We start from the raw sequence: 57671 nt of genomic DNA, 5'->3' as shown, positions 1-57671 counted from the left end.
CTCCTGATGGGCGTTGAAATCCTTGTGATTGATGAAGCTGATCGCATGTTGGATATGGGCTTTATTCCTGATATTGAACGCATCTGTAAGCTAACTCCTTTTACGCGTCAAACTTTGTTCTTTTCTGCAACAATGGCGCCAGAAATTACAAAACTAACGAAACAATTTTTACATTCTCCTGTATCTGTTGAAGTTACAAAAGCATCCTCAACTGCAACCACAATTACACAGCGGCTTGTCAAATCTGGAAATAAATCATGGGATAAAAGAGCGGTTTTACGAGAGCTTATCCAAAATGAAGGTGCAGAGCTTCAAAATGCAATCATTTTCTGTAATCGAAAGAGAGATATCTCTGAACTTTTTAGATCGCTCATCAAACATAACTTTAATGTAGGGGCACTTCATGGAGATATGGACCAATATTCGCGCATGAACACCCTAGCTGATTTTAAAAATAATAAACTTACACTTCTTGTTGCTTCTGATGTTGCTGCCCGTGGACTCGATATTCCAGCTGTAAGTCATGTATTTAACTATGATGTTCCTACACATGCTGAAGACTATATCCATCGAATTGGTCGTACAGGGCGTGCAAATCGCAGCGGAAAAGCTTTTACAATTGTCACAAAAGCTGATCAAAAATATATCAATGCCATCGAAGAAATGAGTAATGAAAAAATTGAATGGCTCAATGGAGATCTCTCAACTTTAATAGCTGATGATCAAACAGAAGATATTGTTGTAAAGAAAAAATCTTCAAAACCATCAAAGAAAACTGCTCCAAAAGAGCCTGTTGTTCACACTAAAAAATCTGTAGAAGAGAATAAAATAGAATATATCAAAAATGCAAATAATAAGGAGAAGCCATCTGAGCAACAACGCTCACGAAAAAATAAGAATTACACACCCATTGGATTTGGTGATGATATTCCTGCTTTCATGCTTATAAAAACGTGTAAATAAACCCGTTCTTTACTCTCTTTAAGAGTGAAATGAACGAAATACTTTAAAAAAATCCGCTCTTATTTCCTAGAGAGCCTTTCCGTTACCTTTTTACGCCCTAAAAGCTGCAAAATTTTTCCCATTTCAGGTCCATGATCCATGCCCGTAAGTGCCTGACGTAATGGCATAAATAAAGCTTTTCCTTTTCGACCTGTTTTTTCTTTTAATGCTGTTGTCCAAATTTTCCAACTTTCCTCATTCAAAGCACCTTCAGGTAAGAAATCGAGTGATTGGTGCACAAAAGCACGATCCTCTAGTGCTACTGTATCAAAATTCTGTTCATCATGAATGATTTTCCACCAAAAAACAGCATCATTGACTTTATTAATATTGCTTCTTATCGCGTTCCAGAAATATTCCGCCTTATCTCCCTCAATAGAAAGTTTTTTAAGGCGCATTTTTACTTCCTCATAGGTTAACTCATGGACAAGATGACTATTCAAAGCAAGAAGATCAGCAATATCAAATTTTGCAACGGATCTTGACGTATCTTGGAGATTAAAATGCTCTAAAAGCGCAGCTTGATTGGGATAGGGATGCACATTTTGCGATGTCCCAATCAAAACGGCAAGGCATTGAACAGCTATAGATTCAAATCCTTCTTCCCGTAGAGAACGAATAGAAAGATCATTATTACGTTTTGAAAATCCTTTTCCTAAAACTGTCGCCAATAAATTGGTATGAGCAAAAACCGGTAATTCTGCATTAAGAGCTTTAAAAAGAGCAATTTGAGCGCCTGTATTTGTAATATGATCATCCCCACGAATAATATGCGTAATAGCCATATCTACATCATCAACAATAGACGGCAATGTATAAAGATAGGTTCCATCTTCACGAATAAGAACAGGATCTGAAAGAGAAGCTAAATCAATCGTCTGCTTTCCCTTTATTGCATCATTCCAGCAAACTTCTGTTCGCTTTGTGTGTAAAGGATCACTTTCAAAATTAGGAAGAAGAAAACGCCAATGGGGTTTACGACCTTGTGATTCAAAGTTTTTTCTCTCTTCTGTTGTCAACTTCAATGCTGCACGGTCATAAACAGGAGGCAATTTGCGTGAAAGCTGGATTTTACGACGCCGCTCTAATTCCTCTGTTGTCTCATAACAAGGATAAAGAAGACCACGTTGTTTGAGAATTTCTGCCACTTCATCATATCGATTAAATTGCTTGGATTGGTAATAAATTGCATCTGGTTGAATACCAAGCCATTCAAGGTCAACAGCAATAGCATCGATATATTCTTGTTTAGAACGTTCAATATCTGTATCATCATAGCGTAAAATAAATTCTCCCTTATACGCTTGCGCATAAAGCCAGTTGAAAAGCGCAATACGGATATTGCCAATATGAATATAACCTGTTGGAGAGGGAGCAAAACGAACTTTAACCATAAAATAATACTCAATTTTTATCGCGAAAATGATTGACTATGGGATAGCGACGATCGCGTCCGAAATTTTTATAACTGATTTTTATACCAGGCGCAGATTGACGCCTTTTATATTCGGCACCATAAAGAAGCTGTTCAACTTTCGCAACAGTTTCTCGTGAATGTCCACGTTTAACAATATCACAAATACTCATGTCATTTTCTACAAGAGATTGTAATATATCATCTAAAATAGGATAAGGCGGAAGAGAATCTTCATCTTTTTGATTTTCTCGCAGCTCTGCAGAAGGCGCTTTTTCTATAATATTGGATGGAATGACAATCCCTTCTGGTCCTCTTAAATTGTGCAAGTGATTTTTATTGCGCCACTCAGCTAATGCATAAACCTGCATTTTATAAATATCTTTTATAGGATTAAACCCGCCATTCATATCACCATACAGTGTTGCATATCCCACAGCCATTTCTGACTTATTGCCTGTCGTTACCACCATTGAACCGAATTTATTTGAAAGAGCCATTAAAACTGTACCACGTATACGACTTTGAAGATTTTCTTCTGTTATATCAGGGGGTACCCCTAAAAAAAGAGGTGCCATTGTTTCAAGAAAAGCTTCAACAGCTTGCTCAATCGGTATGATTTCATAAAGACACCTTAAAAGTTGTGCACATTCTTTAGCATCTTTTAATGATTCTTGCGAAGTATAATGATAGGACATCATAATGGTGCGAACCCTCTCAGCACCAAGAGCATCCACCGCCATTGCCGTACACAGGGCAGAATCAATTCCTCCTGAAAGACCAAGAATAACATCCTTAAAGCCGTTTTTATTAACGTAATCTTTCAACCCCAAAACACAAGCTTGATAATCAGCCGCTAATCCATTGAGAAGACTTTCATTAGGACCTGAAATACAGTGCCATCCCGTCGTTGTTTTTTGCCAATGGCTTAAAGCAATATGGCTATCAAAGTGTTTCATTTGAAATATCTTTTTGCCTTGTCCATTCAAGGCAAAAGACCCACCATCAAAAACGAGCTCATCTTGACCACCTACTTGATTAGCGTAGATAATTGGCACTCCAGATTGTAGAGCTTGCGTATGAATAACATCTATACGTTTTAAAGTTTTATTACGATAGTAGGGAGATCCGTTAAGGACAAGAATAATTTCCGCTCCTTTATCTTTAAGCTCTGTACTCAGAGAGGAATCATTCCAAAGATCCTCACAAATGACTATTCCTAATTTGATTCCATGATAGACAATAGGCTGAGGACGTGGACCTGAAGAAAATAAACGCTTTTCATCAAATTCAGCATAATTAGGTAAATCAAACTTCAAACTTTCGGCAATGACTCTCCCTTCATCAAGAACCATGACAGCGTTGTAAATATTACCATTGCGCCTTAATGGAAGACCAATGACAATTCCTGGTCCGCCTACGGTTATCTTTGCTAATTTCTCAACAGTCTCTTCACATGTTTTTGTAAAAGCAGGTTTTAGAACAAGATCTTCCGGCGGATAAGCGCTTATAAAAAGTTCCGTGAATAAAACAAGATCAGCCCCCTCTTCTTTGGCCTTTTGATGCGCCATGACAGCTAAAGAAAAATTCCCCTCAATATCACCGACAATAGGATTCAATTGGGCAATTGATACCCGAAAATCATTTTTCATAAGCCTTTGTATCATTTCATCAGTTTAGCAACCACAACTTTATTCTTCATCATCGGAAATATCACTTTTTTAAAAATTCTCTTCTGCCATAATGACCTAAAAAAATATTAAGTAAATTTTTGCCTACCCCTCAGCAGCAATTGCTAACGAGTCAGTCGCACGATTTTTTTTAAGGAGTTCAGCAACAAGAAAAGCCAATTCTAACGCTTGATCTGCATTTAGCCGAGGATCACATTGCGTATGATAACGATCAGATAGATCGTCCACAGAAATGGCATGCGCCCCTCCTGTACATTCAGTAACATCACGACCTGTCATCTCAATATGAATGCCCCCTGGATAAGTTCCTTCTCCACGATGCACTGCAAAAAAATTCTCTACTTCTTTTAAAACATAATCAAAGGGACGCGTCTTATAACCATTGGCAGTAATTGTATTGCCATGCATTGGATCACATGACCATATAACCGCACGCTTCTCGCGTTCAACGGCACGGATGAGTTTAGGCAGATAACGTTCAACTTTATCATAACCAAAGCGCGTAATGAGAGTAAGCCGCCCCAACTCGTTTTCAGGATTTAAAATATCAATTAATTTTAAAAGCTCATCAGACTCAATGGAAGGACCACATTTTAATCCTATAGGATTTTTAATGCCGCGACAATATTCAACGTGAGCATGGTCAATCTGACGCGTACGGTCACCAATCCATAACATATGACCAGATGTTGCATACCAATTTCCTGAAGTTGAATCAATCCGAGTCAAAGCCTCTTCATAACCAAGCAACAGTGCTTCATGACTGGTATAAAAAGATGTTTCACGCAATGAAGAATGTGTTTTGGATGTAATCCCTATAGAACGCATAAAATCAATTGCTTCAGAAATACGCTCTGCCAATAATTCATAACGTTCCCCCTGCGGACTGTTAGAAACAAAACTCAACATCCATGTGTGAACATTTTCTAAATTAGCATAGCCACCTTGTGAAAAAGCACGCAATAGATTAAGTGTTGCCGCAGATTGGCGATAAGCCATAGACATCCGTTGCGGATCTGGAATACGAGAACCGGCTTCAAATTCAATGCCATTAATAATATCCCCACGATAAGCAGGAAATTCAACCCCCTCTTTTCTTTCTATATCAAAAGAGCGAGGCTTTGCAAATTGACCAGCAATACGACCAATTTTAACAACCGGTTTAGAACTACCAAAGGTTAAAACAATCGCCATTTGCAAAAATACGCGAAAAAAATCACGGATATTATCAGCTTCATGTTCTGCAAAGCTTTCGGCACAATCACCACCTTGTAATAAAAAAGCTTGGCCTTTCGCAACGGCTGCTAATTCATTTTTTAAATCACGTGCTTCACCTGCAAAAACTAAAGGAGGATAGCTTCTCAGTTTTCGCTCAACATCTTCTAACATAGACTTATCCGGATAAGTCGGAACTTGTTTAATTGGCCTTGTTCTCCAAGTGTCAGGCGCCCATTCTTTTATCATTACACTCTCTCTAAAGATTAAGCTTAAAGATTAGCATATCAAAAACTTTTTACCATAATATATGCTGTTTAACTTTCTATTTTCTTCCCATTTTCATATATATAACTTGGTTTATACATTGTTACCAATTCTTCTGCCATCGTTGGATGCACTGCCATCGTCTCGTCAAAGATATCCTTCGTCAGCTTACCCTTGAGAGATATCCCTATAAGCTGTGCCATCTCACCAGCATTTTCCCCTAAAATATGAGCGCCCACAACAATACGGCTTTCACCATCAACAATGAGTTTCATAAGCATTTTCTCTGAACTACCAGAAAGAACATTACGCATAGGACGAAAAACTGTACGATAAATTTCAAGACGCTTATAACGCTTTACCGCCTCTTCTTCTGAAAGACCCACCGTTCCAATCTCTGGCTGTGAAAAAACTGCTGTTGTAATTAAATCATAATCAGGTGTTGTGGGAATATTCTCAAATGCTGTCTTAACAAAACACATTGCATCATGAATCGCAACAGGTGTTAATTGAATATGACCTGTTACATCACCAACAGCCCAAATATGGGGGATATTTGTTGTCATTTTCTCATCAACAACAACTGCACCAAATTCATCCACTTTAACACCTGCCCTATCAAGTCTTAAACCCGTTGTATTTGGTACACGCCCCGTAGCCAACATAATCTGATCGGCACTGATTATTTTCCCATTTGATAAAACAACTTCATAACAATTTTCTGCAGCCTGCACTTTAGAAATTGTTATTCCGTAGAGAATAGAAATCCCTTTTTCAATCATTGCATCGCTGAGCAATTGCCGCAAATCATGATCAAAATTACGAAGGATTAAATCACTCCGATGGAGGAGTGTTGTTTTTACACCTAATTCATGAAAAATATTAGCAAATTCAACACCAATATACCCTCCACCAACAATGACTATTGATTTTGGGAGTTGATCAAGGTCAAAAATCTCATTAGAAGTAAGGCAAAATTCACCACCTTCTATGGGAGTATTTTGTGCAAATTTTGCTCCCGTTGCAATCAAAATTTTTTCTGCACTTACCCGCTCACCCGTGGCAGAAAGCTCTAATGTGTGATCATCTATAAAAGTAGCACGACTTTCATAAATATGCACATTGTTATTTTCTAATCCCTTACGATACAGCCCTTCTAACCTTGATATTTCTTTATTTTTAGCTGCAACCAACTTTTCCCAGCTAAAAATTGGATCCGCATATTCCCACCCAAAACCAACACTTTTCTTAAATTCTTTTACATATTGTGATGCATAAACATAAAGTTTTTTGGGAACGCAACCACGAATAACACAAGTGCCCCCTATACGATATTCCTCTGCTATAGCGACCCGCTTGCCAAGACCTCCAGCAAGCCGTGCTGCACGCACTCCACCAGAACCACTTCCAATAACAAATAAATCAAAATCAAAAGAGCCCACGAATTATTCCTTCTTATATAGCTGCAAGAATAGGCTAAGGTCTTTTATTATCAAATGAAAGTCTTTTTTTCTTTTGAAGAAGCATTTTTTATAAAGCAGTATTCTAAAAAGACCTACTCTCATTAAAATATTAAAAACGGCGGGAAAACCGCCGCTATTAAAAAAATCAGAAATTGCCCATTGTTGTCATGATATCGATCAAGCTATTTTTTATTTTCTGAAGATTCTGATTTTATTGGCATATTTGTAGGCATAGTAGAATTATTCAAATTAAGTGTTTCAGACATCTCTTTTTTCACATTTTCTACAAGATCCCGCATAAGAGCAGTACGCCATATATCAAATGCTGAATAAGAATCACGTGCAATATTGGGGACTTCTGTCAAAAACTTTTTACCGGTATCAGAATTATAAAATGTTGTTATCGCATCAAGCTCTTTTTGAGTAAAATATTTTGCATATACATGAGCAATCTCTTTTTCTAGATCAGAGCGCCTTTTAATTAAAGCAAGCGCCTGCTTATCAACAATATCAGAAATAGCTGTTGCTAAATTCGGATCATCGCTGATCAGTTCATTTTTGAAATCATGGACCGCATTTGGTAAAAAACTATCAAATTGATCCGTTGCATGAATAGCTCTGATTGCCTTTCGCGCTGAATCCAAATGTTGATCACTCACACCTTGTGCATAAACCGTTCCAACATTTACAAAAAAAATAGCAATTACACTAAAATATACGACAAAACGCTGAAAAGAAAATATTATTTTCATTTAATGATTACCCCGATAGCTAATTATAATTTTAATTCGTTATTCTACCTAAAATCTTTAAGACCCTTTATTTACTGTGCTAACATATCATCATGTAAATGCCTTTTCTAAAAATCAAACGGTTCTAAAACTTTTATTTGACCATCAGCCATAGCGACAATTGCACGTGAAGCCAACCCCAAAAAAAGGCCATGCTCAACAACACCAGGAATAGCAAGAAGTGCATCCGATAATGGTTTTGGTTGCAAAATGCAGCCCCAAAATGCATCAAGAATAAAATGGCCACCATCTGTTTCAAAAGGATCTTTTCCATTCATTCGCAATGAAATTTTCCCAGAAAGCCCTAAATCATCAGCGACTTTTTCAATGGCTCTGCATGTTGTGTGGATACCAAATGGATTAACTTCAATTGGTAGTGCAAAAGCACCAAGTCTTTTTACCACCTTTGTTTCATCCGCAATGACAAGCATTGCACGAGATGCCGATGCTACAATTTTTTCATACAACAATGCTCCCCCTCCCCCTTTAATGAGCATCATCTCAGGACCAATTTCATCTGCTCCGTCAATATCAAGGTCCAGCTCAGGTATTTGTTCTAAAGTGCTAACAGGCACTCCAAACTTATGACAGAGTTGTTCAGAATATCTTGAAGTAGCAACACCAGTCACACGCAAACCATCCGCAACACGCTCACCTAGAAGACGAATAAATTCATTGACTGTCGAACCAGATCCGATACCAAGCCGCATACCATCTTCAACAAACTCAAGCGCTTTAATAGCTGCCATTTTTTTTAACTGCTGAACATTCATGAATGACTTTGCCTTCTATCCGTATAAGCAGCATTTATCACCCCTATTACCACCGATAATAATGATAATAAAAGATAACCTCTTGACGCAATCTATTTAAATTTACCATCATCTTTTGCTTGAAGAGATGTTACCCGTTATAGAAATATATGATAAGAATAAAATAGAATAATCAACAATTATCTTTTTTATTTCTTTGAGAAGATTTGTTAGCATTTTTTTCATTCAATAAGAATTTTTGATTTATCTTGTGCTATCAATAGGATGCACAAAGATGCACATATCAATTTTTTTGAAAAAATTAAAATGATCAGATATAAAAAATCATCTATTTCTAGAAAACTGTAGATTATTATCTCGTTTCAATGACGTTGATAAAATTACCAATCTAAATACCGTAAAATATTATGAGAAAAGTCTTCTGTTATTTTTTGTTTTGTCATTATCCAAATGTGAAGCAAAATATGACCGATTATATGTTTTTATGAATGCTGTCTGTGCATATTCCATGGTCTATGAAACCCTAGAGAAGACCAAATAATATCTCCACCTTTGGTCATCATAACGCTTCCTCGTGATAACAATTGTTGAGGCATAAATATTATTTTTGCCTTCTTGTAACAAGTTGGATTATGCATCACAAATGTCTGAATGAGAATATCTGCCTCTACACATTGATCTGTTTCTCTCTGTAAAACGATCACTTTTAATCCATTATCCAATAAAGATGTACATACATGATAATCACAAATAAATTGTCCGTGCAACGAAGGACCATATTTTGTTGGTTTAATCGTTTCATTCACACGAAATGACTTTTTCCATATGGATGTCGTGAACTTAGAAATATGGTAACGATCGATATATAATTTTTTATCATGGATAACGCCCACGAGACGCATATTATCTGCTATAATCAGTTGTACAGGTGAATGCATTACACAAATAGAAATACCTGTCAAAATAAACAAACTAAAAAAGAGTCGGATGGGTGTTTTGCAAAAAGTCAGTCCAACCAAGCCTATACTCAATAAAACTAACGCTGATAACGGCATAAAACCAGGATTCAAATCAGGAGAAATAGCCTTGATAGCATGTGCAATCTTTATTACAAGATCAACTCCAAAACCCATAATTTGAAGAGGAAGCCATTCGAATCCTCCTAACATTGCAAGAACTGCGATTAATCCAAAGGGAATGACAAAAATTGAGATGACAGGCAAAGCAAAAGCATTACTAATAATGCTCAAAGATGCCATATTAGAAAAATGATAAGCAGCATAAATTCCACTTGCACTCCCTGCAACAAAGGAAGAAGCACATGTTGAAAGCATCGATGAGAAAACAAAATTTATCACTCCTCCTCCAACATAAGAGGGAGTTGTTTTTCTTTTACGAAAAAATGATCTTCCACTCCACCAATCAAAAAAAGCGATCAAAGCAGCAGTCGCAGAAAAGGACATTTGAAAGCTAGGACCTAATATTTCATGGGGTGTCATCGCTAGAGTTATCAACCCTGCAATGGAAAAATTACGCATTGTTATAGCAGAGCGATTACACAATATAGCAACCAACATAACAGCAATCATCACAAAACTTCTTTGCGCTGATATTGCTAAGCCCGACAATAACAAATAAAAAGCTGTTATCATAAAAGCAACGATAGCAGCAAATTTTTTACTGGAATAATAGGAAGAAAAAACTGGAAAAAATGCTAAAAAACTACGGATACTCAAAAGAACTATGCCGCTTAACAACGCCATATGTAAACCTGATATTGATAAAATATGAGCTAATCCAGCTGTACGTAATGCTTCATTTGTCTCATTTGAAATACCAGCACGCTGCCCTGTTATGAGGGCAGCTGCAACACTCCCCTTTTCTCCTTCAAGGGCTATATGGATTCTTTGTGTCATCTTCGTGCGTAAATTTTCAATTTTCTGTAGAATGATAGCGAATATTCCATCAGGCTGCGAAACGAATATTTTTCTTGGTTTTTCTAAATAAACGCCTTGTGCTCCAATTCTTTTAAAATAATTATGAAAACTAAAATCGTAGCCTCCTGGACGCACAGGCCCAGAGAATGCACGAATCTTAACTTTTCCATGCAGTCCATCACCAATCGCTAAGCCAGATGGCAAATATCTTGCCGATAAACGAACACGATGAAGACTATGTCGTAATACAGGATTTTCTGTATTCAAAATCTCCAAAACTAAACGAAATCCTCCTTTGGCACCTGACTCAATAGAAACAATTCTTCCCGTCAATGTAGTGACAATGTCACTGCTTAGCATGGGTGTTGCAATACGCCACGTTTCTATTTTTGCCGCTAAAGCACCCAATATAATACAAAACAGAAACCCCACGGGAATCCATATTTTTCGATAAAAACGTGCAACATAGAATATTCCCAGAAAAATACTGACCAACGCCCCCAATTGTCCCCAACTTGGTTCCCACTCTAAATGAAAATAGAAAATGATTCCTAGGGCAAAAAAGACTAAAATCAGCGAAAAAAGGATACCAAAAGAAACTTCTTTATTGATACAATCTTCTAACCATTTGCGAAAAAAAATGATTACTTCTTTTAAGAGTGTCAATAAAAAAATTTTTTGTTGGTTATAGCTACCGTTCTTTGCATCATCATATCTAGAAAAAACACTCTGCCCTATCTGACATGGCTTTTTTCCTTCTGTAACAGATTTTTCGGATAAACCCTCTTTACTTTTATAAAACATCAGTCCCCCACTTTAACTCGCAATACGGCTATTGCACGCCCCATCACTTATGCTAACATGACTTTTCTATAAAATTCCATAAGTAATATCTTAGTTTAAAGGAAAATATTCGTGTCTGTTATTACTCGTTTTGCCCCTTCACCCACTGGCTTCCTTCATATTGGTGGTGCTCGTACTGCTCTTTTTAATTGGCTTTATGCAAAACATACCGGTGGAAAAATGCTTTTACGAATTGAAGATACAGACCGAGAGCGTTCAACAGAAGCAGCTGTAAAAGCCATTATAGATGGCTTGCACTGGATGGGTCTTAGTTACGATGGCGCCCCTATTTCGCAATTCGAACGTGCAGAACGTCACCGCCAAATCGCTGAACAGTTGGTCAAGAATGGTAAAGCATATTATTGTTATGCTTCACCTGAAGAGTTAGCTGAAATGCGTGAAAAAGCCCGTGCAGAAGGGCGCCCACCACGTTATGATGGACGTTGGCGCGACCGTGATAGTTCTGAAGCTCCTAAAGGTGTTAAGCCTGTTATTCGCATCAAAGCCCCTCAAGATGGAGAAACGATTGTACATGATCGTGTTCAAGGTGATGTCCGTTTTCCCAATAAAGATCTCGATGACTTCATTATTTTGCGTTCTGATGGTTCGCCTACCTATATGCATGCTGTTGTCGTTGATGATCATGATATGGGCATCACACATATTATACGTGGTGACGATCATCTTACCAACGCAGCCCGACAAACGATTATCTTTAAAGCAATGGGATGGGATATTCCTGTTATGGCCCATATTCCTCTTATCCATGGTGAAAACGGTGCAAAATTATCAAAGCGACATGGTGCGCTCGGTGTTGATGCCTACCGAACAATGGGATATCTTCCTGCTGCTTTGCGCAATTACCTTGTCCGTTTAGGTTGGAGTCATGGTGATGACGAACTGATGTCACTTAAAGATATGATTTCTTGGTTTGATATTGAGGATATTAACAAAGGTGCTGCTCGTTTTGATCTCAAAAAGCTCGATTCCATCAACGGACACTATATGCGTATGAGTAATGATCAAGAACTTTTTGATGCCGCTCTTAATATTCTACCAGAAACCGATAGGGGAGCACAAATTATTGAAAAACTTGATGAAAAACGCCGTGTTCAATTTTTAAAAGCAATCCCGCATTTGAAAGAACGTTCAAAAACACTGTGCGAACTGATTGACAATGCCTCCTTCATTTTTACGCAACGACCTTTACAACTTGATGAAAAAGCTCAAATGCTCTTAGATAAAAATGGACAAACCATTTTAAACGATCTTTATCTTGCTCTGAAAGCGTGCCCCTCTTGGGATACAAAAACTCTAGATGAAACACTTCGCTCTTGTGTCCAAACACAGAATCTCAAATTTGGATCTATCGCCCAACCACTTCGCGCAGCTCTTACAGGATGTGCAACATCACTAGGTGTTTTGGATATTCTTATTTTATTAGGACGCGATGAATCCCTTCATCGCATCAAGGACCAACTTATCACAACAATATGCCCATGATGTGCACTGAGTATATTTCCTCAAATAAGGATCTATACAGATATCTCAACGCGCCTTAAAAGAGTTTTTTATGTTATATCATTGAAATACATTTCTTATTGAGTAATAATGATCAATAAGGAAATATTTTTAGATTGCATGTACTCACTTTTAGAGGCAATCTACCCTTAATATAAGTAAGAAAAGCTTCAGTTATACATCCCCCACTCTGATGAAGCAGAGTCTTAATTTTTAGAAGTGAAGGATCTGAAAGGAATACCGAATGTCTGAGAATAACGCATATATTATTGTGAATGATAAAAAAGTAGAGCTTCCCTTGCGTAAAGGCACGAGTGGACCTGAAGTCATTGAAATTGCTTCTCTCTACAAAAAAACCGATATTTTTACTTATGATCCTGGTTTTACTTCAACAGCTTCTTGTGAATCAAAAATTACTTATATCGATGGTGATAAAGGTATATTGCTTTATCGTGGTTATCCTATTGATCAATTGGCTGAAAAAGGAGACTTTCTCGAAAGTTGTTATCTTTTACTTTATGGTGAACTCCCAACACAGCAAGAAAAAAATGAATTTGATCGATGTATTATGCAGCATACCATGGTACACGAACAGTTTGCACGCTTCTTCCATGGCTTCCGTCGTGATTCTCATCCTATGGCCGTCATGGTTGCCTGCCTTGGCGCTATGTCTGCGTTCTATCACGACTCTATTGATATTACAGATCCTCACCAGAGAATGATTGCTTCTGTTCGTCTTATCTCAAAAGTTCCAACGCTTGCTGCTATGGCCTATAAATACAGTATCGGACAAGCATTTGTTTATCCACGTAATGATCTTAATTATGCTGCAAATTTCCTCCATATGTGCTTTGCAGTTCCTTGTGAAGAATATAAAACAAACCCTGTGCTTGCTCGGGCGATGGATCAAATCTTTATCCTTCATGCAGATCATGAACAAAATGCTTCTACATCTACGGTACGTCTTGCTGGATCCTCGGGTGCTAATCCGTTTGCCTGTATTGCAGCAGGAGTTGCATGCCTTTGGGGACCAGCACATGGTGGTGCCAATGAAGCATGTCTAAAAATGCTACAAGAAATAGGTTCTATTAAAAGAATTCCTGAATTTATTGCACGTGCAAAAGATAAAAATGATCCTTTCCGCCTTATGGGCTTTGGGCACCGTGTCTATAAAAATTATGATCCACGTGCAAAAATCATGCAAAAAACCTGTCATAAAGTTTTAAAAGAACTCAACATTCAAGATGACCCTCTTCTTGATATTGCAATAGAGCTTGAAAAAATTGCCTTAAGTGATGAATATTTTATTGAGAAAAAGCTTTATCCCAATGTTGATTTCTATTCCGGCATTACATTAAAAGCTCTAGGTTTTCCAACTGAAATGTTTACTGTCCTTTTTGCATTGGCGCGCAGTGTCGGGTGGGTGGCACAATGGAAAGAAATGATTGAAGACCCTGCACAAAAAATTGGTCGTCCTCGACAACTCTACACAGGCTATGCTATGCGTGACTATGTTCCTATAGATGAACGTGCAAATTAAAAAAAGAGATCAATAAAGCTTCAATTTACTGAAGCTTTATTGAGAGTAATCAAAAAACATCCTTTAAGAATTTTTATAAAACGTGATTTTAAAACTCTTTCTACAGAGATAACATCATCATAAAAATTTACTAAAAAATTCTAAGTTTTAGCTCTGTAAAGAAATTGAGAATACTTTTCTGCGAATTAGCCAAACATTTAGCAAAAAGAAATTGAAAATTTTACCTTATAATCCTCATTATCTTTAATAGAAATGTATTCCCTATCATTCCCCCATGTTTAAAAGCCCTATTACATATTAAAATCTAGCAATGTCAGAATTTTTCTTTCTATCTTCTTCAGATAAAATTGCAAAAGGCTTACATTAAGTGCTTTTCTAAGATGCCAAAACTTCTTATCCCTCTTCAAATAGATTCGAATAAAAATACTTTACATTTTGTCCTGTTAAGAGCTGAAATTTTCTTTGTATTTAAGTTAATAGTTTTTCTTTTAAAGATAAATTATTGATTTTTTTAAGTAAAATCATTAAATCATATAATCAACAAGAGGTGTACTTCTTTCCTGTATTTTTTATTCCCATACTTGATAAGAATAAATCATTTTTTTGATAATGATATCCAGCATAATGGTAGCAAAATGAACAAAGATAAATTTTTTACATTGCTCCAAAAGAGCTTACAGATTATAAAAACTCATGATGGTTTCATATTTGCCAGCTTATCTAATAGGAGAACATAATGAAATTATTAGCAGGAGTTCTTATAATAAGCGCGACACTATTTACCCTATCGGCCAATTCTCAAACGCTGAAAATTGCAAGCGATGCTTCTTATCCGCCATTTAGTTATATTGACTCAAATAACGAACTTCAAGGGTTTGATATTGATATATCTTATGCTCTTTGCAAAAAAATGAATGTTGAATGTACTATTGTCACACAAGACTTCGAGGGGATGATTCCCGGTCTTCTTGCCAAAAAATACGATGCTATTGTTTCTTCCCTTTCTCCTACAAAAGAGCGCTTACAAAAAATTGATTTTACAGATCCTTACTACAATACAGCACTCGCTGTTATTGTTACCAAAAATTCGGAAATTAAAGAAATCTCAACACAAGCCTTTAGAGGTAAAAACCTTGGTGTACAATCAAATACAACACAAGCTGCATATGCGGAAGATCATTATGCCTCTGAAGGAGTTAATATCAAACTTTATCCTACAGCAGCAGAAGTTAATCGTGATCTTTTAAGCCATCGGCTTGATATCATCATCTTTGATAAATTAAAAGCATTAAATTGGCTTGAAAATGAAGGAAAAGACTGCTGTCTCCTATTGGGAACTCTAGAAAAAACAAATTTTCCTATTGCAATTGCACTCCGTCAAAATAATAATGATCTTAAAAACAGTTTTAATAAAGCAATAGAAGAAATCCGCGCCGATGGAACCTATGAGAAAATTATGAGAAAATATTTTACTTTCGATATCGATTAGATCTCACTATGAATTAAAATTCAATCTGTATATTTAAGGAGTATCTTTAACTCTTTATTGGACATGCAGGTATAATTGGAAATTCGGCATTTCTATAAGAAAATTTACATTTATCAAAATAATTTTTAATTGTTCCTCAATATTTAAACACTTTATAGAATCTAATGACAACGATAAAGTTGTATTTTTATCGTATCAAAATCTAATTTTTTGATAATAATGCCCAACATAATGATCTAAAATAAGCATCAATAAATTTTTGAATTGCTCCAAAAAAGCTTACAGATTATAAAAACATAATGATTTCATATTTGCCCGCTTATCCAATAGGAGAACATCATGAAATTATTAGCAGGAGCTCTTATAATAAGCGCCGTACTATTCACCCAATTGGCTGATGCGAAAACATTAAAAATTGCGAGTGAAGGCACCTACCCTCCCTTTAGCTATATTGACTCAAATAATAAATTGCAGGGACTTGATATTGATATATCTTATGCACTTTGTAAAAAAATGAATGTTGAGTGTACTATTGTTACACAAGACTTCGAGGGAATGATCCCTGGACTTATTGCAAAAAAATATGATGCTATCATTGCTTCCCTCTCTCTCACACAAGAGCGCTTACAAAAAATTGACTTCACAGATCCTTACTACGATACAGCACTGGCTGTTATCGTTACCAAAGCTTCGGGAATTAAAGAAATCTCGACACAAGACTTTAGAGGTAAAAATCTTGGTGTGCAATCAAATACAACACAAGCTTTCTATGCAGAAGATCATTATGCTTCTAAAGAGGTGAAAATCAAACTCTACCCTTCCACAATAGAAGTGAATCGTGACCTTTTAAATCATCGACTTGATGTGATTATTGTTGATAAATTACAAGCATTAAATTGGCTTAAAAATGAAGGAAAAGATTGCTGTCTCCTCTTGGGAACTCTAGAAGAAACAAGATTTCCTATTGCAATTGCAGTCCGTCAAAATAATAATGAACTTAAAAATAAGTTCAATAAGGCGCTAAAAGAAATCCGTTTGGATGGAACTTATGAAAAAATTATGAGAAAGTATTTTACAGGTGATGTTTATTAAATATCGATATGATATTTAAATGAAACCTACTGGTTATTGCTAAAAAATATTATCGAACTCTTTCATGAGGAACACAGGAATGATTGAAAATTTAGCATTGCTATCATTTAGCAATGGTGGATGGGGAGTGGTTATACTTTCCAGTGCAGGAATGACTTTGTCATTGGCATTATGTTGTGGCTTTCTAGGATTTCCTCTAGGACTTCTCAATGCAGTGATGATTCGATCCAATATTAAGATGGCCAAAGCTATGGCACGCCTCTTTTCAACAGTATTCCGTGGGCTACCAGAGCTTTTAACTTTGTTTTTAGTTTACTACGGATTACAAAGCCTTATTCAAAATTTATTTGACTATTTTAATTTTGAAATCATGTTCAGTATCAATGCATTTGTTGCTGGTGTTCTTGCCCTTAGTATGGTTCTTGCAGCTTTTTCTTGTGAAGTTTGGCTTGGAGCATTTAATATTTTTGATAAAGGTCAATATGAAGCGGCTAAAGCTTTAGGACTTTCACGGTCAACCACATTTTTTCGTATTGTCTTCCCTCAGCTCATCCGAAATGCCTTGCCAGGACTTTCTAATAATTGGCTTACTTTACTGAAAGATACATCCCTTGTTTCTACCATCGCGCTTGTTGACCTCATGCGACAAACGAATTTAGCTGTCGCTGCTACCAATAAACCCATGCTATTTTATTTTGTAGCATGCTTACTCTATTTGTTATTTTCAGCGGTTTTTACTGCAATCTTACGCCATTTGGAAACATACACTCAAATAGGCTATAAAAAGGTGCTAGGTCAATGATTCCTGAGTGGCTTTATTTCCTTTTTAATCCTGATCTTTTAAGCCATTATGGACCCAAATTTATTAATGGCTTTATTGTTACTGTTGAGCTTGTTTCTATCTCTTGTTCTCTAGGTCTTTTTCTTGGTATGCTTATCGCTTTTGCTCGTCTATCAAAGAATACATTTTTACAATATTTTGCAAATGCTTATGTCTATTTTTTCCGTGGCTCTCCTTTATTAGCTCAACTCTTTCTTTTTTATTATGGGCTTGGTTCAATGAATAGTTTTTGGCAACAGGTGGGACTATGGTGGTTTTTTCAAAACGCCTGGTATTGTTGTCTTTTTATTTTTACACTCAATTCTGCTGCCTATCAATCTGAGATCTTTAAAGGAAGTTTTTTATCCGTAACAACTGGACAGCGTGAAGCATCAAAAGCTTTAGGTTTAAGCAACTCTGTCACATTTTTTAGAGTTATTCTTCCACAAGCAATGATTGTAGCATTACGCCCCCTAGGAAATGAGTTGATTTTAATGATTAAATCCAGTGCTGTTGCCTCACTTATTACTGTTTATGATTTAATGGGAGTTGCTAAACTCACTTATTCACGGACTTTTGATTTTCAAGTTTACGTTTGGGCTGCTCTTATCTATCTCTTTATCGTTGAACTCATTCATCGTTTTATTGTTTTTATCGAACAGCGCCTCACTCGATATTTACGTTAAATAAAATGATCATAAAAAACTTTACCAAACCAAAATGTTGAATTAATCACGTTATTCATCAATGAAAGAATAAAATAAGATGAATTTGAAAAATAATAAATCGATCTCTCCCAATAAAAAACCAGTGATCTCTATTCAAAATCTAAATAAATGGTATGGAAACTTTCAGGTCCTACATGATATCAACTTTAATGTTCAAGCTGGTGAACATATCGTTATTTGTGGACCATCCGGATCAGGAAAATCAACGTTAATTCGTTGTATTAATCAATTAGAACAAGCACAAAAAGGTTCAATCTGTATCCATAACGTTGATATCCATACCGCTCCTATACAACAGCAAAAAAAAGTTCTTCGTAAGATAGGAATGGTCTTTCAGAATTTTAATTTATTTCCCCACATGAGCGTTATACAAAATTGTATTTTAGCACCTATGACCGTTCAAGGGCTTTCCAAACAACAAGCACAAGAACGGGCAATTCGTTACTTAACACATGTTGGTATTGAAAAACACTGTGAAAAATATCCTTTACAACTTTCTGGTGGGCAACAACAACGTGTTGCGATTGCCCGTGCACTTTGTATGGAACCTGAAGTCATGCTTTTTGATGAACCAACCTCTGCTCTTGATCCAGAAAGTGTGGGAGAAGTTTTGGAAGTGATGGCTCGATTGTCCGACACAGGGATCACAATGCTTTGTGTTACCCATGAAATGGGCTTCGCACGTAAAGTCTCAGAAAGAATACTCTTTCTAGAAAATGGAAAAATTGTTGAAGATACAGCCTCTGAAGAATTTTTTACCAATCCTAAAAGCCAACGTGCTTGTAATTTTCTTGCTAAAATTAAATATTAATCATTAAAATATTGCTTTATTTATACAATTTTATTCTTGTTTTTTAAAAGAGCGATAATTGTTTGTGCGCCAACAACCCCTGATGGTACTTCAGTTTTCATTTTCTGTTCTACCATCTCAAAGGCATCAAGTTGTGCCTGTCGCAATAAAGGATTAGCCAAAAGTTGTTCTACTTGTCTTGCTAACATACCAGGACGGATTAATTCATTCAAATATTCCGAAACAATAGGCTTATCAGCAATAATATTTGGAAGAGCAGCACTCCATAACATCATTTTAGGAAAAATAAATAATTTAGAAAAACGATCAAGTTTATAGCAAAGAACCATAGGAATTTTTGCTAAGGCTAATTCAAGTGAAACAGTTCCATGTGCCGCAAGAGCAACATCTGCTTGTGCAAAAGCACGCCATTTTTCATCTTCACCAACGACAATTTCTATCTTGCTTTTCCAGCCTTGCACAAAATCACGGATTCTATCTACCAAATGAGGTAAGGTTGGTAAAATAATACGTAAATGAGGAATACGTTGTACAAGAATCTCTACTGTTTCTCGAAAAATAGGCATTAAGGAACGAATTTCTAAATTGCGTGATCCTGGCAAAATAACTAATGTAGGCGATGATATTTGTGTATCGATCAAATTTCTTTGTTCTAATTGGCTTTTTTTTTCTGACTGAACTCTCAAAAGGGGAGGATATGTCAAAAGACGATGTCCAACATAGGTCGTGGCAGGACCTCCCAAATCTTGCATAATCTTTTCTTCAAAAGGAAAAACCGCTAAAACATGATCAACAAATCCACGCATAGCTTTTGCACGCTCTGGCCTCCATGCCCAAACGGTTGGTGCAATATATTTAATGATAGGAATAGAAGGCGCTAAAGCACGTACCTTTTTTGCAATACGATGTGTAAAATCAGGACTATCAATAATAATTAAACAATCAGGTTGTTCTTGTGCAATAAATTTGGATAAATTGCGAATATGTAGCAACAACAATGGTAGTTTTTTCAATACTTCCTTTAAACCTATTAAAGCAATATCATGGGAATCAAAAAAGCTTTTTAAACCTAATGCCTTTAAATGCCTCCCCCCAACACCAATCAAATGAATATTGCATCCTATCTGTTGTGATAAACAAGTAATTAAATCGGCCCCAAGTAAATCACCAGATTCCTCACCTGAAACCACAGCAATCTTTAAGAAACAATTATTCATGACCAAACCTTTCAAATGTCTCTATAAATAGAGAATATTTGTTGGCTTTTTCTATTGTTGTTTTCACCGATAATATTAGACTTCTATTTGCCTCCACCGCAACACCAGATAAACCACTCTTTGCAATATTTATTATTGTCGCTGGCCCAATTGATGGCAAATCAACGCGATTATCCTGTTGTGGTTTTGCACATTTTACAAGAATGCCACCTTTAAGGGGAATTTGCCCTCTTTCTCGCATTTCACAAACACGCCACAACATATTATCAGTTCCCTCAGCACCCTCCAGAGCAACCACCCTTCCTTGGACAACGACAACGGCTTGCCCGATATCTAATTGACCTAAAAGCTTTGCTGCTTCTACTGCTAAAAAAATATCTTTTTTCTCTTTTGGAGTAGCGCGCCGTACTGTTAAATTAAATTCTATGGGAGCTAAAAGATCTGGGACTATTTCGTGAGCACCGATAACACAAAAACCGTGTGCTTCAATAACCCGTATAAAAGCTTTTAATAACGCATCGTCTCCCCTCTTCAAAGCTCCGATTAACTTAGGAAGAGCTAAAAATGTTGTCCAGTCCAGTCGCAATTGTTTAAGAAGTGGACGCTTTTTCACACCACCTGCCAAAACAACATTATATACACCAGCCTCTTTTAAAATTTTAACGAGTCGCGCTAACTCTACAATTGATAGCTCGCAATGCTCATAGCGATAAAGAACAGAATCTGCCTCACCATGCAAAAGCACAAGAAAAGGATTTTCTCCATTCTTCTCAAGAGTCTGCGCAACAGTAATCGGTAGAACACCATTTCCTGCTATAATAGCAGTACGGCCGGAAAGAAAACTTCTGGCTCCCCAAATAGGCATTTTTAATCCTTATGTTCTTTTATTTTATCACCTTCAAATTTTGGTGTACAATAAAAACGCTTTCCTTCTTCTTTAATAAAATTAACAACTTCAGAAACAGACTGAGAAGAAGAATAAAAAGAAGCAACATCACTAACACGCTCTTTAAATGGTTTGCTATGATCAAAAAGCATGGCAACTGCATGACGGAGTGCATGAATATCTTGACGCTCAAGTCCTGCACGCTTCATGCCAATAATATTGAGGCCGGCAAGTTTTGCCTGCACACCAACAGCTGTTCCATAAGGTATCAGATCACCAACCAGTGCAGATACGCCGCCGATAAATGCATGATGTCCAACACGAACAAATTGATGAACAGCAGCACCACCACCAATAATCACATAATCACCAACAGTGACATGACCAGCAATCATTGCGTTATTGGCAAATGTTACATGATTGCCTACATAACAATCGTGAGCGATATGCGCATAACAAAAAAATTGGCAATTATCACCAACAACTGTCATTCCTACACTCGAATCGGAACCCCTATGCATTGTTACACCTTCACGAATCGTACAATTCTTACCAATAAAAAGAGTTGTAGCTCCTCCTTTATGTTTATTATTTTGCGGATCTGCCCCCAAAACAGCATGAGAAAATACTTTACTCTTGGCTCCTAATGTTGTCTTTCCCATTATTACAACATGACTTGTCAAACTACATTCATCACCAATAACAGCCTCTGAACTAATATGGCAAAATGGTCCAACGCGTACATTCTCACCAAGCTGCGCTCCCTTCTCCACAAGAGCAGTTGGATGGATTTTCGTACCGGACATTTTTAAATTCCCATCAAATATCGTTTATTCTTCTTCGACAATCATCGCAGCAATTTCTGCTTCAGCGACGCGGACATCTTCTACTTTTGCAACACATGAAAAACGTCTCATACCAGATCTTTTTTTCAAAAGCTGAACATGAATCTTGAGCTGATCACCAGGCATAACCGGCTTACGAAATTTCGCATTATCAACCGTCATAAGGTAAACTAAATTTGTTTGCTTATTGCCTAAATTTAAAAGTGCTATTGCTCCTGCCGTTTGTGCCATAGCTTCTAAAATCAAAACTCCAGGCATAACAGGCTTTGCGGGAAAATGTCCCGTAAAATGTGGCTCATTAATCGTTATATTTTTAATACCAATCGCTTCTTGTTCACCATCAATATCAACGATACGATCAATCAATAAAAATGGATAACGGTGCGGTAATATTGATAATAGTTTTTCAATATCGACAGCCTCTAAGTTTTTAGTTTTTTCACTGCTGATCATATCAGCGTTTCTCCTTTTTAACTTTTCCCATACTGCGCAACGCCGCTACTTCACGAAACCATTGTTTAAATGGTCGCGCTGGACTACCTCCCCATTTTTCGCCATCCGGAATGTCATTCATAACACCACTACGAGCAGCAATCTGAACAGATTTACCTATTATGATGTGATCAGCTACTCCCACACTTCCGCCAAGCTGAGACATATCCCCTATAGATGTACTTCCCGCAATGCCACATTGAGCGGCAATAAGACAATAGCGGCCAATTTTTACATTGTGGGCAATTTGTACAAGATTATCAATCTTGCTTCCTTCACCAATAACAGTATCTTGAAATGTCCCACGATCAATTGTCGTGTTCGCACCAACTTCTACACCATCCTCAATAATAACACGACCAAGCTGTGGAATTTTCTCGATTCCAACTCCACCTCCAACATAACCAAAACCATCTTGTCCAATGCAAACGCCAGGATAAAGCTGAACCTTATCACCTATTATAGAACACTGAACTGTTACCTTAGGAGCAATATAGCAGTCACATCCAATACGGCAATTTTCACCGATAACAGCTGTGGATGAAATAAGAGTTCCTGCACCAATCTCAACATTTTTACCAATAACAGCTCCAGCTTCAATACACACATCATGTGCCAACTTAGCCGTTGGATGAATATGCGCATGTAATGAAATCCCCTTCTGCCCCAACCAAGGCATTGGCTTGACAGAATCTGGAAACAAAATACGACCAATCTGAGCAAAGTCACGCTGTGGTGTGGATGTCACCAAAATTGCCATAGTTTCGGGAACTTTAAAAACAATCTCATTCGTACACAAAACAGCAACAGCAGAACTGTCCAGTAAAGCATCAGAAAACTTCCGATGCTCTACAAAAACAAGCGAACCTTCCACCGCACTCTCAAGTGAAGAAAGAGTATTGATAACTTTATGAGAAAACTCTGGATTAAGAAGCTTTGCACCCGTCAACTCAGCAGCATTTGCAACTGTCAATCGTCGGGACGGCGTAAAAAAAAATGTATCCGCCATCAAAACACTTTCTCTCCCAGCTTAAGCTATTCTCTTCAAATTTTTCCTTCTTAAAATCGCTCAAATCAGAACTTCGTAGAAATACCAAAGTTCAATTGTTGCAAACGATCACCTTCCTGCTTCGTTATTGGCCAAGCATAATCAAAACGCAAAGGACCAAACGGAGAATCCCACATCAAACTCACACCTGCAGATGAACGCCAAGCACTTTTGGTATTGGTAACAGACGGTTCACCCTGAAAAACGGCTTTATAATTATTGCCATAAAGCGTGGCAATATCCGCAAATAAAGCACCGCGCAACCCGAATCCTTCAGGCACAACAGGGATAGGAAACTGTACTTCAGCAGTCGCATTCATATATGTCGTTCCCCCCAAGAAATAAACCTCACCCTTACTGGAAACCTGGCGCGGACCTATTCCATTATATTTGAACCCTCGAATCATATCAGAATTTACTTTAAACATATCGAAAATACGAACACCTTCTTTGCCTACTTCATGGATATAACCACCCCCAAAGGAAAGCAAACCAACGATATCCTTCTGGTCAGAAAGAGTCTTGTACATCATCGCCTTACCCGTGGTCTTCAAGAACTTTGCACTCCCACCAAGCCCTGCATATTCCTGAAGCAGATGCACGTACCACCCATCATGGGGGGATCTCATATCATCAATCGTATTATAGGTGAAACCATAACTAATTGATGAACGTTTCCAAGGGCTGTGTTTTGCAGCTTGAACAATCGCACCAGAATATTTCCCATATAATTCTATTATGTCACCCTCTTTGTCAAAATCATACTCTCCGCCAAAATCATATTCTTCCTGCACATAAGAATAAGCTACATTAGCAGATAATTGATTATTAATAGGTAACGAAAACCGCAGCGATCCACCTGTCTGCCGTACATCATAGGCTTTATCAGCACGATAAGTACTACGAAAAACATCAACGCCAGCAGATAAACGATATCCTAAGAAATAAGGATCAACAAATGATAAATTATAATTACGAGATTTTTCTTGCCCCGCACCTAATCCTAAACGAACATATTGACCACGTCCCCCAAGATTACGTTCAGTAACAGAAACTTCAAGTGACATACCAGGACTTGTTCCCCCTGTTGTATACCCTCCAGAAAGAGAGAGATCTCCTGTTGAAGCTTCAACGACATCTATTACCAAAACAACTTGGTCAGATTGATCTGTGGGAACCATTGAAATATTAACGGCTTTGAAGAAACCTAAACTTTCTAGACGACGTTTCGCCCGCTGTAGTAAAGTTTGATTGTAAGCATCTCCTTCATTTAAATCAATCTCACGGCGAATGACGTAATCACGCGTTTTCTCATTGCCACGTATATCAATACGTTGAATATAAGCACGTGTACCCTGTTCAATATTATATAAAATTGAAATTGTATGATTTGCTAAATTACGATTTCCCCGCGGTTCAACTTTAGCAAAAGCATATCCCGAATCAGCAACTTTGTTATTAATAGTTGCAACAGACTGTTCAATATCTTCTGCACTATAAACATTACCTGGCTGGGTTTTAAGCACCCTTTTCACAGATTGAACGTCAATTCCATCAACATCACTTTCAACCTGAATATCGCTAATTTTATAGAGCGCACCCTCATCAAGAACGAAAGAAATTTTATACGTATTGCTTGCTGCATCAAAAGTTGCTTTAGAAGAGACTACACGAAAATCTGCATAACCACGGTTATAATAAAAGCGACGTAAAGCTTCTTCATCAACAGCGAGGCGCTCTTCACTGTAAACATCACCTCCCAACAACTTCGAAAAAATTCCTGAAGTTTTTGTTGAAATCACATCACGCAAACGGCGACTTCCAAAGACACTATTGCCCTTAAAAGTGATATCACCAATCTTTGTTTTTTTCCCTTCAACGACATTAAATACCACATTAACCCGCCCTTTTCCAAGGTTAATCGTTTGAACGTTAACAGTGATATTATTACGACCAAGAGTTTTATAAGCCTCACGAATTGTATTTATATCAGCAGAAAGCTTAGCAGAATTAAAAGGCTCATTCGGTTTTAAAGAAATAAACCGCTTAAGATCTGGGTCTTTAAAAGATTTATTTCCTTGAAACAATATTTGATTGACAACCTCATATTCTTTTACGAATACAACCAATTTATCACCCACCGGATTTATTTTAACATCATAAAATAAACCCAATTCGAAAAGGTTCTTCACAGCACTATCAACATCACCACTGGAAACACCTTGCCCAACCTTAATCCCCATATTGTCTCGAATCGCCTGAGAACTTACAAACTTATTCCCACGAACCTCAATAGAGCGGACTACAGACGCTTGTATTTCTCCGACCGCAGCAATTGACATAAAAACCGTTGCTGGGGCAATCATCCCCATCTTTAACACCAATACAGATGCTGCATTTAAAAACTTTGAATTCGTAGTCATTGGCTTTTTTACCTTACTCTCGTTCCTTGGACATGATGCCTTAAAAAGCTAACTGCCATAACAACCTTTTTACAGCTTTACAGCGAGACTTTTCATTCCTTAATTACTCATTATAACCTACAACGCCACAACATTTTGTAGACATGGTAAACAACCTTAAATTTGTTTTTGCTATTATTACTTAATTTATAAAGCGTTTTCCATAATTTAATTAGCTAAACCAACAAAAATAATCATTAAAAAAGACAAAGATCATAAAAAGGAGAAGAATGGAAAAACCTAAACGAAAAACAATTCCCTGAATTTTGGTAGATATTCTCCTCCCAGTAATGACCTCAATGACATGCAATAAAAGATGCCCACCGTCAAGCGGTAGAATCGGAAAAAGGTTAATAAGCCCAACACTTATTGAAAGAAAAGCTGCCAAATTCAACAAAGAGATAAAACCTGTCTCGCTCACTTTCCAAGCAATTTTAACGGTTTTAGAAGGTCCACTTAGCCGACAACGATCCTCTTTTCCTCCTATTAAACGACTCATAAAAAGAACAGTTTGAGTGGCGATAAACACAGTACGGTCTGACGCTTCTCTTACAGCTGTTACAAAACCATAGCGAATATGTTTTATATAAGTTGGATCTAAATGTGCTGGATTATTTAAATCAACAGGAACACCTACACCTATCATAGCACTTCGTGTTCGATTACCAAATCCATCATCTCGCTCAACGACTTTCGGGGTAATCATCGTTGTAAAGACTCGCCCCATGCGTTCTATTTTAAACTCTATGGGTTCTCTTCCATGAAAAGCTACATAATTCATCAAATCTTCAAAGCTTTCAACCCGTCGTCCATCCATTTCAACAAAACGATCACCTAATTCCAAACCGGATTGAAGAGCAGGGCTATCTTTTACCAAAGAACCAACAACGGGCTCAATGGCTACACGACCATAGATAAAGAAAAAAAATGTTAGAATAACAACAGTAAAAAGGGCATTGAAGAAAGGACCGGCAAAAACAGTTGCTGCTTTTTTCCAAGCATGCGCACTAGCAAATGAACCATCAACAATCAGAGATGATTGGAATGATTCCGTATCGATTTTTTCCTCATCCCCAACAAATTTTACATAACCTCCTAAGGGGATAAGTGCTAAACGCCACTTCGTGCCATGCTTATCTGTATAACTCGCTATTTCTGGTCCAAATCCAAGCGAAAAAATTAACGCCTTAATACCACACCACCGACCAATGAGATAATGCCCAAATTCGTGCACAAAAATGATAATCATAATGATGAAAAGAATACTCAAACTTCTTAAAAGAAAATCACCCATAGTGACGATATGATTTAAAAGTTCCAAACGATCTTCTCCCAATTAGATCATACTAAAAAGATTAAAAGGCGCATCCATATCAGACATAAATGAACCAATTAAATAAAGAAGAAAAGCTGCCCCTACCAATCCATCTATACGATCCATAAAACCACCATGTCCAGGCAATAAAGAACTAGAATCTTTAACAGAAAACCGTCTTTTGAGCCACGATTGCCCTAAATCACTCAATTGTGAAACAATTGATAAAACAAGTGTAAGGAGTGGCACAAAAAAACTAGCTAAATTTATATCAAAAAATCCAAAAGCAACCCATATACCACCGAAAACTCCGACAAATGTACCACCAAGTGCTCCTGACCATGTTTTATTAGGAGAAAATTGTGGTGCTAATTTAGGGCCCCCTAATGCACGTCCGATAAAATAACCACCAATATCTGTTCCCCACACTATCGTAAATAAGAAAATAACAACTTGGAACCCCAACATTTCATGATCCCGTAGAAAGCATAAAGCAACAACAGGAAAAGATGCATATAAAAAACCACAAAAAACCCAACCACTCTTTTTTATAGATATAATAGCCAACACCGCAGCCAAAACGATTAAAACACAAAAAATCAACGGAGCAGATACACTCAACACTAAAAAAAAGCCAAAGATCAAGTAAAAGATACTTGCTAATATTTTTTGTAAAACACACCACTTCTCTTTAGTAATACTCATCCACTCATAAAGAACAAAACCGCCAATACACCATACAAATAAAAAAAAGAAGTTTCCTCCCAACCATGTTAGATACAACGCAATAACGCCAAAAACAAAAGCTGTCAGAATACGATAAACCAAATTAGACAAAACAACATCCAAACAATAAAAATAGAAAATACAAGCCCTGAAATTAACGCAAGAAAAATTCCCCTACGCAGTGTTTTTATCTCATACCTGTATAATTTCTCTTATAATTTATCATAAATAATTCAGTCTACTAAGATAGCGCTTATGAGACTAATAATCAATGAAAACAGCTTCAAAAATCTCAGTCAAGATTAATCCTAAATATTTTTTTAATATTTTCTCAAATATAAAATGAAAAAGCAGCTACCTCTGCCCCATACAAATTAACTAATATAGGTTTCGTATAAAAACACTTTTCTATCAACTATTCGTCATTAAAAAACGAATTATGCCACATAACATCTGCTTGATCGATCATACCCACATGTTTTATAATGAGAAATAAGAGAAAGGTTAGGCTTAATATTCTTTCCCCAACCTTCATCTTAGAATATTTGAATAATTTCTAATAATGCTTTCATTATGCAGTTTAACAAAGACGTACTCAACTAAAAGCCCACACTATGCTGTTAAATAGTGTCTTCCAGCAAAGGGCATGATTTACCACGCAGATTAAAAAATTTAAACATCTGCCCTTTCAAATCAGTCTCTCCCATATCAAAATGATAGAATACCTTCCTGCATCACACCTTGCTATCACAGAACACACCACCCCTCCTATTATCCCTAGAAACAATTTACAGGCTTGGGAGTATAACATCCTTTTTCTAGCGACAAAACCGTCTTAAACGTGCATAATTTCAGATTCTTTTACGGCTAAAATTTTATCAATATCAGCAATAGTTTCATCTGTGAGTTTTTGAACTTTTTCAGACAAACTATGGGCTTCATCTTGTCCAATTTCACCATCTTTTTCTAACTTTTTCAAATTGTCCAGACCATCCCGACGGACATGACGTGTAGCAACACGCGCTTGCTCTGCATAGTGATGCGCAATTTTTACAAGTTCTTTACGGCGCTCTTCATTCAACTCAGGCAAAGGAATACGTAGATTCGTACCATCAGTTATGGGATTTAAACCAAGACCAGAATCGCGAATAGCGCGCTCTACAGCTCCGACCATCGTTTTATCCCATACAGAAACAGAAAGCATCCGAGGTTCGGGAACAGAAATATTAGCAACCTGATTTATATGCACAACAGAACCATAAGATTCAACGGTCAACGGCTCTAATAAACTGGCCGATGCACGTCCAGTCCGCAAACCACCTAATTCATGTTTAAAAGCCGTAATGGCACCATCCATGCGACGTTTCAGATCATCCATAATTGATGTAACATTCATATTTCTGTCTCCTTCAATTGTCCTTTGAAGCTTACCCTTATTCCGATACTATTGTAAAGCGTCCTGTTCCATTCAAGACCTTAGCCAAACCGCCTTTTTCATGAATGGAATACACAATAATCGGTACATTGTTCTCACGTGCTAAAGTGACCGCCGTTGAATCCATAACAGATAATCCCCATTGCAAAACTTCAACATGTGTTAATTGGTCAAAACGCTTAGCCGTAGGGTCTATTTTTGGATCTGCTGAATAAATACCATCAACTTGTGTTCCTTTAAGAAGGACATCCGCACCAATTTCTGCTGCACGTAAAGTAGCAGCAGAATCAGTGGTAAAAAATGGATTTCCTGTACCACCTGCAAAAATAACAACTTTTCCCTGATTCATATAAGCTATTGCTTTACGTTGCGAGAAACTTTCACAAATTTGTGGCATAGCAATCGCAGAGAGTACAACAGTTTCAACCCCTAATTTTGTCAAAGATGTTCGCAATGCTAAAGAGTTAATAGCAGTTGCAAGCATTCCCATATGATCACCTGTCACTCGGTCCCCACCATGCGAAGCAACAGCAACGCCACGAAAAATATTTCCCCCACCGATAACAACCGCAACTTCTATCCCCATTGTGCGCACTTCTGCAATATCAGCGGCAATACGGTCTACAACAGAAACATCAATGCCAAAATTCTGCCCTCCCATAAGAGCTTCACCAGAAGCCTTTAAAAGAATACGTTTATACGGAAGTGCTAATGCCATTAATAATCTCCCCAAAAGCCTATTTACTTTTTGCTTTTGACATCACGAAGGGCACCACTTTTTTCACGTGACGCCCTCTCAACAATTACATTGTTCCCCTCAGAGATTCTACAACCAACGATATGACTTTAAATCTCTGTTCAAGAGTTTGCAATAACTAGCCTTTTACAGCAGCAGCAACCTCTGCAGCAAAATCAGACTCCTCTTTTTCCACACCTTCACCTAATGCAAAACGAATAAAGCCTGTAATTTTTGCTGGAGCACCAATTAATTTCTCAGCATCCTTTAAAGCGGCCTCAACAGTTATATCAGGATTCATAACAAAAGCTTGAGAAAGCAAAACAACCTCTTCAAAAAACTTACGCATACGTCCTTCTACCATTTTTTCAATGATATTTTCAGGTTTTCCAGACTGACGTGCTTGATCTGAAAAAATTGCTTTTTCACGCTCAACAGCAGCAGCATCAACATCTTGTGCTGTAAGTGCTAATGGATTGGTTGCCGCAATATGCATCGCGACCTGCCGACCAAAAGCAAGAGCAGCTTCCTTATTTCCTGTTGTTTCAATTGCAACCAAAACACCAAGTTTTCCAAGCCCATCAGCCGCACTATTGTGTATATAAGTCGCAACAACACCATTCTCAACAGACAATTTAGCGGAACGACGAAATGTCATATTTTCGCCAATTGTACCAATTGCATCTTTAATCGTAAGCTCTACAGTCTTCTCAGAGCCTGGATAAAGAGAAACAGAAACAGATTCAACATCCCCTGGCGTATCTAAGGCAGCAGTTGCTACTTTACGCACAATGTCTTGGAATCCATCATTGCGTGCAACAAAATCTGTTTCAGAATTAATCTCAACCAAAACTGCATGTGAATCTTTTGATACGACTCCGATTAATCCCTCAGCTGCTGTACGACCAGCCTTTTTATCTGCTTTAGCTATTCCTTTTTTACGAAGCCAATCAACAGCAGCTTCCATATCACCATTAGTCTCTGCTAGAGCGGCTTTACAGTCCATCATACCAGCGCCAGATAGTTCTCGAAGTTCTTTTACTTGTGCAGCAGTAATGCTCATATTTGCCTCTTTATTTTGTAACAGTGAAAGCGTGCAAAATCCCTCTGCACGCCTATAACTTCTTTTTTAGACAATAAAAGTACCTTAATTAGGCGTTTTATATTATTCAGAAACTTCTGAAACTGCATTTTCTTCCAAAATAGGCTCCACAGGTGCATCAACTTGAGCTCCTAAATCGATACCCATTGCTCCTTGCTGGCGTGCAATACCATCAAGAGCAGCACGGGCAAAAAGATCGCAATAAAGAGAAATTGCACGTGAAGCATCGTCATTACCTGGTATTGGATGTGTTACGTCATCGGGATCACAATTGGTATCAATAATAGCAATCACTGGAATACCTAAACGTTTTGCTTCTTGGAGTGCAATATTTTCTTTATTCGTATCGATAACAAAAATAAGATCTGGAACAGAACCCATATCTTTAATACCACCAAGCGCACGATTAAGCTTTTCACGATCACGTTCAAGATTTAAACGTTCCTTTTTGGTAAAGCCTTGCGCTTCAGCAGCAAGAATTTTATCAAGCTTCCGCAAACGATGGATCGAATTGGAAATCGTTTTCCAGTTTGTGAGCATGCCGCCAAGCCAACGTGCATTAACGTAATACTGGGCGGAACGATTCGCCGCATCTGCGATAATGTCAGATGCTTGCCGTTTCGTACCAACAAAGAGAATACGACCACCACGCGCTACAGTATCTGAAACAAGTTTAAGCGCTTGGTGTAAAAGTGGAACGGTCTGAGCAAGGTCAATAATATGGATATTATTACGCTGACCATAAATATAGGGAGTCATTTTGGGATTCCAGCGATGAGTCTGGTGACCAAAATGCACACCGGCTTCTAAAAGCTGGTGCATAGTAAAATCGGGTAGTGCCATAAATCTTATCCTTTCCGGTTCAACCTCCGCGGAAAAAGCAGAAAGACCTGCTACCGGCGGATGCTTGCTAGAATTTTCTCACAGATCATTTGCAAACACCCAGACTCCGCGTGTGGAATAGCGCAAACATACTAATATTTGATTCTTTTTCAAGTTATTTTCTTTAATCATTTAATATTTGCATTTTCACATTGATTAAGATCTTTTCCAAGTTCCAAGAATTCGAGACTGTTCAATTTTGCACGCACTGAAAAAGTTCCATAATCTATATGAAGATCACGCATGACACCATTCTCATGTAAGAGAAAACTGCTACGATAAACCGGCAAACCATCTTTATTTTCTCCATCATCAAAATAAGAAATTGTAACAGGCCAATATTCTTCTTCATCCAATTTTCTTACTTTTTCCGTTTCGCTATCAGATAAAAGCGTCTTCTTTTCCCCTATGACGATACTTTCTTTTATAACTTTATCTGCTTTATTTGTCCCATCAAATACAGTAACATTGTAAAAATGATCTCCTGCTTTTGCATGGCGGATAATATTTTTTAGTTGCATTATTGGAAATTCAGCTATTGCAAGCTTATACTCTTTTTCCTTTGGCTTTTTTAAGGTAACTGTAATACCATCTTGAGTACGCTCCGCAACCCCCTCGGCACGATGCACAACCTCTTCTCCCTCTTGATCTGTGATATTAAAACGAAATGTACGGCTGTCTCCTGTCTCATAACTCGTCGTCTGTTGATCCGTCAAACGTACTGGCATATCTTCAATGTGAACACGGCTAATGAAACGAAAACGTGTGCTATAGCCTTGGCATGCCGAACCAGTAAGCTCGTAAACCATTCGCCCTGACATCGCAGAAATTGTCATTTCATGAGAAACACTATCGAGATGAAAATCATAAATTGCTCGATGAGGCACAATAAAAATGGGCTCTTCAGCTCTCGCAGTACATAAAAAAACAATATATAAAATTATTATAAATAATGATCTAATCATTCCCAACTTCCGAACTTTATCCCCGTTGCATAACATCATGCAATAAGGCAAAAAAGGCTAATTTCTCAATTAACCACACATTTTCTTAAATCAAAAAATAGATTATGCAATGAATATATTATAGAGCAGCTATGGAGTTAACATTATGACCAATATGATTGAAAAAAACTTAGAGAAGTTCGGAATCACTCTTCCTGAAGTAATCTCCCCCCTTGCCAATTACATCACCACTTCACAAAGTGGCAATCAACTCTTTATTTCTGGACAACTCCCTCTCATTAATGGAAAACCAATAGCCATCGGTAAAGTTGGTGCAACTGTGAATACCGAACAAGCCCAAAAAGCATCCGAAGCTTGCGCTCTCAATATTCTCGCGCAACTCAAGGCAACTCTGGGTGACTTAAATAAAATAAAACGTGTGGTAAAAATTACTGTTTTTGTGGCTGTAGATTCTCATTTTACCGATATTCCTTTTGTTGCCAATGGAGCTTCTAATTTATTCGTCAATATCCTTGGTGAAATTGGAAAACACGCCCGTTCTGCTATTGGTGTTGCCTCTCTTCCTATGGATGTTCCTGTAGAAGTTGAAGCCATCATAGAAATCTAAACCTTCATTAAGACAGTGCACCATCCTAAATATAACTGAAGTCAAAATACTTCTTTGTCTTACACTCTGATAAACCTTGCATTTTTTCGTTTTTAAATTAGAATCTTAAACTTACAATAAAAGGAAATATTTGTATGAAACAAGCTTACGACAATAACAATATTTTTGCTAAATTGATTCGCAATGAAATCCCTTCTGTTCGTGTCTACGAAGATGATGATGTTATTGGATTTATGGATATCATGCCACAGGCACCAGGTCATACGCTAGTCATTCCTAAAAAAGGCTCGAGAAATTTACTTGATGCGGATACTGAAACATTATTTCCTGTTATTAAAGCTGTTCAAAAAATTGCAAATGCCGTCAAAAAAGCCTTTCAGGCAGATGGCATAACTGTCATGCAATTTAATGAAGCAGCTAGTCAACAAACCGTTTATCACCTCCATTTTCATATTATACCACGTATGAAGGGAATAGAACTTACCCCTCATAATGATATGATAACGCCTACAGAAATACTTGAAGAGAATGCAAAAAAAATCCGTGCTGCCTTATAACACACTCTTAAGTTGTTGAGCTTTTTTTTCCTACACGTTTTTTTGTAAAATTTTCCATTTTACTTTTCTTTGAACTTACAGATATATCGGAAGATGAAATTTCTAACTGTAAGCTTTCTTTTTTACCATTTGATTTTTGTGTCAATACGCGAACGGTACCACCATTGCGTAACTTTCCAAATAAAATTTCATCAGCTAATGGCTTTTTAATATATTCTTGTATAACACGCCCTAATGGGCGTGCTCCCATCTGAGAATCATATCCTTTATTGGAAAGCCATAAAGTTGCAGAAGGGCTTAATTCAAAACAAATTCCCCGATCAGCTAATTGTGCTTCAAGCTGAAAAATAAATTTTTGCACTATCTGATTGATGATTAAATGAGATAAAGGTGCAAACGGAATAATTGCATCTAACCGATTACGAAATTCTGGTGTAAATAACCGATTGATTGCTTCTATATCCTCACCATCACGATGTACTTTCCCAAATCCAATAGCTGATTTTGCCATATCTGAAGCACCAGCATTGGTCGTCATAATCAAAATAACATTGCGGAAATCAATTTTCTTACCATTATGGTCTGTTAATCTACCATAATCCATTACCTGCAATAAAATATTAAATAACTCTGGATGCGCTTTCTCAATCTCATCTAGCAATAGAACTGCGTGAGGTTTCTGATCAACGGCATCTGTAAGGAGACCTCCTTGATCAAACCCTATATAACCTGGAGGTGCTCCGATTAAACGTGCTATCGTATGCCGTTCCATATATTCTGACATATCAAAACGCAATAATTCAATGCCTAAAGATGATGCAAGCTGTTTTGCAACTTCAGTTTTTCCTACACCTGTTGGTCCTGAAAATAAATAACTTCCTATTGGTTTATCCGGTTCGCGTAAACCTGCTCGCGCCAATTTTATGGATGAAACTAAGATGGAAATTGCCTGATCTTGACCATAAACAACATGTTTGAGTTCTCTTTCAAGCTTACTCAGTATCTTCTGATCATTCCGAGAAACTGTTTTTGGTGGAATTCTTGCAATTGTAGCAACAGTCGCTTCAATTTCTTTAACACCTATACTCTTCTTGCGTTGTTTTTGTGGCAAAAGCTTTTGCGCTGCGCCACTTTCATCAATAATATCAATTGCTTTGTCAGGTAACCTACGATCAATTATATAACGTGAAGATAATTCTACAGATGCCTTCATCGCCTGATCTGTATATTTAATCTGATGAAAATCTTCAAAGTAAGGCTTCATCCCTTGCAAAATCTTAATCGCATCTGTAACAGAAGGTTCATTAATATCAATCTTCTGAAAACGACGCTCTAAAGCACGATCTTGTTCAAAGAATTTGCGATATTCTCTATAAGTCGTCGAACCAATACATCGCATAGTTCCAGAAGATAATACAGGTTTCAAAAGATTTGCTGCATCCATATTTCCCCCTAATGTCGCTCCTGCTCCAATTAAGGTATGAATTTCATCAATAAATAAAATAGCATCTGGATACAGCTCAAACTCTTTAATAACTTGCTTTAAGCGTTCTTCAAAATCACCGCGATAACGTGTACCTGCAACAAGTCCCCCCATATCAAGAGAAAATATTGTTGCATTTGATAAAACTTCAGGTACTTGCCCATCAACAATGCGTTTTGCTAATCCCTCAATTATAGCGGTTTTCCCCACTCCAGGATCACCAACCAAAAGCGGATTGTTTTTCGACCTTCGACATAAAATCTGAATCATGCGTGAAATTTCTATTTCACGGCCAATTAATAAATCAATTTTTCCATTACGTGCTTTCCAATTGAGATCAACACAATAATTCGTTAAAGCACTTGTTCCTCTTTCACCATTATCCGAAATCTGCTGATCTAATTGCTCTTCAAGTCCTTCAAGTAACATGGATAACCCATCATCACGCGTGACACCCTGTGAAATAAAACGTACAGCATCATAGCGTGTCATTCCCATCTCTTGAAGAAAATATGCTGCATGGCTTTCACGTTCAGAAAAAATTGCAACAAGAACATTTGCCCCCGATACTTCATCTTTTCCAGCCGATTGTGCATGAATCACCGCACGTTGGATAACACGCTGGAAAAAAGCTGTAGGCTTTGTATCCTCATCAGCTCTAATCTGTTCATCTAACTCTGAGCGAAGATAATTGGTTAAGCGCTCTCGCAATTCCTCCACATCTACTTGGCAAGCCTGAATAACGGAATTTGCATCGGCATCATCTAACAGCGCAAGTAGAAGATGCTCTAATGTTGCATATTCATGCCGTGCTTGAGTAGCAATTGTTAATGCACGATGTAAAACCTCTTCAAGACTAGGTGTAAAAGATGGCATAGCTCCTCACTTCCATTCCATTACACATTGTAACGGATGTTCATTTTGACGCGCACATTCTCTCACTTGTAATATTTTCATTTCAGCGACTTCATAAGTATAAGTCCCACATTCTCCTATCCCATTGTGATGAACATTTAACATTATCCGCGTTGCCTCTTCGAAACTTTTTTTAAAAAAGTTCTTCAAAACAAAAACAACAAAATCCATAGGTGTGTAATCATCATTAAGCAAAAAAACTCGACATAATTTAGGTTTTTCGAGTTTTTCTCTAGCCTTAGGCATTATAACCGCACCATGCCTACCTTCATCCCAATTCTTGCCCTTTTCATTATGCATAATATGAGCTATAGAGTTTATTATGAGCGTCTGTCCCATTATCGTTTTCCATGCAGCACATTTTTTATTAATTTTAAATTCTTTCATAACTATTGCAATACCTGTTTGTATTAGAAAAAAATTTCCCTCTATGGTTAGACTTCAATCACTCACTCATAAAATAACTTCTGTAAACAAATTAGTAATACCATTCGTCTAAATTGCATCAACAAATTACAGAAAAGGAAGCTTTATAGAAGTTTTTCAGGATAAATGGAGAAGTAGGATACTGCAAGTGTATATTAATTATCAAAAAATTATGCGCTACTGTAAAACAATAGCAATTTCTTTTGTTGTGTTAGCTTTTTCTTACTGTTGGGCATCAGCCACACCTCAAGGCGCCTATCCTGATAAGTATGCGGCTATTGTTATAGATGCTACTACGGGAAAAACTCTATTTCAAGCCAATGCAACACTGAAACGTTATCCTGCTTCTTTAACAAAAATGATGACATTGTACTTACTCTTTGAAGCTATGCAGATGCGTCGTGTGACACCCAATACACCAATTCCTGTTTCACATTATGCAGCAATGCGTCCACCGACAAAAATTGGGTTTAAAGCAGGCCAAACAATTTCTGCAGAATCAGCAGCTAAAGCACTCATTACAAGATCTGCAAATGATGTTGCTGCTGCCATTGCAGAATATCTTGGAGGTAGTGAAAAAAAATTCGCTCAAATGATGACAGCAAAAGCTCATAAACTTGGCATGAAACATACACATTTCGCAAATGCTTCAGGACTTCCGGATGTGCGCAATTATTCTACAGCACGAGATATAGCGACTTTGTCCTTAGCTTTACGTAAACATTTTCCCAAACAATATAACTTGTTCAAAACAAAAAGTTTTAATTTCCGTGGACATAAAATTAACAGCCACAATAAACTTGTTAAAATAATGAAAGGTGTCGATGGAATTAAAACAGGATACACACAAATGTCAGGTTCTAATTTAGCAACTTCGATGCGTCTTGAGGGGCGCTCTATTGTCGCTGTTGTTATGGGAGGAAAATCATCTACTGCACGTGACGAGCATATGGCTAGCTTATTGAATCAATATTTGCCCAAAGCAAGCCAAATGAAAAGTGGTGAACGTTTAATAGCTTCTGTACGCTATCACTTACCCACTGGCGCCAATACTCCTATACCAACCATTAAAGATGATTTAAGTAATTTTGACGATGAAATTTCGACTATGTTGACAGCATTTGCAGAACAACCTAAAAACTCCAACATCGCAATAACGGCTGTAAATAAGGTAATTATACCAATACCGAACCCTCAAAAAACTATACCGGTTGAGACTCATAAAATTGTAACAGCCTCTTTGTCCGAAAATGCCGGATGGGCTATCCAAATAGGTTCTCTTCCTAGTGAAGAACAAGCAAAAACTCTACTTTTAAAAGCAAAAAATATAGCTTTTTCTACTTTAAAGCACGCATCTTCACATATGCAACTGTTTGAAAAAAATGGGCAGCGTTATTACCGGGCGCGCTTTACAGGGTTTCAATCAAAAAAAGCTGCATTTGATGCTTGTTCTACATTAAAGAAAGCAAATTTTAACTGCTATACTGTAGCCTACTAAAAAATTTTGAATTCTGCGTTAAGGATAGTATTATGACAGATAATGCTTTTGCTTCATTCCATAAAAAAGAAATTTTATTGAAGCAATCATCCCTCCTTTCATTGCGTTCTCTTCACGATGCTGCTGCAAAACTTACTGGTTTAAAATATAATTCGACTGCATTAGATACACAATCTCTTGTTAACCTTCTCATTTGCCAAACAATGCGCAACCGTCGTCTCATAATGCCTCCTGTACGTATTCATTTACGCGTTGCGAGCCAAACTGGTAATGTGCCTATTAAAATCCGTCTAGGAGCAACAAATATTTAATTCTACAGACCATCTCTAAAAAACTATTTTATTATTAACCATTATCTATAGCCTTAGAAAACCCTTTTATAAACATACTTTTTTCTTAAATTGTGGAATTGTTTTGACAGCTTTTCCAACTATCCAATATCTCCAAGCCTTCAATAAAACCATTGTTAAGAACATAAAAAACATCCAATATTTTTCCACTTTTGGATTTAATATAAAAAATTATCCTTGATATCTTTTTGGAAAAATGAATAGCTTCATTGGATGAAAGCTTATCATTTTAGGAATTATTCTAAACGTTCAATAAAGAAAGTCCCTCTTACTAATGCTCCCCTGACAACATAAACGCTGTAAAAAATAATCTCACTCCTCTTACTTGCATTTCTTTCAACAGACAAAGCAAATTGGAAAATAAAAATACTACCGATGAAAAAACGTAAAAGAAATTATCAGATTAAATATTATGATAACGATTTCCATAAGATTTTAATTTATAATTATAATTTATTTTTTGCATATTGAATAAGAGATTTTCGTAAAATTCTCTTATTTTCCTTCTTATATTGAATCAGTCAAAATCGTCCGCCTGCTCATCACGAGAAAGATTGGCATATAAACTATTTAAAAAAGGAATCAAATATCCCTTATGAATTATTTCAAGTACGAGGATCTTTTGTAACATTGAACGTTGAAAAAAGGATGATAGTGCTGGTTTTCTCCCTTTATAAATAAAGATGCTAATACTCTATAGATTTTATACCATCCATGGAATGACTTACATTATACTATTCATATTCAAGATGCTGATTTATAAAGATAATTCATTATTTTTCATGTTAGATGATAATCTCGAATATCGTAAGATTCTCTCATTTGAAATTTGTTTATGTTGAATTAATAAAAACCGTTCTCTTGCATGTTATGGGCGAGATTAGTGTGTGGCGTAAAACTGTACCCAAAATACTCAAAATACCTATAATGAACCATTTCAAATGCTAAGGGCTTTGATCCCTGTACGGGGGGCTTGGCAAAGTGTGCAAACATGCCCAGCGTACTCTTTTTATTAAGCATAAAGATGGGACAGCTCAATGGATTTACCGTTATTATATCATTCACGGGTGCCATCGCGAAATGAGCTTAGGAGCGTTGAGAGATATTTTTTAAACGAACTCACGAACAAGTAACACGATAATGTTCTATCGTGTGCATTCTATTCTCATGAAAATTTTTATAAATATTTCCTAATGTATACGTTATTATTTATTTTAATTTTTTTGTCGGTACAGAATTTATAAATAAAAAAGATATTCCCAATATATCTTTAATTATTGTAAATTAGTGTTTCTTTTCAAGATATTTTTTTACCATATAGGTAGCAAAAAACTTCACTTTTAAAAAATTAAAATCTTTAAAAATCTCTCTTTATCATAATTATTCAGATTTAAAATAAATTTTCCTTAGATACTCAGGTATAATCTTCCATTACTTAAAAGATATGGCTATGGAAACTTTTTAAAACCATAAAACCCAGCTAAAAAAATAATGGTAAATTGATCACTAATTTTACTTTACGCTTTTTTATTTTTTCCATTTTAGGACAAATCAAACATATATCAACAATACGCTCTCTCCAAACTTGTATCAACAGCTACTATTCGTTAAGAAAGCACTGAGCCATCTCAAATTTATTTTAAGCATGCTGCTGAATTAATTTGGAGTTTTGATTTATAAGGAACAAAAAACATAAGCTTTATCAGGAAATACGATTCTTCTCCAAAACGTCCAGTTATGGATTGAAAAATGTTCTAGCTCTTAACAAGATATTGCATTGACTGCAAGACCACCTTTACTTGTCTCTTTATAGCGTTCACTCATATCATGACCAGTCTGGCGCATTGTTTCTATACAAGCATCAAGAGAAACAAAATGATCTCCATTACCATATAATGCAAGAGAAGAAGCCGTTACCGCCTTAACAGCTCCCATTGCATTACGCTCAATACAAGGAACTTGTACAAGACCTGCAACAGGATCACATGTCATTCCCAAATGATGTTCAAGCGCAATTTCTGCCGCATTTTCAATTTGAGCTGGTGTTCCACCTAATGCTGCGGTCAACCCTGCTGCGGCCATTGAAGATGCCGTTCCAACTTCACCTTGACACCCAACTTCTGCACCAGAAATAGAGGCATTATGTTTGATAACACCGCCTATAGCTGCTGCCGTTAATAGAAAATTATGTATTCCCTCTCGATCTGAATCATCATTAAATTGAAGATAATAACGCAAAACGGCTGGGACAACACCAGCTGCGCCATTTGTTGGTGCTGTAACAACACGACCACCTGCTGCATTTTCCTCATTGACTGCTATAGCATATACCGAAAGCCAATCATTTGCCCAAAGTGGATAATTGTGATTTTTCCTTTGATTTTCCAAAAGCGTTTCATGCAGCTTTTTAGCACGCCTTAGAACACGCAATCCACCAGGCAACTCACCTTCTTGTGAAAGACCTCTATCAATGCAATTTGTCATCGCTGAAAAAATTTCATCAAGCCCTACATCAAGAGAAGAACGCTCTATCTTTGTTTCTTCATTTAAGCGCTTCATTTCAGCAATTGAAAGTCCTGATTTTTCTGCCATTGATAACATTGTACAAGCAGAATCGAATGGATATGGTACCTCAAATGCTTCTGGTTGTATATTATCATTCATATGGCTTAATTCATCCTCAGTCACAACAAAGCCACCACCGATAGAATAATAAATCTGCCGCAACAGAACATTCCCATCAGTATTAAGTCCTTCAAAGGCTAGTCCATTTGTATGTCCAGGGAGGATTTGCTTTCGTTCAAAAATAAGATCACATTGCACATCAAACTGATAAGCGGGATGGCCTTCTGGTTGCACTTTTTTTTCACGTATAACTTTTTCTAACAGAAACCCCATGCTATCAGGATCAACAGTAGAAGCTTTTTCTCCTAAAAGTCCTAATATGATAGCCCTATCTGTTGCATGACCAATACCCGTGAAAGCTAACGAACCATAAAGATAAACACGTATACGAGAAACTTGAATATCAGACGACTGAGAAAAATCTCCTATCTTTTGCAAAAACATATTAGCAGCTGTCATCGGTCCCATCGTATGTGAGCTAGAAGGACCAATCCCAATTTTAAAAAGTTCAAAAACAGATAGAAACACGTATCACCTCAAAACTATAGTACAGTTTGAGCATATATGCTTTTTCATAACGTTTCTCCCGTTTAAAATCAAATTGCGAGATAAACTAAAAAAATAACAGCAATAAACACGAATGTCGCTCGTCTTGCTACCACCCAACACTTTCTTTCTATAGTGTTTTCCATTAGCCAACCTTCAAAACGGGCAATGCCCCTAGAGTCACCACTCCTAATGTTCCAAGCGTAGTAAAATAAGTGTTAATATGCAATATTAAAATTCAATAAGGATGAGAAATCTTATCGGAAATATTTTTCATAATGCACTAAGTTCTTCAAAACGTATGCTTAATTGTATGAAATATTTTATGGGTATGTTTCAATGAAACGTACAAAGTTTTCTAACGATTCTCGTTCTGTTTCAAACTTGTTTTCTGGAGCACTCATATCGCGATAACCAAGTGCCATACCACAGATAATATGGCGATCAGAAGGAATAGATAAAAGCGTACGAATCTGTTTATGATAATCAGCAAAAGCAGCTTGAGGACAGGTATCTAATCCAAATCCACGTGCAGCTAACATAATGGTCTGCATAAACATACCCAAATCAAGCCAACTCCCCATTTCCATGTCGTGATCCATTGTAAATAAGAGTCCTACAGGTGCATCAAAAAATAAAAAATTTCGCGCCTTTTGATGAAGTATTTTTTCTTTATCTCCTTTTTGAATTCCAAGACTCTGATAAAGATCCAAACCAACTTTTCGACGCCTTGAAATATAAGGCTCACGCCACTGACGTGGATAATAACTATATTCACGCTCTCCTTTTACACCTGAAAGCACAAGTTGTGAAAGCTCTTGCCCTACTTTCTGTAATACACTTCCTGTAAGCACAATCACTTGCCATGGCTGAATATTTGTTCCAGATGGTGCACGTGCTGCAAGTTTTAAGATTTCTTTGATTGTTTCCAAACTAACTGGCTGATCAGTAAAAGCGCGAATTGACTTTCGTGACAAAATAGATTGAAAAACACTCATAGGAGAAACTGTCATTGTTTTTACTTTCTTTATGAAAAATAATTTTTTCTTATCAAGGACAATATACTGCGAAAATACCTTTGCAGCTTTTTCAAACACTCTATTTCTTTAAATGACTTACACATTTCACGCAGTGTTAAATATCCCCCTTAGAGATAGTATAACCTATCCCTTTTAAGAGAAAGAAAATTGTCTAAAAGCAGACAAAATAAATTTTATAATCAATGACTAACCCCCAACTCCGCTAAGCTCTCAAAAAAACTCTCCTCAATTCGTTCTAAATCCTGTAGAAGATCATCAACATCATGCTGCATCTGCTTTAAATCAACTCGTTTTTTATGAATTCCTGCAATTAATTTCTTAAGCTTTTTCTCATCATCTGGTGGTTTTCCAACTATTGTCAACATATCAGATATTTCAGACAACGAAAATTTAACTCTTTTAGCACGCAGTATTTGCTTTAACTTATGACGATCCGTTTGTGTATAAAGCCGTGTACTTCCACGCCGAAAAGGACTAAGAAGTCCCTCTTCTTCATAATAACGCAAAGTTCGAGCTGTTATTGAAAACTCACGTGTTAATTTTCCAATTGAATAATATTCGTACATTTTATCATTCTGTCTGCATAGATCACATTGTTATAAGAAATGTGTCTATTTTTTATAAAAAACTTAGTAAGCACCCTAATCTCTATTTTCCTGCATTCTAATTTATAAGAAAATACATTCTTATCATACAAGCATTGTATAGTAGAGAATCAATTATTTTTTAGATTACAGAAAAGACTATTGACCTTTCATTATAAGTCCTTTTAAATCTTTATAGAAGATATCAATCAAAAATTTTCCTAAAATTCAAAATCAATCATTATTTGATTTGTAGATAATCACTCTTTTCCTTGAATATGGCTTTTGAGTTTTACATATTTTGGAAAAATTCTATACTGCTTTTAGAAATTAAGAAACTTTAAAATAAAGTAACAAAAAAGATAAACATCATTACAAAATAATAAGCTACTAAAGACGTTCCAAATAACTGTCGCCTTATAATTTTTGACATTTTCAAGAAAATATGTAACTTCTGCATTTTGAGATAAAAAAACGTCTGAACTTTCTATTCAGACGTTTTTATATTATGTGATGTTGTATTTAAATTATTCAGCAACGGCCCCGGTTGTCATATTTGTCAACATAGCCTTAGCCACTTCGTTATTACTAGACTTACGCTGCTCATCTACAATCAAATCATCACGAACCGCAGCAATACGACGGATTTGAGAAATCGTACCGCCTGTACCTGCTGGAATAAGACGACCGACAATAACGTTCTCTTTAAGTCCTTGCAAAGTATCAATTTTACCAGAAACTGCTGCTTCAGTAAGAACACGTGTTGTTTCCTGAAACGATGCCGCCGAAATGAAAGAAGGCGTTTGAAGAGAAGCTTTTGTAATTCCAAGAAGAATGGGATTACCAGATGCTGGTTTCTTCCCTTCTGCAATCAAATTATCATTGATTTCATCAAGTTCAATACGATCAACATTATCACCTGGAATATAACCAGAATCTCCAGATTCAGTAATTTCAACTTTTTGCAACATTTGACGAACAATCACTTCAATGTGCTTATCATTAATAAGAACTCCCTGTAAACGATAAACCTCCTGAATCTCATTAACAAGATAAGATGCCAAAGCTTCAACCCCCTTAATCGCCAAGATATCATGAGGTGCTGGATTACCATCAAGGATATAATCTCCCTTTTCAATTTGATCGCCTTCTTGGAAGTGAAACAACTTACCTTTTGGAATCAAATATTCTACTGCCTCAAGAGTTTCATCATTTGGTTCAATAATGATACGACGTTTATTCTTATAACCACGGCCGAATCGAATCGTGCCACTTACTTCAGCAATAATCGCATGATCCTTTGGACGACGCGCTTCAAAAAGCTCAGCCACACGTGGTAAACCACCCGTAATATCTTTCGTCTTGGCACTTTCCATTGGCAAACGAGCAATAACATCACCAGCCTTAACATGAGCACCAAGCTCAACAGAAAGAATAGTTTCCACTGACATCATATAACGGGCTTCACCTCCCTTATACAATTTAGCAATGGATTCACCTTCTTTATCTGTGTGAATAATAATGGCTGGTTTAAGATCCGCACCACGTGGATTAGCGCGCCAATCAATCACCAAACGCTTTGTAATACCCGTAGATTCATCAGCTGTTTCAGTGACAGATAGACCATCAACCATATCTTCAAAACCCACATATCCTTCAACTTCCGTTAAAATTGGACGTGTATAAGGATCCCATTCTGCTATACGTTGGCCACGTTTAACCACATCACCATCATCAACAAAAATATGAGCACCATAGCTAACACGATGTACAACGCGCTCTTTTCCTAACTCATCCTTAATAAGGATAGCCATATTACGCCCCATAACAACCAATTGGCCTTCAGAGTTACGAACCACATTACGATTACGAATCTCCACCTTACCTTCATAAGATGCCTCTAAATACGATGAATCAACAACCTGCGCAGTTCCTCCTAAGTGGAAAGTACGCATAGTAAGCTGTGTTCCCGGCTCACCAATGGATTGAGCAGCAATAACACCAACGGCTTCTCCCTGATTAACAGGTGTTCCACGCGCCAAATCACGACCATAGCATTTTGCACAAACACCAAGACGTGTTTCACATGTTAAAGCAGAGCGAATTTGAACAGATTGAATCCCAGCTGCTTCAATCTTCGCAACATCAGCTTCCTCAATCATTGCTCCACCTTCAAGGATAACCTCTCCAGAGACAGGATGTAGAATATCAACAAGCGCTGTACGACCAAGAATTCTTTGCCCAATGGAGGCAACAATTTGTCCTGCATCAACAATCGGCTGCATGGTAAGCCCTTTTGCGGTACCACAATCAACTGCTGAAATAATAGCATCCTGTGCAACATCAACAAGACGCCGTGTTAAATAACCAGAGTTCGCCGTCTTTAACGCAGTATCAGCAAGTCCTTTACGTGCACCATGCGTGGAATTGAAGTACTCATTAACAGTTAGACCTTCTTTAAAATTTGAAATAATAGGCGTTTCAATAATTTCACCCGATGGTTTTGCCATTAATCCACGCATACCGGCCAATTGTCTCATCTGGTTAGCAGAACCACGAGCACCAGAGTGCGACATCATATAGATCGAATTCATCGGCCGTTGACGACCTGTTTTAGGATCAAAATCGACGGCTTGAATACGTTTCATCATTTCATCTGCAACGCGATCTGTACATTTACCCCAAGCATCTACAACCTTATTGTATTTTTCACCTTGTGTAATCAAACCATCATTATATTGCTGTTCGTACTCCTTAGCCAAAGCTTCTGTTTCTGCAACTAAACGAGACTTACTATCAGGAATAACCATATCATCCTTACCGAATGAAATTCCTGCACGACAAGCATAAGAAAAGCCAAGCTGCATAATACGGTCACAAAAAATAACCGTCTCTTTTTGTCCACAGTGCCGATAAACATGATCAATCATTTTAGAAATATTCTTTTTCGTCATCTCTTGATTGACAATATCAAATGAGATATCCGCACTTCTTGGCAAAAGCTCACCGATAATCAAACGACCAGGTGTCGTATCATAAAGTTTAGAAACTTCTTTTCCATCCTTCCCAATATTCTTAACACGGCCTTTAATCTTCGTATGAAGCGTTACAACCTTATTTTCCAAGGCATAATGAAGCTCACCTATATCAGAAAAGGCCATTCCTTCACCTGGTTCTTTTTCAGAAACAATTGAAAGATAATAAAGACCAAGAACCATATCCTGTGAGGGAACAATAATGGGAGCACCATTGGCCGGATGAAGAATATTATTGGTGGACATCATCAAAACACGGGCTTCAAGCTGTGCTTCAAGAGAAAGCGGAACGTGAACCGCCATCTGATCACCATCAAAATCTGCATTAAAAGCAGTACACACCAGTGGATGAAGTTGAATAGCTTTGCCTTCAATTAAGATAGGTTCAAAAGCCTGAATCCCCAAACGGTGCAATGTTGGCGCACGGTTGAGTAAAACAGGGTGTTCACGAATAACCTCATCCAAGATATCCCAAACTTCTGGATGTTCTTTTTCAACAAGCTTCTTTGCCTGCTTTACCGTTGATGAATAGCCTTTTGCATCAAGCCGCGCATAAATAAAAGGCTTAAATAATTCAAGAGCCATTTTTTTAGGAAGACCACATTGATGCAATTTTAATTCAGGACCCGTCACGATAACAGAACGCCCCGAGTAATCAACTCGCTTCCCAAGTAAGTTCTGACGAAACCGTCCTTGCTTGCCCTTCAACATATCTGATAGAGACTTGAGAGGACGTTTATTGGCTCCAGTAATCACACGCCCACGCCGTCCATTATCAAACAATGCATCAACAGCTTCTTGTACCATACGCTTTTCATTGCGCACGATAATTCCAGGAGCACGCAATTCAATCAGCCGTTTCAAGCGGTTATTACGATTAATAACACGCCGATAAAGATCATTCAGATCTGATGTCGCAAAACGCCCACCATCAAGCGGAACCAATGGACGCAAATCCGGTGGAATAACCGGAATTGTTTTCATTATCATCCACTCTGGCTTATTTCCAGATTCAAGAAAATTTTCAACGATTTTAAGTCGTTTAATCAATTTTTTCTGCTTTAACTCTGAAGTTGTTTCAGCTAATTCGAGACGCAAATCATTAGCGATTTTATCTAACTCCATACTAGCTAAAAGCTCGTAAATAGCTTCAGCGCCAATCATAGCTGTAAATTGATCTTCTCCGAACTCATCAATAGCAAGCATATATTCTTCTTCAGAAAGAAGCTGATGGAGCTTAAGAGATGTCAACCCTGGTTCGGTTACAATATAATTCTCAAAATAAAGAACCCGCTCAATATCTTTTAAAGTTAAATCTAAAAGTGTAGAAATACGACCTGGTAATGATTTAAGAAACCATATATGTGCAACAGGTGCCGCAAGTTCAATATGCCCCATACGCTCACGACGTACGCGCGAAAGAGTAACCTCTACACCGCATTTTTCACAAATAATGCCCTTATACTTCATGCGTTTATATTTGCCACATAGACACTCATAGTCCTTAATAGGGCCAAATATACGTGCACAAAAAAGACCATCACGTTCTGGTTTAAAAGTCCGATAATTAATAGTCTCAGGCTTCTTAATCTCACCATACGACCAGGACAAAATTTTCTCAGGACTCGCAATAGAAATACGAATAGAGTCAAATGTCTGCGCTGGCGCTTGAGGATTGAAAAGATTCATGACCTCGTGGTTCATGCTGTTCTCCTTCAAAGATTCTTAGAACCTGTTGTAATATCTCATTTATTTTATAACAGATCTTCTTTAAAAGACATTTACTTTTAAAAACGACCTGTATAGCCTTAATAAGGTTATTGAGCCTCTTAAAGTAATAAGAGCGCAGCCTTTTTCCAGTGCGCTCCTTGAATTATTACTCTGCCGTATCAGACAATGCCCGCTGTGCAATAAGTTCACGCGCATCATCAAGCTCCACATTAAGAGCAAGTGAGCGCATTTCTTTTACCAACACATTAAAGCTTTCGGGTATCCCTGCCTCAAATGTATCATCACCACGCACAATTGCCTCATAGACTTTTGTCCGCCCAGCCACATCATCTGATTTTACTGTTAGCATCTCCTGCAAAGTGTATGCAGCACCATAAGCTTCAAGTGCCCATACCTCCATTTCACCAAAACGCTGACCACCAAACTGTGCCTTACCTCCTAATGGCTGCTGCGTCACAAGTGAATAGGGACCTATAGAACGTGCATGAATCTTATCATCAACAAGGTGATGCAATTTCAACATGTAAATATATCCCACCGTTACTGGACGATCAAAAGGCTCCCCAGTACGACCATCATAAAGCGTAACCTGCCCTGAACTATCTAAGCCTGCGTCTTCCAGCATCATGTTAATATCAAACTCATGTGCTCCATCAAAAACAGGCGTTGCAATTGAAACCCCTTTTTTCATCTGTAATGCCAATTTGTAGAGGCTTTCATTATCATACTGACGGACTGGTTCATTATGATTATCATCAGGCATAAGATTTTCAATACGCTGACGCAGCGGCAATATATCCCCAGTCTCTTGATACAACTCTAACAAATCACCAATCTTCTTGCCCATCCCCGCACATGCCCAACCAAGGTGCGTCTCAAGAATTTGTCCAACATTCATACGACTAGGCACACCAAGCGGATTCAAGACGATATCAGCATGGGTCCCATCTTCAAGAAATGGCATATCTTCTACGGGAAGAATACGTGAAACAACACCCTTATTTCCGTGACGTCCCGCCATCTTATCACCTGGTTGGATTTTGCGCTTCACAGCCACAAAAACCTTCACCATTTTCATGACACCAGGAGGCATTTCATCACCTCTTTGGACCTTTTCAACTTTATCCATAAAGCGACGTTGTAATGCTTCCTTTGATTCATCATATTGCTTGCGCAAAGCTTCAATTTCATTTTGAAGTTTTTCATCCTCAACAGCAAATTGCCACCACTGGGATCGTGGATAATGCCCCATCACTGTACTATCAAGCTTTTTGCTGCCCGAAAAGCCTTTCGGACCTTCTACAGCAACTTTACCTGTCAACATATCGGTGAGGCGCGAATAAACATTGCGATCAAGAATAGACTGTTCATCATCACGGTCTTTTGCTAAACGCTCAATTTCTTCACGCTCAATTGCCATCGCACGTTCATCTTTTTCCACGCCATGGCGATTAAAAACGCGAACTTCAACAACAGTACCAAAAGTCCCAGGAGGCATACGCATAGAAGTATCACGAACATCGGATGCCTTTTCCCCAAAAATCGCACGCAGAAGCTTTTCTTCCGGCGTCATGGGACTTTCACCTTTTGGTGTAATCTTTCCAACTAAAATATCACCCGGTTGAACTTCAGCACCAATATAAATAATGCCAGCTTCATCAAGATTTCTTAACGCTTCTTCCGCAACATTAGGAATGTCGCGCGTAATTTCCTCAGGCCCAAGTTTTGTATCGCGTGCCGCAACTTCAAATTCCTCAATATGAATTGAAGTAAACACATCATCAGCAACAATGCGCTCGGATAACAAAATAGAATCTTCATAATTGTATCCATTCCAAGGCATAAAGGCTACGAGAACATTCCGCCCAAGAGCCAAATCACCAAGATCCGTGGATGGACCATCTGCAATGATATCACCTTTTTCTACCCTATCACCAACATTTACAAGAGGACGCTGATTAATACAAGTGGACTGATTAGAACGCTGAAATTTCTGTAAGCGGTAAATATCAACGCCTGATTTTGAAGGATCTAAATCTTCTGTTGCACGGATAACAATACGGGTAGCATCAACTTGATCAACAACACCACTACGTTTTGCACTCACAGCAGCTCCTGAATCGCGCGCAACTATGGATTCCATTCCCGTCCCAACAAATGGTGCTTCAGCGCGTACAAGAGGAACTGCCTGACGCTGCATGTTTGATCCCATAAGTGCACGATTCGCATCATCATTTTCCAAAAAAGGAATAAGCGCTGCTGCAACTGAAACCAACTGTTTTGGTGAAACATCCATCAAATCAACATGATCACGCGGCGCCATTAAAACTTCACCAGCATGACGGCAAACAACAAACTCTTCTATAAAACGACCTTCGCTATCTAATGAAGAATTAGCCTGAGCGACATAATGCTTTGCTTCTTCCATCGCTGAAAGATAAATAACTTCTTTTGTAACTTTTCCATCAATAATTTTTCGATATGGACTTTCAATAAAGCCATATTTGTTAACTCGCGCAAATGTTGCTAAGGAGTTGATTAGACCAATATTAGGGCCTTCTGGTGTTTCAATCGGACAAATACGACCATAATGCGTAGGATGTACGTCACGGACTTCAAAACCCGCACGTTCACGAGTCAAACCGCCTGGACCAAGAGCAGAAAGACGACGCTTATGGGTAATTTCCGACAATGGATTGGTTTGATCCATAAACTGCGACAATTGTGAAGACCCAAAAAACTCACGAACTGCTGCTGCAGCAGGCTTTGCATTGATCAAATCCTGTGGCATAACTGTATCAATTTCAACCGATGACATACGCTCTTTTATCGCACGCTCCATACGAAGAAGACCAATGCGATATTGATTTTCCATCAACTCCCCAACGGAACGAACGCGACGGTTGCCAAGATTATCAATATCATCAATTTCACCACGTCCATCACGCAATTCAACCAACATCTTAACAACAGCAAGAATATCCTCTTGGCGTAAAATGCGAACTGTGTCTGGACAATCAAGATCCATACGCAAATTCATCTTAACACGCCCAACAGCAGAAAGATCATAACGCTCTGGATCAAAAAACAATGAATGGAACATTGCTTCTGCTGTATCGATTGTTGGAGGCTCACCTGGACGCATTACTCGGTAAATATCAAATAACGCATCCTGCCGACTTTCATTTTTATCCACCTTCAAAGTATTGCGGATGTAAGCGCCAATATTCATGTGATCAATATCAAGAATATTGATTTGATCAGCACTAACATCAAGCAAAATTTTTAATACTTTTTCGTCAATTTCATCACCAGCCTCAAGGTAGATTTCACCTGTTTCGTAATTGACGATATCTTCAGCTAGATAACAACCTAATAAATCATCTTCACTAACTTTAACCGCTTTAAGTCCTTTTTCTGCCAAAGACTTCGCAGTACGAACTGTTAATTTTTTACCAGCCTCCGCAACGACTTCACCACTATCTGCATCTATAAGGTCAGAAATGAGCTTCATTCCTTTAAAGCGATCAACAGAATAAGGAACTCGCCATCCTTCTCCATCACGCTCATAAGTCACTTTATCATAAAACGTTGATAAAATATCTGACGCATCCATACCTAATGCCATCAAAAGACTTGTAACAGGAATTTTGCGCCGTCGATCAATACGCGCATAAACGATGTCCTTAGCATCAAACTCAATATCAAGCCAAGAACCACGATACGGAATAACACGAGCAGCAAAAAGAAGCTTTCCTGATGAATGGGACTTTCCTTTATCATGGTCAAAAAAGACACCAGGAGAACGATGCATCTGAGAAACAATAACACGCTCCGTACCATTAACAACAAAGGTACCATTCGTCGTCATTAAAGGCATATCGCCCATATAAACGCCTTGCTCTTTAATGTCTTTGATATCTTTGGAGCCAGTATCCTCATCAACATCAAAAACAATCAAACGCAATATGACCTTTAATGGGGCAGCATAAGTTAAATCACGTTGACGGCACTCTTCAACATCAAATTTTGGTAAATCAAATTCATAACCTACAAACTCAAGCATAGCTGTACCGGAAAAATCTGAAATAGGAAAAACAGATTTAAAAACAGCTTGCAAACCTTCATCTGGTCGTCCACCTTTCGGTTCCTCAACCATGAGAAACTGATCGTATGACGCTTTTTGAACCTCAATAAGATTCGGCATTTCTGCTACTTCAGGAATCTTACCAAAAAATTTGCGTACGCGCTTACGACCATTGAATTGAGACATCATTGCGTGAGTCTGAGCCATCGTCGCTCCTTGATCTTTACTCTTCAAGGTAGACCAACCTTGAAAGCCTTATATCATTAACCTGCATATGCAGACCAGTTCACTTGACACTCAATAATGAGCATCATTAACTTTCCCCACCAACATAAGCCATTTATCTTTTTGACTCTATGATGAAGGAGTAAGTAATCTAAACCTATCCCATTCCTGTTACGAAACCATTAGGAAAAGGTTTTTTACTCATTATTTTCCCTCTTTGTATTAAGAGAAAGAAATCGGCGAACATAAATGCCCGCCGATAAAATTAAATTTACTTAAGTTCCACTTTAGCACCAGCAGCTTCAAGTTGAGATTTAATTTTTTCTGCTTCTTCTTTAGAAGCAGCCTCTTTAATAGGCTTAGGTGCACCTTCAACCAGATCTTTAGCTTCTTTAAGACCAAGTCCAGTAAGAGCACGAACTTCCTTAATAACATTAATTTTTTGTGCGCCACCTTCAACAAGAATAACATCAAATTCTGTTTTTTCTTCAGCAGCTGGAGCAGCAGCACCAGCAACAGCAGCGACAGCTACAGGAGCAGCAGCCGAAACTCCCCACTTTTCTTCAAGTAACTTAGAAAGCTCAGCGGCTTCCAAAAGGGTTAGATTAGAAAGGTCTTCTACGATCTTCTCTAGATCAGCCATTTTTAAATTCCTTCAATTAAAAGATTTGAACCATTATTAAATTTTATCCAAAAAAACAGAAAAGCATTAAAGCTCTTCCATAAACGTGAATACAAACAGCCTTAAGCCGCCTTATCCTCCTGAGCATATGCTCCAATGACACGTGCAACCTGACCAGCAGGGGCATTAACAACCTGTGCAATACGGGTCGCAGGGGTAGAAATCATACCCACAAGTTTTGCACGCAACTCGTTTAATGAAGGCAATGAAGCCAATGACTTCACAGCATCTACAGTTAAACTTGTTGCACCCATTGAACCGCCAAGTATGACAAATTTGTCATTGCTTTTCGCAAAATCAACAGCAACTTTCGGTGCTGTGATTGGATCTTCTGAATAAGCAATAAGTGTTTGTCCAGTAAACAAACCCACTATCGATTCAGATTCCGTGCCCTGAAGAGCGATTTTAGCAAGACGGTTTTTGGCGACTTTAACGGCACCGCCAGCTTCACCCATTTTCGAACGCAGATCATTCATCTGTGAAACTGTCAGACCGGAATAATGTGCAACAACAACAGAACCAGACTTCCGAAAAGCCTCGTTAAGCCATGTAACAAATTCGCGTTTTTCCGCTCTATTCACTGTCTCTCTCCATTTAACAGATTTACTTAAAACAAACCTGTTGGTTACCTTTGATAACATAAAATACTTCATGTCACCGATGAGGATCCTGTCCCCTTTTTCACGCACAGCGTTCAAAGGCAACCTTGGCTCAAACCCTTTAAGTCTTTTAACTCTCAGTTTTTACCCCAGTCTCATGCAGGTTTTTTTTGATTAAGATACTTAAAAGTATCACCTACAATCTCGGACAGGATATTCCGGAATTTCTCCCGGCACAACCTAAGCCCTATAAAGCTTAGATAGCTAAATGCTGATCAAAACCAGCACTTTAAAATACAATTTTGATATTCCCATACCCAAAAAAACAAAATCATAAATCAGCTTACATTAACTCTGAACGAACCGTTGCTGGATCAACTTTAACACCAACTCCCATAGTCGACGAAACAGCAACGCGTTTAATATATTCACCTTTTGCACCTTGCGGTTTAGCTTTAATAACTGCACTTGCAAAGGCTTTTATATTTTCTACGATTTTTTCAACACCAAAAGAAGCCTTACCAATACCAGCATGCACAATACCAGCTTTTTCCACACGAAACTCAACAGCACCACCTTTAGAAGCTTTGACAGCACCGGCGATATCAAGTGTTACAGTACCAACCTTCGGATTTGGCATCAAACTCCGTGGACCAAGAATCTTACCAAGACGACCAACAAGAGGCATCATGTCTGGCGTTGCAATACAACGATCAAAGTCTATAGTCCCTCTATTAACGCTTTCAAATAAATCTTCGGCACCCACAATATCAGCTCCTGCCGCCTTAGCTTCCTCAGCCTTATCCCCACGAGCAAAAACGGCAACACGAATATTTCTCCCTGTCCCATTAGGCAAATGAGCAACGCCTCGAACCATTTGATCAGCATGACGCGGATCAACACCCAAGTTCATTGAAATTTCGATTGTTTCATCAAACTTAGCAACAGCACGCTCCTTAACCATTGAAACGGCATCTTTTAAAGCGTAAAGTTCATTAAAATCAATATCTTTTCGGATATTTTTTATTCTTTTTGCTACTTTTGCCATAATATTAGCCCACCACTTCCAAGCCCATCGAGCGAGCAGAACCTTCAACCATACGCATTGCTGCCTCAATGTCATTCGCATTAAGATCTTTCATCTTTGATTCCGCAATCGAACGAATTTTATCGCGAGAAATGCTTCCTACAGACACTTTACCAGGCTCTTTTGAGCCAGATTTCAGGTTTGCTTCCTTCTTTAAAAAGAATGATACAGGAGGCGTCTTGAGAGAAAATGTGAAAGACTTATCTTGATAATACGTAATAACAACTGGAATCGGTGCCCCCTTTTCCATTTCTTGTGTAGCTGCATTAAACGCCTTACAAAACTCCATGATATTAATACCACGCTGCCCAAGAGCTGGACCAATCGGTGGAGATGGAGTAGCAGCTCCTGCAGGAACCTGCAACTTAAGCTGACCTATACTTTTTTTTGCCATAACAATCTGCCTTTAATTTCACTGGTATACTGACAATTCACCTTGCCCGTTACCCGCTGCAGTCACGTGGTTCGGATCATTAAGCCGACAAAAGCTATAAATCACCTCCCACTCCTTCCTTAAAGTAATTAAAACTACTCTAAGTTTAATCAGAGTTTTTCAACCTGACCAAATTCCAAATCAACAGGCGTAGGACGCCCAAAAATAAGCACTTCAACCTTAAGACGAGAGCGCTCTTCTTCAACCTCTTGAACAATTCCATTAAACGAAACAAAAGGACCATCAGCAACGCGAACTTGCTCTCCAACCTCAAACAATACAGAGGACTTTGGAGACTCAACCCTTTCCTGAACTTGTTTGAGAATTTGCTCAACCTCTCGATCAGAAATAGGAACAGGACGCGCATCCGACCCTAAAAAACCTGTCACTTTAGGCGTATTCTTAATAAGATGATAAACTTCATCTGTTAACTCAGCACGAACAAGAACATAACCAGGAAAAAACTTTCGCTCAGTATCAACTTTGCGTCCACGACGAACCTCTACAACACGCTCTGTTGGAACAAAAATCTTTTCAAAAAGATGATCAAGTCCCTTTTGCTTTGCCTCCTTATCAATAGCTTCCGCTACTTTCTTTTCAAAATTTGAATATGCCTGAACAATATACCAACGAGCTGCCACAGTCACACTTCCTTACATTCTCAACTAAAAAGATATTTCAGAAGATCAATAACCCGCCAAACACCAAAATGCATAACCTGATCCACAATAAAAAAGAAAGCTGAAGCCAATGCAGTTACCAACAAAACCATAATAGTAGAAATAACCGTCTCACGACGTGTAGGCCATTTCACTTTAATTGTTTCTGCATAAACCTGCTTCAAAAAGGTAATCGGATTGGTTTTAGATGCCATCGTCACACTATACTCTCTCTAGTCCTATTGTGTTTTATAGAACAAAATAAACAGGAAAAAATGCAAAAGCCAACTTTCAGACTTATGCAATTTCCTTACTTTCTATTCAATACCGTTTCACACACAAAAAAACAAGCCCCATATCAAAAAAAGCGAAAAAGGCAGCAAAATCCACTCCCTTATATGTAAAATCCCCCCTTTGGCAGGGGCAGCAGGACTTGAACCCGCGACCTGCGGTTTTGGAGACCGCCGCTCTACCAACTGAGCTATACCCCTAACTCTCAAAACTAAAACACTTTTAACACCCCTTTAACAAGCATTATTTATTCAATGATCTTAGAGACGATACCGGCACCAACAGTACGACCACCTTCACGAATAGCAAAACGAAGTTTCTCTTCCANATCTTAGAGACGATACCGGCACCAACAGTACGACCACCTTCACGAATAGCAAAACGAAGTTTCTCTTCCATCGCTATCGGAACGATCAACGAAACATCCATCGCAACATTGTCACCTGGCATAACCATTTCCGTTCCTTCTGGAAGTGTAACAATACCTGTAACATCCGTCGTACGGAAGTAAAACTGAGGACGATAATTCGTGAAAAATGGTGTATGACGTCCACCTTCATCTTTTGTCAAAATGTAAGCTTCTGCTTTAAAACGCGTATGAGGTGTAACAGATCCTGGCTTTGCCAATACTTGACCACGCTCAATCCCTTCACGATCAACACCACGTAGAAGAGCTCCTATATTATCACCCGCTTGACCTTGA

At 37.8% G+C, this 57671-nt stretch carries 46 protein-coding genes, 1 tRNA gene and 1 pseudogene (1 of these 48 running past the window's edge); 12 read left to right on the top strand and 36 right to left on the bottom strand.

Annotated features, from left to right (window positions below):
- Positions 1-963: the 3' portion of a DEAD/DEAH box helicase gene (locus tag ACFILH_RS01925; RefSeq protein WP_375631225.1), read on the top strand. Its footprint begins 441 nt before the window's first position; only the last 963 of its 1404 coding nucleotides appear in the window; its start codon lies beyond the left edge, outside the window; the stop codon is at positions 961-963.
- Between the two features lie 59 nt (positions 964-1022).
- On the opposite strand, the gene gltX (ACFILH_RS01920) is transcribed toward ACFILH_RS01925, so the two are convergent.
- The 7 genes from gltX (ACFILH_RS01920) to ACFILH_RS01890 form a co-directional block, all read right to left on the bottom strand.
- Complete coding sequence (gene gltX / locus ACFILH_RS01920; protein ID WP_375667277.1) at positions 1023-2396, bottom strand: glutamate--tRNA ligase; 1374 nt, start codon at positions 2394-2396, stop codon at positions 1023-1025.
- 10 nt (positions 2397-2406) lie between these two features.
- Entirely contained in the window at positions 2407-4068 is a 1662-nt protein-coding gene (locus tag ACFILH_RS01915) for an NAD+ synthase (protein ID WP_375667276.1), read from the bottom strand.
- A 123-nt stretch (positions 4069-4191) separates the two neighbouring features.
- On the bottom strand, positions 4192-5571 hold the full coding sequence (locus tag ACFILH_RS01910; protein ID WP_375667274.1) for a class II 3-deoxy-7-phosphoheptulonate synthase: 1380 nt from the start codon (positions 5569-5571) through the stop codon (positions 4192-4194).
- Positions 5572-5639: 68 nt separating this feature from the next.
- A complete protein-coding gene (gene gor / locus ACFILH_RS01905; RefSeq protein WP_375643541.1) occupies positions 5640-7031 on the bottom strand; it encodes a glutathione-disulfide reductase in 1392 nt (463 codons plus the stop codon).
- A gap of 203 nt (positions 7032-7234) precedes the next feature.
- Positions 7235-7804, bottom strand: coding sequence for a DUF2059 domain-containing protein (locus ACFILH_RS01900; protein WP_375643542.1), 570 nt, complete (start codon positions 7802-7804; stop codon positions 7235-7237).
- Between the two features lie 107 nt (positions 7805-7911).
- A complete protein-coding gene (gene rpiA, locus ACFILH_RS01895; protein WP_273790684.1) occupies positions 7912-8616 on the bottom strand; it encodes a ribose-5-phosphate isomerase RpiA in 705 nt (234 codons plus the stop codon).
- 482 nt (positions 8617-9098) lie between these two features.
- A complete protein-coding gene (locus ACFILH_RS01890; RefSeq protein WP_375667273.1) occupies positions 9099-11357 on the bottom strand; it encodes a ComEC/Rec2 family competence protein in 2259 nt (752 codons plus the stop codon).
- Positions 11358-11468: 111 nt separating this feature from the next.
- Between ACFILH_RS01890 and gltX (ACFILH_RS01885) the strand changes: the two genes are divergently transcribed.
- From gltX (ACFILH_RS01885) to ACFILH_RS01855, 7 genes are all read left to right on the top strand, one after another.
- Positions 11469-12899: a glutamate--tRNA ligase gene (gltX, locus tag ACFILH_RS01885; RefSeq protein ID WP_375667272.1), complete on the top strand. Its 1431-nt coding sequence runs from the start codon at positions 11469-11471 to the stop codon at positions 12897-12899.
- 262 nt (positions 12900-13161) lie between these two features.
- Complete coding sequence (gltA, locus tag ACFILH_RS01880; protein ID WP_273790681.1) at positions 13162-14457, top strand: citrate synthase; 1296 nt, start codon at positions 13162-13164, stop codon at positions 14455-14457.
- A 736-nt stretch (positions 14458-15193) separates the two neighbouring features.
- Positions 15194-15946, top strand: a complete 753-nt coding sequence (locus tag ACFILH_RS01875) for a transporter substrate-binding domain-containing protein (RefSeq protein WP_273790680.1) — start codon at positions 15194-15196, stop codon at positions 15944-15946.
- Positions 15947-16285: 339 nt separating this feature from the next.
- Complete coding sequence (locus ACFILH_RS01870) at positions 16286-17038, top strand: transporter substrate-binding domain-containing protein (protein WP_375631231.1); 753 nt, start codon at positions 16286-16288, stop codon at positions 17036-17038.
- A 79-nt stretch (positions 17039-17117) separates the two neighbouring features.
- A complete protein-coding gene (locus tag ACFILH_RS01865) occupies positions 17118-17840 on the top strand; it encodes an ABC transporter permease (protein ID WP_273790678.1) in 723 nt (240 codons plus the stop codon).
- Positions 17837-18544 (top strand): ABC transporter permease, encoded by a 708-nt coding sequence (locus ACFILH_RS01860; RefSeq protein WP_273790677.1) that lies wholly within the window; start codon positions 17837-17839, stop codon positions 18542-18544. Before ACFILH_RS01865 ends, ACFILH_RS01860 begins: the two co-directional genes overlap by 4 nt.
- A 79-nt stretch (positions 18545-18623) precedes the next feature.
- Positions 18624-19397 (top strand): amino acid ABC transporter ATP-binding protein, encoded by a 774-nt coding sequence (locus tag ACFILH_RS01855; protein ID WP_273790676.1) that lies wholly within the window; start codon positions 18624-18626, stop codon positions 19395-19397.
- 20 nt (positions 19398-19417) lie between these two features.
- On the opposite strand, the gene lpxB is transcribed toward ACFILH_RS01855, so the two are convergent.
- From lpxB to ACFILH_RS01790, 13 genes are all read right to left on the bottom strand, one after another.
- The gene (gene lpxB / locus ACFILH_RS01850) at positions 19418-20614 is read right to left on the bottom strand and encodes a lipid-A-disaccharide synthase (RefSeq protein ID WP_273790675.1); all 1197 of its coding nucleotides are present in this window, start codon (positions 20612-20614) and stop codon (positions 19418-19420) included.
- Positions 20607-21479 (bottom strand): LpxI family protein, encoded by an 873-nt coding sequence (locus ACFILH_RS01845; protein WP_273790674.1) that lies wholly within the window; start codon positions 21477-21479, stop codon positions 20607-20609. Before ACFILH_RS01845 ends, lpxB begins: the two co-directional genes overlap by 8 nt.
- A 2-nt stretch (positions 21480-21481) precedes the next feature.
- The gene (gene lpxA / locus ACFILH_RS01840; RefSeq protein WP_273790673.1) at positions 21482-22306 is read right to left on the bottom strand and encodes an acyl-ACP--UDP-N-acetylglucosamine O-acyltransferase; all 825 of its coding nucleotides are present in this window, start codon (positions 22304-22306) and stop codon (positions 21482-21484) included.
- Between the two features lie 24 nt (positions 22307-22330).
- Complete coding sequence (gene fabZ, locus ACFILH_RS01835) at positions 22331-22798, bottom strand: 3-hydroxyacyl-ACP dehydratase FabZ (RefSeq protein ID WP_273790672.1); 468 nt, start codon at positions 22796-22798, stop codon at positions 22331-22333.
- A 1-nt stretch (position 22799) separates the two neighbouring features.
- The gene (gene lpxD / locus ACFILH_RS01830; RefSeq protein ID WP_273790671.1) at positions 22800-23846 is read right to left on the bottom strand and encodes a UDP-3-O-(3-hydroxymyristoyl)glucosamine N-acyltransferase; all 1047 of its coding nucleotides are present in this window, start codon (positions 23844-23846) and stop codon (positions 22800-22802) included.
- A 65-nt stretch (positions 23847-23911) separates the two neighbouring features.
- Positions 23912-26308, bottom strand: a complete 2397-nt coding sequence (bamA, locus tag ACFILH_RS01825; RefSeq protein WP_273790670.1) for an outer membrane protein assembly factor BamA — start codon at positions 26306-26308, stop codon at positions 23912-23914.
- A 211-nt stretch (positions 26309-26519) separates the two neighbouring features.
- Positions 26520-27668, bottom strand: a complete 1149-nt coding sequence (locus tag ACFILH_RS01820) for an RIP metalloprotease (protein ID WP_375631234.1) — start codon at positions 27666-27668, stop codon at positions 26520-26522.
- Positions 27669-27683: 15 nt separating this feature from the next.
- The gene (locus tag ACFILH_RS01815) at positions 27684-28499 is read right to left on the bottom strand and encodes a phosphatidate cytidylyltransferase (RefSeq protein WP_273790668.1); all 816 of its coding nucleotides are present in this window, start codon (positions 28497-28499) and stop codon (positions 27684-27686) included.
- A gap of 724 nt (positions 28500-29223) precedes the next feature.
- Positions 29224-29784 carry a ribosome recycling factor gene (frr, locus tag ACFILH_RS01810; protein WP_273790667.1) on the bottom strand — a complete coding sequence of 187 codons (561 nt, stop codon included), beginning with the start codon at positions 29782-29784 and terminating at the stop codon, positions 29224-29226.
- A 37-nt stretch (positions 29785-29821) separates the two neighbouring features.
- Positions 29822-30541, bottom strand: coding sequence for a UMP kinase (pyrH, locus tag ACFILH_RS01805; protein ID WP_273790666.1), 720 nt, complete (start codon positions 30539-30541; stop codon positions 29822-29824).
- Positions 30542-30698: 157 nt separating this feature from the next.
- Positions 30699-31622, bottom strand: a complete 924-nt coding sequence (gene tsf / locus ACFILH_RS01800) for a translation elongation factor Ts (RefSeq protein WP_375667271.1) — start codon at positions 31620-31622, stop codon at positions 30699-30701.
- A 102-nt stretch (positions 31623-31724) separates the two neighbouring features.
- The gene (gene rpsB / locus ACFILH_RS01795; protein ID WP_273788135.1) at positions 31725-32504 is read right to left on the bottom strand and encodes a 30S ribosomal protein S2; all 780 of its coding nucleotides are present in this window, start codon (positions 32502-32504) and stop codon (positions 31725-31727) included.
- Between the two features lie 167 nt (positions 32505-32671).
- Positions 32672-33508, bottom strand: coding sequence for a cell envelope integrity EipB family protein (locus tag ACFILH_RS01790; protein WP_375637727.1), 837 nt, complete (start codon positions 33506-33508; stop codon positions 32672-32674).
- Between the two features lie 145 nt (positions 33509-33653).
- On the opposite strand from ACFILH_RS01790, the gene ACFILH_RS01785 reads away from it, so the two are divergent.
- Together ACFILH_RS01785 and ACFILH_RS01780 are read left to right on the top strand one after the other, a co-directional pair.
- Complete coding sequence (locus ACFILH_RS01785; protein ID WP_375607219.1) at positions 33654-34115, top strand: RidA family protein; 462 nt, start codon at positions 33654-33656, stop codon at positions 34113-34115.
- A 134-nt stretch (positions 34116-34249) separates the two neighbouring features.
- Positions 34250-34672 (top strand): HIT family protein, encoded by a 423-nt coding sequence (locus tag ACFILH_RS01780; protein ID WP_273790662.1) that lies wholly within the window; start codon positions 34250-34252, stop codon positions 34670-34672.
- A 7-nt stretch (positions 34673-34679) separates the two neighbouring features.
- Here ACFILH_RS01780 and clpA read toward each other — a convergent pair whose 3' ends face one another.
- Together clpA and clpS are read right to left on the bottom strand one after the other, a co-directional pair.
- The gene (gene clpA / locus ACFILH_RS01775) at positions 34680-37031 is read right to left on the bottom strand and encodes an ATP-dependent Clp protease ATP-binding subunit ClpA (RefSeq protein WP_375666949.1); all 2352 of its coding nucleotides are present in this window, start codon (positions 37029-37031) and stop codon (positions 34680-34682) included.
- 6 nt (positions 37032-37037) lie between these two features.
- Positions 37038-37409, bottom strand: a complete 372-nt coding sequence (gene clpS, locus ACFILH_RS01770) for an ATP-dependent Clp protease adapter ClpS (protein ID WP_273790742.1) — start codon at positions 37407-37409, stop codon at positions 37038-37040.
- A gap of 235 nt (positions 37410-37644) precedes the next feature.
- Here clpS and ACFILH_RS01765 point away from each other — a divergent pair, with 235 nt between their 5' ends.
- A complete protein-coding gene (locus ACFILH_RS01765) occupies positions 37645-38994 on the top strand; it encodes a D-alanyl-D-alanine carboxypeptidase (protein WP_375667270.1) in 1350 nt (449 codons plus the stop codon).
- A gap of 32 nt (positions 38995-39026) precedes the next feature.
- A complete protein-coding gene (locus ACFILH_RS01760) occupies positions 39027-39305 on the top strand; it encodes a hypothetical protein (RefSeq protein ID WP_273790659.1) in 279 nt (92 codons plus the stop codon).
- Positions 39306-41105: 1800 nt separating this feature from the next.
- Here the strand turns inward: ACFILH_RS01760 and ACFILH_RS01755 are convergent.
- The 14 genes and pseudogenes from ACFILH_RS01755 to tuf form a co-directional block, all read right to left on the bottom strand.
- Positions 41106-42497 carry an L-serine ammonia-lyase gene (locus ACFILH_RS01755; protein WP_375631239.1) on the bottom strand — a complete coding sequence of 464 codons (1392 nt, stop codon included), beginning with the start codon at positions 42495-42497 and terminating at the stop codon, positions 41106-41108.
- Positions 42498-42838: 341 nt separating this feature from the next.
- Positions 42839-43528: a nitroreductase gene (locus tag ACFILH_RS01750; protein ID WP_375631245.1), complete on the bottom strand. Its 690-nt coding sequence runs from the start codon at positions 43526-43528 to the stop codon at positions 42839-42841.
- 206 nt (positions 43529-43734) lie between these two features.
- Entirely contained in the window at positions 43735-44121 is a 387-nt protein-coding gene (locus ACFILH_RS01745) for a MerR family DNA-binding transcriptional regulator (RefSeq protein WP_375667269.1), read from the bottom strand.
- Positions 44122-44666: 545 nt separating this feature from the next.
- Positions 44667-48878, bottom strand: a complete 4212-nt coding sequence (rpoC, locus tag ACFILH_RS01740; protein WP_273790656.1) for a DNA-directed RNA polymerase subunit beta' — start codon at positions 48876-48878, stop codon at positions 44667-44669.
- A gap of 172 nt (positions 48879-49050) precedes the next feature.
- Positions 49051-53199, bottom strand: a complete 4149-nt coding sequence (gene rpoB / locus ACFILH_RS01735) for a DNA-directed RNA polymerase subunit beta (protein ID WP_375667268.1) — start codon at positions 53197-53199, stop codon at positions 49051-49053.
- Between the two features lie 289 nt (positions 53200-53488).
- Positions 53489-53860, bottom strand: a complete 372-nt coding sequence (gene rplL, locus ACFILH_RS01730) for a 50S ribosomal protein L7/L12 (RefSeq protein WP_273790654.1) — start codon at positions 53858-53860, stop codon at positions 53489-53491.
- 101 nt (positions 53861-53961) lie between these two features.
- On the bottom strand, positions 53962-54480 hold the full coding sequence (gene rplJ / locus ACFILH_RS01725; protein ID WP_012755027.1) for a 50S ribosomal protein L10: 519 nt from the start codon (positions 54478-54480) through the stop codon (positions 53962-53964).
- Positions 54481-54841: 361 nt separating this feature from the next.
- Positions 54842-55546 carry a 50S ribosomal protein L1 gene (gene rplA / locus ACFILH_RS01720; RefSeq protein ID WP_375631242.1) on the bottom strand — a complete coding sequence of 235 codons (705 nt, stop codon included), beginning with the start codon at positions 55544-55546 and terminating at the stop codon, positions 54842-54844.
- 4 nt (positions 55547-55550) lie between these two features.
- Positions 55551-55979: a 50S ribosomal protein L11 gene (gene rplK, locus ACFILH_RS01715; protein WP_273723157.1), complete on the bottom strand. Its 429-nt coding sequence runs from the start codon at positions 55977-55979 to the stop codon at positions 55551-55553.
- 149 nt (positions 55980-56128) lie between these two features.
- The gene (nusG, locus tag ACFILH_RS01710) at positions 56129-56659 is read right to left on the bottom strand and encodes a transcription termination/antitermination protein NusG (protein ID WP_273790740.1); all 531 of its coding nucleotides are present in this window, start codon (positions 56657-56659) and stop codon (positions 56129-56131) included.
- 20 nt (positions 56660-56679) lie between these two features.
- Positions 56680-56892, bottom strand: a complete 213-nt coding sequence (gene secE / locus ACFILH_RS01705; protein ID WP_273790652.1) for a preprotein translocase subunit SecE — start codon at positions 56890-56892, stop codon at positions 56680-56682.
- A gap of 200 nt (positions 56893-57092) precedes the next feature.
- A tRNA-Trp gene (locus ACFILH_RS01700) sits at positions 57093-57168 on the bottom strand.
- A gap of 47 nt (positions 57169-57215) precedes the next feature.
- Positions 57216-57272, bottom strand: coding sequence for a hypothetical protein (locus ACFILH_RS01695; RefSeq protein ID WP_375667281.1), 57 nt, complete (start codon positions 57270-57272; stop codon positions 57216-57218).
- A 26-nt stretch (positions 57273-57298) separates the two neighbouring features.
- Positions 57299-57671 (bottom strand): annotated as a pseudogene (gene tuf, locus ACFILH_RS01690) (elongation factor Tu); the annotation flags it as partial.

The sequence above is a fragment of the Bartonella sp. CL435QHHD genome (assembly GCF_042195095.1).
Lineage (GTDB): Bacteria > Pseudomonadota > Alphaproteobacteria > Rhizobiales > Rhizobiaceae > Bartonella.
The sequence above is the reverse complement of the archived record's forward strand: the minus strand, read 5'-3'. Positions and strand labels throughout refer to the sequence as shown.

Excerpts from the sequence above, each read along its gene's own strand:
- frr (WP_273790667.1), bottom strand. The coding sequence starts at position 29,784 with ATGAATGTTACATCAATTATGGATGATCTGAAACGTCGCATGGATGGT.
- secE (WP_273790652.1), bottom strand. The coding sequence starts at position 56,892 with ATGGCATCTAAAACCAATCCGATTACCTTTTTGAAGCAGGTTTATGCA.
- ACFILH_RS01910 (WP_375667274.1), bottom strand. The coding sequence starts at position 5,571 with ATGATAAAAGAATGGGCGCCTGACACTTGGAGAACAAGGCCAATTAAA.
- rpoC (WP_273790656.1), bottom strand. The coding sequence starts at position 48,878 with ATGAACCACGAGGTCATGAATCTTTTCAATCCTCAAGCGCCAGCGCAG.
- ACFILH_RS01760 (WP_273790659.1), top strand. The coding sequence starts at position 39,027 with ATGACAGATAATGCTTTTGCTTCATTCCATAAAAAAGAAATTTTATTG.
- ACFILH_RS01900 (WP_375643542.1), bottom strand. The coding sequence starts at position 7,804 with ATGAAAATAATATTTTCTTTTCAGCGTTTTGTCGTATATTTTAGTGTA.
- ACFILH_RS01745 (WP_375667269.1), bottom strand. The coding sequence starts at position 44,121 with ATGTACGAATATTATTCAATTGGAAAATTAACACGTGAGTTTTCAATA.
- gltA (WP_273790681.1), top strand. The coding sequence starts at position 13,162 with ATGTCTGAGAATAACGCATATATTATTGTGAATGATAAAAAAGTAGAG.
- rpiA (WP_273790684.1), bottom strand. The coding sequence starts at position 8,616 with ATGAATGTTCAGCAGTTAAAAAAAATGGCAGCTATTAAAGCGCTTGAG.
- ACFILH_RS01785 (WP_375607219.1), top strand. The coding sequence starts at position 33,654 with ATGACCAATATGATTGAAAAAAACTTAGAGAAGTTCGGAATCACTCTT.
- ACFILH_RS01870 (WP_375631231.1), top strand. The coding sequence starts at position 16,286 with ATGAAATTATTAGCAGGAGCTCTTATAATAAGCGCCGTACTATTCACC.
- lpxA (WP_273790673.1), bottom strand. The coding sequence starts at position 22,306 with ATGTCCGGTACGAAAATCCATCCAACTGCTCTTGTGGAGAAGGGAGCG.
- tsf (WP_375667271.1), bottom strand. The coding sequence starts at position 31,622 with ATGAGCATTACTGCTGCACAAGTAAAAGAACTTCGAGAACTATCTGGC.
- ACFILH_RS01890 (WP_375667273.1), bottom strand. The coding sequence starts at position 11,357 with ATGTTTTATAAAAGTAAAGAGGGTTTATCCGAAAAATCTGTTACAGAA.
- gltX (WP_375667277.1), bottom strand. The coding sequence starts at position 2,396 with ATGGTTAAAGTTCGTTTTGCTCCCTCTCCAACAGGTTATATTCATATT.
- rplL (WP_273790654.1), bottom strand. The coding sequence starts at position 53,860 with ATGGCTGATCTAGAGAAGATCGTAGAAGACCTTTCTAATCTAACCCTT.
- ACFILH_RS01915 (WP_375667276.1), bottom strand. The coding sequence starts at position 4,068 with ATGAAAAATGATTTTCGGGTATCAATTGCCCAATTGAATCCTATTGTC.
- ACFILH_RS01790 (WP_375637727.1), bottom strand. The coding sequence starts at position 33,508 with ATGATTAGATCATTATTTATAATAATTTTATATATTGTTTTTTTATGT.
- ACFILH_RS01750 (WP_375631245.1), bottom strand. The coding sequence starts at position 43,528 with ATGACAGTTTCTCCTATGAGTGTTTTTCAATCTATTTTGTCACGAAAG.
- ACFILH_RS01845 (WP_273790674.1), bottom strand. The coding sequence starts at position 21,479 with ATGCCTATTTGGGGAGCCAGAAGTTTTCTTTCCGGCCGTACTGCTATT.
- clpA (WP_375666949.1), bottom strand. The coding sequence starts at position 37,031 with ATGCCATCTTTTACACCTAGTCTTGAAGAGGTTTTACATCGTGCATTA.
- pyrH (WP_273790666.1), bottom strand. The coding sequence starts at position 30,541 with ATGGCATTAGCACTTCCGTATAAACGTATTCTTTTAAAGGCTTCTGGT.
- rplK (WP_273723157.1), bottom strand. The coding sequence starts at position 55,979 with ATGGCAAAAAAAAGTATAGGTCAGCTTAAGTTGCAGGTTCCTGCAGGA.
- lpxB (WP_273790675.1), bottom strand. The coding sequence starts at position 20,614 with ATGAATAATTGTTTCTTAAAGATTGCTGTGGTTTCAGGTGAGGAATCT.
- rpoB (WP_375667268.1), bottom strand. The coding sequence starts at position 53,199 with ATGGCTCAGACTCACGCAATGATGTCTCAATTCAATGGTCGTAAGCGC.
- ACFILH_RS01780 (WP_273790662.1), top strand. The coding sequence starts at position 34,250 with ATGAAACAAGCTTACGACAATAACAATATTTTTGCTAAATTGATTCGC.
- ACFILH_RS01875 (WP_273790680.1), top strand. The coding sequence starts at position 15,194 with ATGAAATTATTAGCAGGAGTTCTTATAATAAGCGCGACACTATTTACC.
- ACFILH_RS01855 (WP_273790676.1), top strand. The coding sequence starts at position 18,624 with ATGAATTTGAAAAATAATAAATCGATCTCTCCCAATAAAAAACCAGTG.
- ACFILH_RS01865 (WP_273790678.1), top strand. The coding sequence starts at position 17,118 with ATGATTGAAAATTTAGCATTGCTATCATTTAGCAATGGTGGATGGGGA.
- fabZ (WP_273790672.1), bottom strand. The coding sequence starts at position 22,798 with ATGATCAGCAGTGAAAAAACTAAAAACTTAGAGGCTGTCGATATTGAA.
- rpsB (WP_273788135.1), bottom strand. The coding sequence starts at position 32,504 with ATGGCACTACCCGATTTTACTATGCACCAGCTTTTAGAAGCCGGTGTG.
- rplA (WP_375631242.1), bottom strand. The coding sequence starts at position 55,546 with ATGGCAAAAGTAGCAAAAAGAATAAAAAATATCCGAAAAGATATTGAT.
- clpS (WP_273790742.1), bottom strand. The coding sequence starts at position 37,409 with ATGGGACAGACGCTCATAATAAACTCTATAGCTCATATTATGCATAAT.
- bamA (WP_273790670.1), bottom strand. The coding sequence starts at position 26,308 with ATGACTACGAATTCAAAGTTTTTAAATGCAGCATCTGTATTGGTGTTA.
- lpxD (WP_273790671.1), bottom strand. The coding sequence starts at position 23,846 with ATGGCGGATACATTTTTTTTTACGCCGTCCCGACGATTGACAGTTGCA.
- ACFILH_RS01860 (WP_273790677.1), top strand. The coding sequence starts at position 17,837 with ATGATTCCTGAGTGGCTTTATTTCCTTTTTAATCCTGATCTTTTAAGC.